This is a genomic window from Mesonia aquimarina, from assembly GCF_003667275.1.
GTDB lineage: Bacteria > Bacteroidota > Bacteroidia > Flavobacteriales > Flavobacteriaceae > Mesonia > Mesonia aquimarina.
On record NZ_RCNV01000012.1, the window covers coordinates 1 to 56281 of the forward strand.

General features: G+C 33.8%; 67 protein-coding genes (1 of these 67 cut by a window edge). 51 read left to right on the forward strand and 16 right to left on the reverse strand.

The window, feature by feature from the left end; all coding sequences use genetic code 11:
• The 3 genes from D9R05_RS13450 to D9R05_RS13460 form a co-directional block, all read right to left on the reverse strand.
• The coding region (locus tag D9R05_RS13450) for a PKD domain-containing protein (RefSeq protein WP_121667752.1) at window positions 1–2230 on the reverse strand (2230 nt) is incomplete at its 3' end.
• A gap of 4 nt (window positions 2231–2234) precedes the next feature.
• A complete protein-coding gene (locus D9R05_RS13455) occupies window positions 2235–2684 on the reverse strand; it encodes a hypothetical protein (protein ID WP_121667753.1) in 450 nt (149 codons plus the stop codon).
• Window positions 2685–2914: 230 nt separating this feature from the next.
• Window positions 2915–5548: a valine--tRNA ligase gene (locus tag D9R05_RS13460; RefSeq protein WP_121667754.1), complete on the reverse strand. Its 2634-nt coding sequence runs from the start codon at window positions 5546–5548 to the stop codon at window positions 2915–2917.
• Between the two features lie 131 nt (window positions 5549–5679).
• On the opposite strand from D9R05_RS13460, the gene D9R05_RS13465 reads away from it, so the two are divergent.
• The 3 genes from D9R05_RS13465 (at window position 5680) to murB (ending at window position 8514) form a co-directional block, all read left to right on the forward strand.
• Complete coding sequence (locus tag D9R05_RS13465; protein WP_121667755.1) at window positions 5680–6072, forward strand: DUF1573 domain-containing protein; 393 nt, start codon at window positions 5680–5682, stop codon at window positions 6070–6072.
• Between the two features lie 232 nt (window positions 6073–6304).
• Window positions 6305–7498, forward strand: coding sequence for a pyridoxal phosphate-dependent aminotransferase (locus D9R05_RS13470; protein WP_121667756.1), 1194 nt, complete (start codon window positions 6305–6307; stop codon window positions 7496–7498).
• Complete coding sequence (gene murB / locus D9R05_RS13475) at window positions 7498–8514, forward strand: UDP-N-acetylmuramate dehydrogenase (RefSeq protein WP_121667757.1); 1017 nt, start codon at window positions 7498–7500, stop codon at window positions 8512–8514. The genes D9R05_RS13470 and murB overlap by 1 nt, the downstream gene beginning before the upstream one ends.
• A 51-nt stretch (window positions 8515–8565) precedes the next feature.
• Here the strand turns inward: murB and D9R05_RS13480 are convergent, their stop codons facing one another.
• Window positions 8566–9222 (reverse strand): fasciclin domain-containing protein, encoded by a 657-nt coding sequence (locus tag D9R05_RS13480; RefSeq protein WP_121667758.1) that lies wholly within the window; start codon window positions 9220–9222, stop codon window positions 8566–8568.
• A gap of 153 nt (window positions 9223–9375) precedes the next feature.
• Here D9R05_RS13480 and D9R05_RS13485 point away from each other — a divergent pair, with 153 nt between their 5' ends.
• From D9R05_RS13485 to D9R05_RS13505, 5 genes are all read left to right on the forward strand, one after another.
• Window positions 9376–9579, forward strand: a complete 204-nt coding sequence (locus D9R05_RS13485; RefSeq protein ID WP_121667759.1) for a membrane or secreted protein — start codon at window positions 9376–9378, stop codon at window positions 9577–9579.
• A gap of 25 nt (window positions 9580–9604) precedes the next feature.
• Window positions 9605–10150 (forward strand): RNA polymerase sigma factor, encoded by a 546-nt coding sequence (locus tag D9R05_RS13490; protein WP_121667760.1) that lies wholly within the window; start codon window positions 9605–9607, stop codon window positions 10148–10150.
• A gap of 105 nt (window positions 10151–10255) precedes the next feature.
• Entirely contained in the window at window positions 10256–11128 is an 873-nt protein-coding gene (gene lipA, locus D9R05_RS13495) for a lipoyl synthase (protein ID WP_121667761.1), read from the forward strand.
• A 9-nt stretch (window positions 11129–11137) separates the two neighbouring features.
• Window positions 11138–12145, forward strand: a complete 1008-nt coding sequence (gene gap, locus D9R05_RS13500) for a type I glyceraldehyde-3-phosphate dehydrogenase (protein ID WP_121667762.1) — start codon at window positions 11138–11140, stop codon at window positions 12143–12145.
• Between the two features lie 40 nt (window positions 12146–12185).
• Window positions 12186–14393, forward strand: a complete 2208-nt coding sequence (locus tag D9R05_RS13505) for a tetratricopeptide repeat-containing hybrid sensor histidine kinase/response regulator (protein WP_121667763.1) — start codon at window positions 12186–12188, stop codon at window positions 14391–14393.
• On the opposite strand, the gene lpxK is transcribed toward D9R05_RS13505, so the two are convergent.
• Window positions 14377–15381, reverse strand: coding sequence for a tetraacyldisaccharide 4'-kinase (lpxK, locus tag D9R05_RS13510; RefSeq protein ID WP_121667764.1), 1005 nt, complete (start codon window positions 15379–15381; stop codon window positions 14377–14379). The two genes, D9R05_RS13505 and lpxK, sit on opposite strands and share 17 nt — an antisense overlap.
• Window positions 15382–15502: 121 nt before the next feature.
• On the opposite strand from lpxK, the gene D9R05_RS13515 reads away from it, so the two are divergent.
• Both D9R05_RS13515 and D9R05_RS13520 read left to right on the forward strand, forming a co-directional pair.
• On the forward strand, window positions 15503–16597 hold the full coding sequence (locus D9R05_RS13515; protein WP_121667765.1) for a Nif3-like dinuclear metal center hexameric protein: 1095 nt from the start codon (window positions 15503–15505) through the stop codon (window positions 16595–16597).
• 2 nt (window positions 16598–16599) lie between these two features.
• Window positions 16600–17379, forward strand: coding sequence for a zinc ribbon domain-containing protein (locus D9R05_RS13520; protein ID WP_121667766.1), 780 nt, complete (start codon window positions 16600–16602; stop codon window positions 17377–17379).
• Between the two features lie 70 nt (window positions 17380–17449).
• Here D9R05_RS13520 and D9R05_RS13525 read toward each other — a convergent pair whose 3' ends face one another.
• Both D9R05_RS13525 and D9R05_RS13530 read right to left on the reverse strand, forming a co-directional pair.
• The gene (locus D9R05_RS13525) at window positions 17450–17791 is read right to left on the reverse strand and encodes a CCC motif membrane protein (protein ID WP_121667767.1); all 342 of its coding nucleotides are present in this window, start codon (window positions 17789–17791) and stop codon (window positions 17450–17452) included.
• 49 nt (window positions 17792–17840) lie between these two features.
• Window positions 17841–18113 (reverse strand): DUF2752 domain-containing protein, encoded by a 273-nt coding sequence (locus D9R05_RS13530; protein WP_121667768.1) that lies wholly within the window; start codon window positions 18111–18113, stop codon window positions 17841–17843.
• Window positions 18114–18205: 92 nt separating this feature from the next.
• Between D9R05_RS13530 and D9R05_RS13535 the strand changes: the two genes are divergently transcribed.
• Both D9R05_RS13535 and D9R05_RS13540 read left to right on the forward strand, forming a co-directional pair.
• A complete protein-coding gene (locus tag D9R05_RS13535; RefSeq protein WP_121667849.1) occupies window positions 18206–18394 on the forward strand; it encodes a hypothetical protein in 189 nt (62 codons plus the stop codon).
• Entirely contained in the window at window positions 18381–18923 is a 543-nt protein-coding gene (locus D9R05_RS13540; RefSeq protein WP_240463080.1) for a Smr/MutS family protein, read from the forward strand. The genes D9R05_RS13535 and D9R05_RS13540 overlap by 14 nt, the downstream gene beginning before the upstream one ends.
• Before the next feature lies 1 nt (window position 18924).
• Here the strand turns inward: D9R05_RS13540 and D9R05_RS13545 are convergent, their stop codons facing one another.
• Window positions 18925–20202 (reverse strand): replication-associated recombination protein A, encoded by a 1278-nt coding sequence (locus D9R05_RS13545; RefSeq protein WP_121667770.1) that lies wholly within the window; start codon window positions 20200–20202, stop codon window positions 18925–18927.
• A gap of 86 nt (window positions 20203–20288) precedes the next feature.
• On the opposite strand from D9R05_RS13545, the gene D9R05_RS13550 reads away from it, so the two are divergent.
• Window positions 20289–21038 (forward strand): rhomboid family intramembrane serine protease, encoded by a 750-nt coding sequence (locus D9R05_RS13550; RefSeq protein ID WP_121667771.1) that lies wholly within the window; start codon window positions 20289–20291, stop codon window positions 21036–21038.
• Here the strand turns inward: D9R05_RS13550 and rlmB are convergent.
• The 7 genes from rlmB to D9R05_RS13585 form a co-directional block, all read right to left on the reverse strand.
• Complete coding sequence (gene rlmB / locus D9R05_RS13555; RefSeq protein WP_394340566.1) at window positions 21035–21772, reverse strand: 23S rRNA (guanosine(2251)-2'-O)-methyltransferase RlmB; 738 nt, start codon at window positions 21770–21772, stop codon at window positions 21035–21037. The genes D9R05_RS13550 and rlmB overlap by 4 nt on opposite strands.
• A 62-nt stretch (window positions 21773–21834) precedes the next feature.
• Window positions 21835–23814 (reverse strand): S8 family serine peptidase, encoded by a 1980-nt coding sequence (locus D9R05_RS13560; RefSeq protein WP_121667773.1) that lies wholly within the window; start codon window positions 23812–23814, stop codon window positions 21835–21837.
• Window positions 23815–23854: 40 nt separating this feature from the next.
• Entirely contained in the window at window positions 23855–24673 is an 819-nt protein-coding gene (locus tag D9R05_RS13565; protein ID WP_121667774.1) for a hypothetical protein, read from the reverse strand.
• A complete protein-coding gene (locus tag D9R05_RS13570; RefSeq protein WP_162984994.1) occupies window positions 24673–25548 on the reverse strand; it encodes a hypothetical protein in 876 nt (291 codons plus the stop codon). The genes D9R05_RS13565 and D9R05_RS13570 overlap by 1 nt, the downstream gene beginning before the upstream one ends.
• 19 nt (window positions 25549–25567) lie before the next feature.
• The gene (locus tag D9R05_RS13575) at window positions 25568–27001 is read right to left on the reverse strand and encodes a RagB/SusD family nutrient uptake outer membrane protein (RefSeq protein ID WP_162984995.1); all 1434 of its coding nucleotides are present in this window, start codon (window positions 26999–27001) and stop codon (window positions 25568–25570) included.
• Window positions 27002–27011: 10 nt separating this feature from the next.
• Entirely contained in the window at window positions 27012–30095 is a 3084-nt protein-coding gene (locus tag D9R05_RS13580) for a SusC/RagA family TonB-linked outer membrane protein (protein ID WP_121667777.1), read from the reverse strand.
• A 121-nt stretch (window positions 30096–30216) separates the two neighbouring features.
• Window positions 30217–31923: a POTRA domain-containing protein gene (locus tag D9R05_RS13585; protein ID WP_162984996.1), complete on the reverse strand. Its 1707-nt coding sequence runs from the start codon at window positions 31921–31923 to the stop codon at window positions 30217–30219.
• Window positions 31924–32107: 184 nt separating this feature from the next.
• On the opposite strand from D9R05_RS13585, the gene rpsL reads away from it, so the two are divergent.
• The 38 genes from rpsL (at window position 32108) to ctlX (ending at window position 56067) form a co-directional block, all read left to right on the forward strand.
• Entirely contained in the window at window positions 32108–32482 is a 375-nt protein-coding gene (gene rpsL / locus D9R05_RS13590; protein WP_121667779.1) for a 30S ribosomal protein S12, read from the forward strand.
• A gap of 23 nt (window positions 32483–32505) precedes the next feature.
• Window positions 32506–32982 (forward strand): 30S ribosomal protein S7, encoded by a 477-nt coding sequence (rpsG, locus tag D9R05_RS13595; protein ID WP_121667780.1) that lies wholly within the window; start codon window positions 32506–32508, stop codon window positions 32980–32982.
• Between the two features lie 5 nt (window positions 32983–32987).
• On the forward strand, window positions 32988–35096 hold the full coding sequence (fusA, locus tag D9R05_RS13600) for an elongation factor G (protein ID WP_121667781.1): 2109 nt from the start codon (window positions 32988–32990) through the stop codon (window positions 35094–35096).
• An 11-nt stretch (window positions 35097–35107) separates the two neighbouring features.
• A complete protein-coding gene (gene rpsJ, locus D9R05_RS13605; RefSeq protein ID WP_111541895.1) occupies window positions 35108–35413 on the forward strand; it encodes a 30S ribosomal protein S10 in 306 nt (101 codons plus the stop codon).
• 129 nt (window positions 35414–35542) lie between these two features.
• Window positions 35543–36157 carry a 50S ribosomal protein L3 gene (rplC, locus tag D9R05_RS13610; protein WP_121667782.1) on the forward strand — a complete coding sequence of 205 codons (615 nt, stop codon included), beginning with the start codon at window positions 35543–35545 and terminating at the stop codon, window positions 36155–36157.
• Window positions 36157–36786, forward strand: a complete 630-nt coding sequence (gene rplD / locus D9R05_RS13615; RefSeq protein ID WP_121667783.1) for a 50S ribosomal protein L4 — start codon at window positions 36157–36159, stop codon at window positions 36784–36786. Before rplC ends, rplD begins: the two co-directional genes overlap by 1 nt.
• A gap of 5 nt (window positions 36787–36791) precedes the next feature.
• Window positions 36792–37082: a 50S ribosomal protein L23 gene (gene rplW / locus D9R05_RS13620; RefSeq protein ID WP_121667784.1), complete on the forward strand. Its 291-nt coding sequence runs from the start codon at window positions 36792–36794 to the stop codon at window positions 37080–37082.
• A gap of 11 nt (window positions 37083–37093) precedes the next feature.
• Window positions 37094–37921 carry a 50S ribosomal protein L2 gene (rplB, locus tag D9R05_RS13625; RefSeq protein WP_121667785.1) on the forward strand — a complete coding sequence of 276 codons (828 nt, stop codon included), beginning with the start codon at window positions 37094–37096 and terminating at the stop codon, window positions 37919–37921.
• Between the two features lie 7 nt (window positions 37922–37928).
• Window positions 37929–38207: a 30S ribosomal protein S19 gene (rpsS, locus tag D9R05_RS13630; RefSeq protein WP_121667786.1), complete on the forward strand. Its 279-nt coding sequence runs from the start codon at window positions 37929–37931 to the stop codon at window positions 38205–38207.
• An 8-nt stretch (window positions 38208–38215) separates the two neighbouring features.
• Window positions 38216–38623 carry a 50S ribosomal protein L22 gene (gene rplV, locus D9R05_RS13635; protein ID WP_121667787.1) on the forward strand — a complete coding sequence of 136 codons (408 nt, stop codon included), beginning with the start codon at window positions 38216–38218 and terminating at the stop codon, window positions 38621–38623.
• A 9-nt stretch (window positions 38624–38632) separates the two neighbouring features.
• Window positions 38633–39352: a 30S ribosomal protein S3 gene (gene rpsC, locus D9R05_RS13640; RefSeq protein WP_121667788.1), complete on the forward strand. Its 720-nt coding sequence runs from the start codon at window positions 38633–38635 to the stop codon at window positions 39350–39352.
• Between the two features lie 18 nt (window positions 39353–39370).
• On the forward strand, window positions 39371–39790 hold the full coding sequence (gene rplP, locus D9R05_RS13645) for a 50S ribosomal protein L16 (RefSeq protein ID WP_121667789.1): 420 nt from the start codon (window positions 39371–39373) through the stop codon (window positions 39788–39790).
• Between the two features lie 11 nt (window positions 39791–39801).
• Window positions 39802–39993, forward strand: coding sequence for a 50S ribosomal protein L29 (gene rpmC, locus D9R05_RS13650; protein ID WP_121667790.1), 192 nt, complete (start codon window positions 39802–39804; stop codon window positions 39991–39993).
• Window positions 39994–40008: 15 nt separating this feature from the next.
• Window positions 40009–40266 carry a 30S ribosomal protein S17 gene (gene rpsQ / locus D9R05_RS13655; protein ID WP_121667791.1) on the forward strand — a complete coding sequence of 86 codons (258 nt, stop codon included), beginning with the start codon at window positions 40009–40011 and terminating at the stop codon, window positions 40264–40266.
• 2 nt (window positions 40267–40268) lie between these two features.
• On the forward strand, window positions 40269–40637 hold the full coding sequence (gene rplN / locus D9R05_RS13660) for a 50S ribosomal protein L14 (RefSeq protein ID WP_121667792.1): 369 nt from the start codon (window positions 40269–40271) through the stop codon (window positions 40635–40637).
• A 10-nt stretch (window positions 40638–40647) separates the two neighbouring features.
• The gene (gene rplX, locus D9R05_RS13665) at window positions 40648–40959 is read left to right on the forward strand and encodes a 50S ribosomal protein L24 (RefSeq protein WP_121667793.1); all 312 of its coding nucleotides are present in this window, start codon (window positions 40648–40650) and stop codon (window positions 40957–40959) included.
• Window positions 40960–40961: 2 nt separating this feature from the next.
• Window positions 40962–41513 carry a 50S ribosomal protein L5 gene (gene rplE, locus D9R05_RS13670; RefSeq protein WP_121667794.1) on the forward strand — a complete coding sequence of 184 codons (552 nt, stop codon included), beginning with the start codon at window positions 40962–40964 and terminating at the stop codon, window positions 41511–41513.
• Window positions 41514–41515: 2 nt separating this feature from the next.
• Window positions 41516–41785 (forward strand): 30S ribosomal protein S14, encoded by a 270-nt coding sequence (rpsN, locus tag D9R05_RS13675; protein ID WP_121667795.1) that lies wholly within the window; start codon window positions 41516–41518, stop codon window positions 41783–41785.
• Window positions 41786–41841: 56 nt separating this feature from the next.
• Window positions 41842–42240 (forward strand): 30S ribosomal protein S8, encoded by a 399-nt coding sequence (gene rpsH, locus D9R05_RS13680; protein ID WP_121667796.1) that lies wholly within the window; start codon window positions 41842–41844, stop codon window positions 42238–42240.
• 19 nt (window positions 42241–42259) lie between these two features.
• Window positions 42260–42802 carry a 50S ribosomal protein L6 gene (rplF, locus tag D9R05_RS13685; protein WP_121667797.1) on the forward strand — a complete coding sequence of 181 codons (543 nt, stop codon included), beginning with the start codon at window positions 42260–42262 and terminating at the stop codon, window positions 42800–42802.
• A gap of 12 nt (window positions 42803–42814) precedes the next feature.
• A complete protein-coding gene (gene rplR / locus D9R05_RS13690; RefSeq protein ID WP_121667798.1) occupies window positions 42815–43168 on the forward strand; it encodes a 50S ribosomal protein L18 in 354 nt (117 codons plus the stop codon).
• A gap of 6 nt (window positions 43169–43174) precedes the next feature.
• Window positions 43175–43699 carry a 30S ribosomal protein S5 gene (gene rpsE / locus D9R05_RS13695; protein ID WP_121667799.1) on the forward strand — a complete coding sequence of 175 codons (525 nt, stop codon included), beginning with the start codon at window positions 43175–43177 and terminating at the stop codon, window positions 43697–43699.
• A gap of 14 nt (window positions 43700–43713) precedes the next feature.
• A complete protein-coding gene (rpmD, locus tag D9R05_RS13700) occupies window positions 43714–43896 on the forward strand; it encodes a 50S ribosomal protein L30 (RefSeq protein ID WP_121667800.1) in 183 nt (60 codons plus the stop codon).
• An 8-nt stretch (window positions 43897–43904) separates the two neighbouring features.
• Window positions 43905–44357 carry a 50S ribosomal protein L15 gene (gene rplO / locus D9R05_RS13705; RefSeq protein WP_121667801.1) on the forward strand — a complete coding sequence of 151 codons (453 nt, stop codon included), beginning with the start codon at window positions 43905–43907 and terminating at the stop codon, window positions 44355–44357.
• A gap of 13 nt (window positions 44358–44370) precedes the next feature.
• Window positions 44371–45708, forward strand: a complete 1338-nt coding sequence (secY, locus tag D9R05_RS13710) for a preprotein translocase subunit SecY (protein ID WP_121667802.1) — start codon at window positions 44371–44373, stop codon at window positions 45706–45708.
• Window positions 45709–45711: 3 nt separating this feature from the next.
• On the forward strand, window positions 45712–45927 hold the full coding sequence (gene infA, locus D9R05_RS13715) for a translation initiation factor IF-1 (protein WP_014031991.1): 216 nt from the start codon (window positions 45712–45714) through the stop codon (window positions 45925–45927).
• Window positions 45928–46043: 116 nt separating this feature from the next.
• Window positions 46044–46160 carry a type B 50S ribosomal protein L36 gene (ykgO, locus tag D9R05_RS13720; RefSeq protein ID WP_013305171.1) on the forward strand — a complete coding sequence of 39 codons (117 nt, stop codon included), beginning with the start codon at window positions 46044–46046 and terminating at the stop codon, window positions 46158–46160.
• Window positions 46161–46162: 2 nt separating this feature from the next.
• Window positions 46163–46537, forward strand: coding sequence for a 30S ribosomal protein S13 (gene rpsM / locus D9R05_RS13725; protein WP_121667803.1), 375 nt, complete (start codon window positions 46163–46165; stop codon window positions 46535–46537).
• A 9-nt stretch (window positions 46538–46546) separates the two neighbouring features.
• Entirely contained in the window at window positions 46547–46930 is a 384-nt protein-coding gene (gene rpsK, locus D9R05_RS13730) for a 30S ribosomal protein S11 (protein WP_121667804.1), read from the forward strand.
• Between the two features lie 88 nt (window positions 46931–47018).
• Window positions 47019–47624, forward strand: a complete 606-nt coding sequence (rpsD, locus tag D9R05_RS13735; protein WP_121667805.1) for a 30S ribosomal protein S4 — start codon at window positions 47019–47021, stop codon at window positions 47622–47624.
• Window positions 47625–47647: 23 nt separating this feature from the next.
• Window positions 47648–48640 carry a DNA-directed RNA polymerase subunit alpha gene (locus tag D9R05_RS13740; protein ID WP_121667806.1) on the forward strand — a complete coding sequence of 331 codons (993 nt, stop codon included), beginning with the start codon at window positions 47648–47650 and terminating at the stop codon, window positions 48638–48640.
• 59 nt (window positions 48641–48699) lie between these two features.
• Window positions 48700–49200, forward strand: a complete 501-nt coding sequence (gene rplQ / locus D9R05_RS13745) for a 50S ribosomal protein L17 (RefSeq protein ID WP_121667807.1) — start codon at window positions 48700–48702, stop codon at window positions 49198–49200.
• A 91-nt stretch (window positions 49201–49291) separates the two neighbouring features.
• Entirely contained in the window at window positions 49292–50404 is a 1113-nt protein-coding gene (carA, locus tag D9R05_RS13750; protein WP_121667808.1) for a glutamine-hydrolyzing carbamoyl-phosphate synthase small subunit, read from the forward strand.
• Window positions 50405–50416: 12 nt separating this feature from the next.
• Window positions 50417–51703: a phosphopyruvate hydratase gene (gene eno / locus D9R05_RS13755; protein ID WP_121667809.1), complete on the forward strand. Its 1287-nt coding sequence runs from the start codon at window positions 50417–50419 to the stop codon at window positions 51701–51703.
• Window positions 51704–51902: 199 nt separating this feature from the next.
• Window positions 51903–53189, forward strand: a complete 1287-nt coding sequence (locus D9R05_RS13760; protein WP_121667810.1) for a citrate synthase — start codon at window positions 51903–51905, stop codon at window positions 53187–53189.
• Window positions 53190–53263: 74 nt separating this feature from the next.
• Entirely contained in the window at window positions 53264–54178 is a 915-nt protein-coding gene (locus D9R05_RS13765; RefSeq protein WP_121667850.1) for a dimethylarginine dimethylaminohydrolase family protein, read from the forward strand.
• A 53-nt stretch (window positions 54179–54231) separates the two neighbouring features.
• The gene (locus tag D9R05_RS13770; RefSeq protein WP_162984997.1) at window positions 54232–55047 is read left to right on the forward strand and encodes a hypothetical protein; all 816 of its coding nucleotides are present in this window, start codon (window positions 54232–54234) and stop codon (window positions 55045–55047) included.
• Window positions 55048–55131: 84 nt separating this feature from the next.
• Entirely contained in the window at window positions 55132–56067 is a 936-nt protein-coding gene (gene ctlX, locus D9R05_RS13775) for a citrulline utilization hydrolase CtlX (protein ID WP_121667812.1), read from the forward strand.
• A gap of 5 nt (window positions 56068–56072) precedes the next feature.
• Here ctlX and D9R05_RS13780 read toward each other — a convergent pair whose 3' ends face one another.
• Window positions 56073–56281, reverse strand: the final stretch of a protein-coding gene (locus D9R05_RS13780) for an SDR family oxidoreductase (RefSeq protein ID WP_121667813.1). Its footprint extends 1219 nt past the window's final position; only the last 209 of its 1428 coding nucleotides appear in the window; its start codon lies beyond the right edge, outside the window; it ends in the stop codon at window positions 56073–56075.

A 56281-nucleotide genomic window follows, 5' to 3' on the forward strand; every position in this document is an offset into this window, starting at 1 on the left:
TGTAACAACTAGTATCTGCATTGTTTTCTATGCGCACATAGATGGTCATACAGCCTTCTGCTAAACCTGGCTGATAAACATCAGGTGCAGAAATAACATTGGTACCTGCTTCTGCATCGGCTATAGTTTCGTAATAACTTACTGTAAAATCATTAGAATCTTGAGCGCCTAATACTAAGGATGTGTTCTGAGTTAAATCTACTTCTTCTAAACCATCTACATAACAGTAGTTAATTAAATCTGGCGTGTTGGCTACTTCAGGAGTTTCATAAAATGTAATTACTACATTATCAGAAGCTTCACAAGAACCATTTATTTCTTGGGTTTCAACAGTGTAAATTCCACTTTCATTAACTGTAATTGAGGGGGCTGTTTCGCCAGAGATAATATCACCGTCTAAAAACCACTGATAATTCAAATCTGATATTTGCAGATCATCTGAATTCAATTCAACATTAAGTGTTATTGAATCTACATTTTCATCACAAACTTCCTGATCTTCTCCTAGGCTTACAGTATATGGCATTTCACGTTCTACTGATACATTCGTTTCTGCTACCACAACATCACCATTACAATTTGTATAGGTTGCACGAGCGGTATAATTAACAGGATCTGTAGGACATACCTCAAAAGAATTTTCTGTAGTTACCTCATTACCATTTTGATCATACCAAGCAAATTCAACATTTGACTCTCCATTAGGAGTAAACCTCCAAGCTTCATTAGTCGCTTCCCAAGTACCGGTATTTCTCCCCGGAGGAGTAAAAGCTACTGTTCCTGCTTGATTTTGAATTCCTATAAGACCTGAACCGCTATTAAAACTGCATGAAGTACGATTTTTTACATAAACTTCGATAACGTTTGTAGTTTCATAAATTACCATTTGGCTTGTTTGTAAACCTAAATCATCGCCGCATTGATAATGTGGCAGTTTATAAATATTAAAAACTAATGTTCTACAAGGGGATGAACCTATTAGTTCATAATTGATTGAATAATCATCAGGCGAATCAGCACTTCCTGGATGCAAATCTTGCAATACTCCAAATATTGCATTTCTATATGGTGGACTTGTATCTGGAGCATCAAACGGAATAGTTTCATTATATGCATAGCCACTTCCTGAACTTGGCTCATATACTCCTCCAGGAACTATTCCTTCTATACTAAAAGTTAATGCGCCATTATCAGTAATTAAAACATCATTATAAGTTTCATCAAAAAAACAAAAATCAAAACCTAAATTTATAACTTCTGACCAATCATCATCTGAATTTATATCTTGAACATTACCTGTAGCTCCCGTGAAAGGGAAAGGTGGAGAATATGGAATGGACTCCACTGCATACGATGTAGTTGCTCCTGTATTTAAATATGAAGCTGTTAAAGTTGTACATTCTTCATTACATGGAATAATAACTTCTCCTCCTTGACCGATTTCTACAGTAAGTCCTGGATCAACAGCAATATTAGGACAACCGGGTCCAGGGTCTTCTTCATTGATGATAATTTCTACTTGAACCACTACTGAATTAGAGCAACCAAATTCATCTGTTACAGTAAGTTCTACATCAAAAACTCCTAATTCTTGATATGAATGAGTAGTAGTTTGCCCTACTCCTGTCTGAGAATCTCCAAAATCCCAAGTATAAGTGGCGTTATTACTGCTGTTAGAAAATAAAGCATCCCCATTAAATGTTAATTCCTCTCCAAAATAAGCAGTGTACATACCGCCGTTTAAGTCTGCAGGGACAATTGAACTTACAGAAGGATTAATATCTTGACACGGCTCCACACAAGTTATAATAGATTCCCAGCCTGCTAATGGAGAAAATTCACCATCAGCTATAAATTCAAATGTTAAACATCCCGTAGGATTATTATCTCCAGCAATAATGACTCCGGGGCTATTACTCCCTGTATAAGTATCTATAAGTGGAGCTCCAGTAGAGTCTCCATCATAGATATACAAGAAATCACCGCCTCCTGAAATAATAAATTCAGTGAATTCAATTCTTACCCTCATATCCCCTTCAGGACATATAGTAATTGTCTCAGAACTTTCATTATTAATAGAGGAATAAGTGCCATCAGGACCTCCAGAATCATAAAAGTTAGCATCGCAAGTATTAACAGAAGAAGCATCTCCTATATTTATCTCATCTTGAGCATACAAACTCGGCAGTTGAAAAACTATTAAAAATAGATATATGTATAAATTCTTCATTATATTATTTGTTTAAATTTTCTGCTTCAAATTTTTCAATAATCATATAAAATTGAGTTCCATCTATATGGATATATTGATTTTCTTTTTTATTGTAAAAATCAATTTTATATTTCAACGGGTTAAATGTCTCAATATTAAACTTGTTGCGTTGCAAATTTTTATTATAGGGTAACACTTCTATAGAGGATAGTTTTTTATAAGTACTTGGTATTTCAAAAGAGGTCTCTACTATTAAAACCCTATTTAGTAGAATATCCCTAATTGTCTTCAATCTAATAGGATGATCATATATTAATTCTTGTGCTTTATCACCATAAGCTTCTTCTACATAGTTGTCGATTTTAGTTGAATCAAGAGTATATTCTCTTGTTTTAATTACTTCAGATTCTTGTGCTTGAACTTGTACAAAACAAAATAAAAAAAGAATTATTATGGTACTTTTAATTTTCATAAATTTTAATTTTAATTAATCTCTTCTACTCATATAACAACAAAGCAAAGATTTTTCCTACCATATCATAGATAAGTTTTTTGATAAAAATATTATTTTATTTTTTAGGTAAAATCTAAACCTTTATTATAAGTGAATTATTACAAAGTATAATATAGAATAGGTTACTTCAATAGTTTTATTAAACTTGTTGTCATTAACATTGAATTAACCAAATAAATAAAGTTTAATTATTTTAAATTTTGTATGCTTTCTTTTATCGCTTCAATTTTTGCTTGGGCGTCAGCTTTCTTTTGCTTTTCAATAGCGACTACTTTTTCTGGTGCGTTATTTACAAAGCGCTCATTAGAAAGTTTTTTATCAACTGATTTTAAGAAACCTTCATTGTATTTTAGTTCTTCAGTTAATTTTTCTATTTCAGCTTCAACATCAATTGCTCCACCTATCGGAATAAAATATTCATTAGATTTTACACGATAAGATAATGCATTAGAAACTTGCTCGTTTACATAACTGATTTCAGAAATATTCCCTAATTTGCTAATTACAGCATCGTAGTCTTTCTTTAAATTTTCATTGTTAATTACGCTTAATTCAATAGCATCTTTAAACGCGATATTTTTGTCTTTTCTGATGGTTCTAATTCCCGAAATAACTTCCTTTACTAATTCAAAATCTTTTATGTACTCTTTGTTGAATTCAGTTTGAGCCGGCCATTCTGAAATTATTAAAGCTTCTTTTTCTGTTCTTTCTGTTATGCTTTGCCAAATTTCTTCAGTTAAAAACGGCATAAACGGATGTAATATTTTTAAATTATCTTCTAATAAATTTATTACTTCGTCTACTGTTCTCTTATCGATGGGTTTTCCGTAAGGGGGTTTTATCATCTCTAATAACCACGAGCAAAAATCGTCCCATATCAATTTATAGGTTGCCATTAAGGCGTCAGAAATTCTATATTTAGAAAAATGATCTTCAATTTCTACCAAGGTTTTTTGGAAAGTGTTTTTGTACCACTCTAATGCAATTTTTGCTGAATCGGGTTGAGCTATTTCTTCATTAACTTCCCAACCTTTAATTAAGCGGAATGCATTCCAGATTTTATTTCCGAATCCTTTTCCTTGTTGACAAAGTGCCTCATCAAACATTAAATCATTTCCTGCCGCATTACTTAATAATAAACCAACGCGTACACCGTCTGCACTGAAATCTTCAATTAATTGAAGCGCATCTGGAGAATTCCCAAGAGATTTTGACATTTTACGTCGTTCTTTATCACGTACAAGCCCGGTTAAATAAACGTTGTTGAAGGGTTTTTTGTCGGTGTATTCATATCCCGCCATAATCATTCTAGCTACCCAGAAAAATAAAATGTCGGGTCCGGTAACTAAATCGTTTGTTGGATAATAATACTTGAATTCTTTATTTTCAGGATTTCTGATTCCGTCGAAAACGCTCATTGGCCATAACCAAGAAGAAAACCAAGTATCTAAAACATCCTCATCCTGCTTTAGATTTTCTTTGGTTAAGGAATTATCGCCGGTTTTTTCAATAGCTAAGGCTAATGCTTCTTCTATATTTTCAGCAACTACAAAATCGTTTTTATCATTTCCATAGTAATATGCTGGAATTCGTTGTCCCCACCAAAGTTGACGTGAAATATTCCAATCGCGAATATTATTCATCCAGTGGCTGTACGTATTTTTAAATTTATCAGGGAAAAGCTGAATATCTTCTGTTTCTAAAACAGCCTCAATTGCCGGTTTTGCCAATTCTTTCATCTTTAAAAACCATTGGTCTGAAAGTTTTGGTTCAATAACAGCTTTGGTTCTTTCTGAAGTCCCAATTTTATTAAGATGATTTTCAGTTTTTACTAAAAAACCTTTTTCCTCCAATTCATTTACAAAAGCTTTTCTAACTTCAAAGCGATCTTTGCCTTCATAATGTAGTCCATTTTCGTTTAAACTAGCATCATCGTTAAAAATGTCGATAACTTTTAAGTTATGCTTATCGCCCAGCACTTTATCATTCTCATCGTGAGCCGGTGTTACTTTTAAGCAGCCGGTACCAAATTCTAGGTCTACATACTCATCTTCAATAATAGGAATTGATCTTCCCACTATGGGAACAATAGCATTTTTTCCTTTTAAGTGACTAAAACGTTCGTCGTTAGGATTTATGCAAATTGCGGTATCTCCAAAAATCGTTTCAGGTCGGGTAGTGGCAATGGTTAAAAACTCATCACTATTTTCTATTTGATAATTAATGTAGTAAAGTTTTCCTTGTTGCTCGATATGGATTACTTCTTCATCAGATAAAGTAGTTTTTGCTTCAGGATCCCAATTTACCATTCGGTAACCGCGGTAAATCAAACCTTTATTATAAAGATCGATAAAGGATTTGATAACCGACTCATACATATCATCATCTAGGGTGAATTTTGTTCGATCCCAATCGCATGAAGCTCCTAATTTTTTAAGCTGATTTAGAATTGCGCCACCATAATTATCGGTCCATTCCCAGGCGTGTTTCAAAAATTCATCACGAGAAATTTTATTTTTATCAATTCCTTCAGCTTTTAACTTTGCTACAACTTTGGCTTCGGTGGCTATTGAAGCGTGATCTGTACCAGGAACCCAGCACGCATTAAGTCCCTTTAATCGGGCTCGTCTTATTAGAACATCTTGAATAGTATTGTTAAGCATATGCCCCATATGTAGTACGCCGGTGACGTTTGGAGGGGGAATTACAATGGTGTACGGCTCCTTTTCGTTTACTTCAGAATGAAAATAATTGTTTTTCATCCAGTAATCGTACCATTTATCTTCAATCTCTTTAGCACTATATTTTGCAGCAATCGCCATTTTGGTCTAATTTTTGGTTTTATGTAGGCAAAAGTACTTATATAAAGATTATTTTAAAAGTGTTCATTTTATTAATATCATTTTTTGATAAATCAATTTTATTATTACTTTAGTATCTAAATTCAAAGATTATGAAAAAATTATTAATGCTTAGTATTCTACTTTTTGTTGGAATTACGACCTATGCGCAAGCAGAAATCAAGTTTGATTCTGATGTAATTGATTACGGGAAAGTGGATTACGGTAGTGATGGCGTAAGAACATTTAGTTTTACAAACATCGGAGATCAACCTTTAATTATAAAAGACGTTAAATCTACTTGTGGTTGTACAGTGCCTAAAAAACCTGATGGAGAAATTGCACCGGGTAAGAAAGGCGAAATTCAAGTAAAGTATGATACTAAGCGTCCCGGCCCTATTAGAAAAACCGTAACTGTTTATTCTAATGCAGTTACTAAAACAGTTCCTTTGAAAATAAAGGGTTTTGTAAACAAGAAAAAAACTGAAGGCGAAGAAAGTATGTAATTTACTTTATTGGCACCGCCAAAGGGTTTAATACTTTGAGGTTTTCCTCGAAATTGAAAATTTGTTTCTAACAAATGCCTCGTGGGCTTGTCTCGAGCTAGTTAACTAAATAATTATTTTAAAAGCTGTCTTTTTAGGGCAGCTTTTTTTTATGAAAATCAACGCTATCTTTTTCTGATTTTTAGGGGTTTTCTTCTAATATTTTTGCAAATTTGCCAACAAAAATAAAGTTATGCCTGCTATTTCTAACAAAGGTCTGGCAATGCCAGCATCGCCCATCAGAAAATTAGTTCCTTACGCTGAAGTTGCAGCTAAAAAGGGAAAAAAAATATTTTATTTAAACATTGGTCAGCCCGATATTAAAACTCCAAAAGTAGCTTTAGATGCTGTGAAAAATAATTCCTTGGAGATTGTTTCTTACAGTCATTCTGCGGGATTTGAATCATATAGAAAGAAGTTAGCTAATTATTATCAACAACGAAATATTCCTGTTGAAGCAGATGATATTATTGTAACAACCGGTGGTTCTGAAGCCTTGTTATTTACAATGGGAAGTATTACAGATCCAGGTGATGAAGTTATTATTCCAGAACCTTTCTATGCAAATTATAATGGTTTTGCTACTTCATCTGGAGTAAAAGTTGTACCGGTTAAAGCTTCAATTGATAATGGTTTTGCACTTCCTCCGGTAGCTGAATTTGAAAAATTAATTTCTTCCAAAACTAAAGCTATTGTTATTTGTAATCCTGGAAATCCAACTGGATACTTATACACAAAAGAAGAAATGGAAGAGCTTTCTGCTTTAGCAAAAAAGCACGATCTTTTTTTAGTAGCCGATGAAGTTTATCGAGAGTTTGCTTACGAAGGGGCTACGCATCATTCCGTAATGAGTCAAAAAGGACTAGAAGAACACGCTATTATGATTGATTCCGTTTCTAAGCGTTATAGCATGTGCGGAGCTAGAATAGGATGTGTGGTTTCTAAAAATAAAGAATTTATAAATACAGCTTTAAAATTTGCTCAAGCAAGATTAAGTCCGCCAACATTTGCTCAAATTGCAAGTGAAGCTGCTTTAGAAACACCGCAGTCTTACTTTGATGATGTAATTAACGAATATGTAGATCGAAGAGATACACTAATTAATGCTTTAGAAAAAATTGAAGGGGTGCGCGTAGCAAAACCAAAAGGGGCATTTTACTGTATTGCAGAATTACCAATAGAAAATTCTGATGATTTTGCACAATGGATGCTAGAAAGTTTTGAACATGAAGGAGAAACTGTAATGATAGCTCCAGCAGCTGGGTTTTATTCTACACCAAATACAGGCTTAAATCAAGTAAGAATTGCGTATGTTCTTAAAAAAGAAAACCTTTTAAAATCGGTTACTATTTTAGAAAAAGGCTTACAAGCTTACTTGAAAAAGTAATGAATATAGAACGAGACTTTTCCCTTAAAAATTACAATACATTTGGTCTTGATGTCAAGGCCAAACAATTTGTTAGTGTAAAGACTGAAAAAGATTTAACACAAAGTCTTCAGCAAGTTTATGCATCAGAAATTTTAGTTTTAGGTGGTGGAAGTAATATGTTGCTTACACAAGATATAGATAAAACTGTATTTCATATTGACTTAAAAGGAAAAAAAGTTCTGAATGAAACAGATGAAAGTGTCTTGCTAAAAGTAGCTGCCGGTGAAAATTGGCATGACTTTGTAATGTGGTGTGTAGAAAGAAATTACGGTGGGATTGAAAATTTAGCCTTAATTCCCGGTAATGTAGGAACTTCTCCTATTCAGAATATAGGCGCTTATGGGGTGGAGTTAAAAGATGTATTTGTGGAGTGCGAAGCTATTCATATACAAAGTTTGGAGCAAAGAATTTTCACAAAAAAAGAGTGCGATTTTGGTTATCGAAACTCCATTTTTAAAAGTAAAGTAAAAGGGCAATACATCATTACAAGTGTTGTGTTTGAATTGAGTAAAAAAAATCACACCTTAAAAACGGATTACGGAGCGATCTTAAAGCAATTGGAAAAGCAAGATGTTAGTACTCCAACTATCAAATCAATTGCAGAAGCGGTTATAGCTATTCGGCAAGAAAAATTACCGAATCCTTCTGAAATAGGGAATAGCGGTAGCTTTTTTAAAAATCCGATTATTTCAACCAAATTTTTTAAAAAGCTTCAACAACAATATCCGGAAATTCCTTTTTATAAGTTAAGTAGCACAGAAATAAAGGTTCCTGCAGGTTGGTTAATAGAGCAAGCCGGATTTAAAGGAATTAAAAGAGGTGATGCGGGTGTCCATAAAAGACAAGCTTTAGTCTTGGTAAATTATGGAACTGCGACTGGAGAAGAAATTTTAGCTTTAGCAAAAGAAATTCAACAAACTATACAAGATAAGTTTAATATTTTACTCGAAATGGAGGTTAATATTATTTCATAAATTAAGCAGCACAAAATATGTACTGCTTAATTTACTTAACTTAAAAAGCTTTTATTTTCTCATCATTACTGCATCAATAGAGTGAATTACTCCATTAGAACCATTCATATCTGCAGCAACTATATGGACTTCTTTCCCGGTACCATCTTTTAGAACAACATCACCATTATCATTCATCATTGCCATAAGTTTTCCCTTGTTGGCAGTTTCTAGCTGGTATTTGTTATTGTTACTATTTTTAATCAGGTCTTTTATTTTAGCAGCATCCAAATTTCCGGGAACAATATGGTAACTTAATACGCCTTCGAGTTTTTCTTTATTTTCAGGCATCATTAAATTTTCTACTGTTCCTTTTGGTAAATTATTAAACGCATTATTAGTTGGAGCGAAAATTGTATAAGGTCCATCAGTTTCTAATTTAACAACCATTCCGGAACTCTGTAATGCAGAAACTAACGTGCTGTGGTTTGGAGAAGCCATAGCAATTTCAGCTAAATTCATATTGCCATCAATAGCTTTGTCAGAATTTTCATTATCCATATCAGAATCATCGTCCATGTCATCCATGTCTGTATCATCCATATCAGAGTCATTCATTTCCGTCATATTATCGGAATCTTTCATATCGTCTTTCTTTTTATCATCCTTACAGGATGTAAATGCAAATACAGATAAAAGAGCGATAACAAATAAATTTTTAATTTTCATAGTGTTAATTTTAGTTGATTTCTTCAGCTAATATAGGTTGATTAATTTGCCGTATAATAACTTATAAGCCTAAACTTTAGTTAAATAGTGTAAAGAAACTATTAATTACCGACAGAGTTTTTTAGTAACTTATAATAATTGTATTTTTGCATTATGAAACTTTTTATTATATCTATCGTATTATTAGGATTAGCTTTCGCCGGAATCGCAATTAAAATTTGGGCTAAAAAAGGCGGTAAATTTGCAGGGACTTGTGCAAGTCAAAATCCTTATTTGAATAAATCTGGAGAACCTTGTAGCTTTTGCGGTAAAATGCCCGATGAAACTAAAGATTGTAGCAATACTGAAAAAGCCTAATCGGAATTATTGAATATTTGATCCTATGAATTCTGTAGCGTTGGACGCTCAAATAGAAGAAGCAAAAAAAGGAAGTCAACTCGCTTTCAAATTTTTGTTAGATAATTTTTGGGGTCAAGTATATACCTTTCAGTTAAAACGCACTAAAGATGAATTTGAAGCCGAAGAGATAACGGTTCAGACTTTTGCAAAAGCTTTTGATAAGATAAAAACATATCAACCGGAATTTCAGTTTAATACTTGGTTAATTGCTATTTCTAAAAATATTCACATTGACTTATTACGAAAAAAGAACTTAGAAACCACTAGAGTAGATAAAGTTGCAGAAAAAAGTATTGTTGATGAAACACCAACCGCAGAAGATAAGCTAATAATTGAACAAAACTTAGCTAAATTATTGACCTTAATAAAAGAGTTGAAACCCCATTATCAAGAAGTAATTCATCTACGTTTTTTTCAAGAATTAAGTTATAAAGCAATTGCAATTAAATTAGATGAACCAATTAATAATGTAAAAGTTAAGTTGCTTCGAGCAAAAAAATTACTGGCAGAAATAATTAAGGAAAGCTAATAGGTGTTCTTTATTGGTAAATCTTCTATTTCTATAGAATTCTGCCGTTTCAAAATCGTACAACCTTATCTATTTTTATATCTTTGAAGATTACAAAACAATGCTATGGCAGTAGAAACATTAACTCCCACAAAACCACAAAAAAAGCCAAAATGGCTTCGTGTTAAACTTCCTACCGGAAAAAAGTATACAAATTTAAGAAAGTTGGTAGATAAATACGATTTGCATACCATTTGTACTTCAGGTAGTTGTCCAAATATGGGCGAATGCTGGAGCGAAGGGACAGCTACATTTATGATTTTAGGAAATGTTTGTACGCGTTCTTGTGGATTTTGCGGTGTAAAAACAGGTCGACCGGATACTTTAGATTGGGATGAACCTGAAAAAGTAGCACGATCTATAAAATTAATGGATATAAAACACGCTGTAGTAACTAGTGTAGATCGTGATGATTTAAAAGATATGGGTTCTATTATTTGGGCAGAAACAGTAAAAGCCATTAGAAGAATGAACCCGACAACTACGCTAGAAACTTTAATTCCTGATTTTCAAGGAGTAGAACGTAATATAGATCGAATTGTTGAAGTGAACCCAGAAGTGGTTTCGCATAATATGGAAACTGTTCGCAGACTTACTAGAGAAGTTCGTATTCAAGCAAAATATGATAGAAGTTTAGCCGTCTTAGATTACCTAAAAAAGCAGGGGATCAATAGAACAAAATCTGGGATTATGTTGGGGCTTGGCGAAAAAGAGGAGGAAGTAATACAGACTTTAAAAGATTTACGCTCGGTAGATGTAGATGTAGTAACCATTGGTCAATATTTACAGCCAAGTAAAATACACCTTCCCGTACAACAATTTATTACACCAGATCAATTTAAAAAATACGAAGAAATAGGTTTAGATTTAGGGTTTAGACATGTAGAGAGTAGTGCCTTGGTAAGATCTTCTTACAAAGCACAAAAACATATTAACTAAAACTACTAAATGAAAAATAAAACAAGGCTGGCTATAAATGGTTTTGGTAGAATTGGCAGAAGTCTTTTTCGCTTATTACTTCAACACGACACTATAGAAGTAGTTTGCATAAATGACCTAGCTGATGCAAAAACACTTGCGCATCTTTTAAAATACGATAGTATTCACGGAGTTTTACCGAATAATGTTGATTTTAGTAATAATTCAATTATTATAGATCAAAAAGAATATCCACTCACCAATCAGCCTGTTATTGAAAAAATTTCCTGGAAAAATTTTGAAGTAGATGTTGTTGTAGAGTGTACAGGCAAATTCAAAACGAAAAATGCACTTGAATATCATATCAATGGAGGAGCAAAAAAAGTAATTTTAGGTGCTCCGCCGGCAGATGATGATATAAAAACAATTGTCTTAGGCATTAATGAAGCAATTTTAGATGGCTCTGAAACAATTATATCTAATGCTTCTTGTACAACAAATAACGCAGCACCAATGTTAGATTTGGTTCATAAAGAATTTGGTGTAGAACAAGCGTATATTACAACGGTACACTCTTACACTTCAGACCAAAGTTTGCATGATAAACCGCATAAAGATTTACGAAGAGCTAGAGCAGCTGCACAATCCATAATACCTACAACTACCGGAGCAGCAAAAGCATTAACCAAAATTTTTCCTGATTTAAGTAATGTGATTGGTGGTTGCGGAATAAGAGTTCCTGTGCCGAATGGTTCACTCACAGATATGACTCTAAATGTGCGTAAAAAAACATCCATTAAAGAAATAAATGCGCTTTTCAAAAATGCGGCTCAGCAGAATTTAAAAGGAATTATAGAGTACACGGAATCACCTATCGTATCAGTAGATATTTTAGGAAATTCGCATTCTTGCGTGTTCGATGCTGAGATGACTTCGGTTATAGATGGGCATTTAGTAAAACTTATCGGTTGGTACGATAATGAGCGTGGTTATAGTCATAGAATAATCAATCTTATTTCTATGATTTATCCTAATTAATTATTTATATTTACGACTTTTCGTTCGGGATTTTTCATTCATGAGAAGTAATTTGTTAATTTTTTTGGTTTTCCTGTTTATGGGTGTTTCTGGGGTTTCTCAGAATGCATACATCGATAATTCTACTGAAGGAGGTGAAGCCTTGAATAAAATTATAAGCAATTCTTTTCAAAAAAAAGGCTTTAAGAATTTCCCATTAAAATTAGAGGGACTTTACCAAGCCTTAAAAATTGCAGAAAAAACCGATAATAAACGTACAATAGGTGTTTTACATTATTATTTATCTATTGCCTATTATTCCGTTAAAAATTATTCCGATGCAAAAAAACACGCTACTGAAGCAATAGAAGCTTTTCAGCAAAAACCATCTAACAAATTTCTACTTTTTTCTCAGTATTTTTTAACGGAAATTGAATTTCAACAAGGGAATTTTAAAGCTGCTGAAGCAATTTATAATCAAATTGAAAGTGATAAAATTACTAGCAAAGAAATAAAGGCTTTAGATTATTTTTATAAAGGAAATTTTTATTTAAATCAGGATAATTTTAGTGAAGCACTGGTTTATTTTAATCAAGCAGAAATCACTTTTAAAGACTTTTCGAGTAATTACCAGTTGGCTTATTTATACCATAGAATGAGTTATGCTTTTTTTAAAATGAAAGATTTTGAAAATGCCTTAACTTATGCCGAAAAAGCTTTGATTTTATCAAAAAAAGAACAACTAGATTTTTTAAATATAGATGCTCTAGAATTGTTTAGTAAAATATATAATGCTGCAGAAGATAATATTTTAGCCTTGGAATATGCCTCGCAAAGCAATAACTATAAAGATTCATTATTGACTTTTGGCAATGAGATGCTTAGTAACGAAATTACCAAACGAAAAAGCAATACTTCAGATAGAACAATTTCTGAATTGTATTTAACAAATACAGAACAAGAAAAATCACTGAAATTTAATCAGTTAGCTATTGTTTTAAGTGTATTGTTAATTACTATTCTCTCATTATTAACGTTATCACTTTATAAAAATAACAATCTACGGGCAAAGGCTAATAATTTATTACAGAATAAGAATAATGAACTTATAAAAGCTAAAGAGCGTGCAGAAGCTGCTACAAAAGCAAGAGAGCAATTTTTATCAACTATTACACATGAATTGCGAACACCAATTTATGCCATTACAGGATTAACCTATTTATTAATTAAGGAAAACCCGACCGATGCACAAAAAGAACATTTAAATTCCTTAAAATATTCAGGAGAGCATTTATTGTCTTTAATAAATAATATTCTGGATCTTAATAAGTTAGAGGCTAATAAAGTTAGAAAAGTTAATGCGGTTTTTCATTTGAAAGCACACATGAAAAACTTTTTAAATACTTTACGTAAGCCTGCAGATGAAAAAGATGTATTACTTCATTTAGAAGTAGATGATGATATTCCATCTAAGCTAAGCGGGGATATGCTAAAAGTTTCTCAAGTTTTAATTAACCTAGTCGGAAATTCTATAAAATTTGCTGAACATGGTGACGTTTGGATTCGGTTAAAGTTGATGAAAACTTCAGAAAAAGAAGTAGTAGTTCGTTTTGAAATTGAAGATAATGGAGTTGGTATTCCAAAACGAAAGCAAAAATCTATTTTTCAGAAATTCGATCAAGGTCCCGATGAAATTAATGTAAAGTACGGAGGTACGGGCTTAGGTTTGCCAATTGTAAAAAACCTGCTTTTATTTTTGGGTAGCGAAATTCATTTAATAAGTGAAGAGGGTGAAGGTTCACTTTTTTACTTTGATATGCCTTTTGAAAAAGTCATTGGTAATGCGAAAAAAGAAAATTTAATTCCAAAAATTTCAAAGGAAGAACAACGAGAGCTTTTTAAAGGAAAACGGGTATTGGTGGTAGAGGATAATAAATTGAATCAAAAAATTACCCGAAAAATTTTAGAACGCTGTGAAATGGAAATCGAGCTCGCTGAAAACGGAGAAATTGCAGTAAATAAAACAAGAGAAACTAACTACGATCTTATTTTAATGGATATTCATATGCCTGTTATGGATGGCATACAAGCTACGGAAATTATCAGAAAAAATGATAGTGAAACGCCAATTATAGCTTTAACAGCAGTAAGTATAAGTGAGACAACAGACGAGTTTTTAAGTCACGGATTCACCGATATTATACCAAAACCATACAAGACAGAGCTCTTTTTTGAGAAAATTTATAAAGTGCTTAATATTCGTCGATAAATTTTAAAAGTTCTTTTTTAAACTCATCTTCGTTATTCAATAAACATGTTTTTATAGGGATGTAAAAGAGTTTTTCTTTAGAAATTCTCCCTTTTAATCGTACAAAGTCTTTTTCAGTAGTTAAAATAAATTCTTCCTTATTGAGTTTTGCAATTTCTTGTTCATTAAAATTATGATGATCAGCAAAAGCAAGATGTTTAAAGCTTAAGTTGTTTTCTTCTAAATAATTAACCAAAGGCGTTGGATTAGCAATTCCGGTAACTAAGGTAAAATTGTTTAGACTTTCTAAACTTTTTACATCAGAAATGCTATAGCAAGATTCATCATATAGAATACTCGAAAAATAAAGTTGTTGATGGTCTTGCAGGTTTAATTTTTTTCTGATTTTTTCTTGCTGTTTTTTATTTAAATCAATTGGGCATTTAGTAATAATAACAAGGTTTGCGCGCTTTATTCCTGTTTTGGGTTCTCTAAGATTTCCGGTAGGCAGCATAAAATCATCTACATATAAATCATGATAAGCACTTAAGACTATTGAAAAACCGGGCTTTACTTTTCTATGCTGAAAGGCATCATCTAGTAAAATAACTTCAGGCTGCGGATTTAATCTTCGAAGTTGTTGAATGCCTGCCTGACGATTTTCATGAACTGCAACGTTAATCGATGGGAATTTTTGTTTAAATTGTAGTGGTTCATCTCCGGTGAGCGCTGCGCTTTCATTTCCCTTTAATAAGTAGAATCCGCTAGTAGTCCGTTTGTAACCCCTACTTAAAGTCGCTAAATTGTATGAATCTTGTAAAAGCCTTATTAAATATTCTATCATTGGCGATTTTCCGGTGCCGCCAACATTTAAATTTCCCACGCAAATTACCGGAAAATCATAAACTTTTGAAGTTAAAATATTCCAATCAAAAAATTTATTCCGAAGCCAAACAATGCTTCCGTATAAAATAGAAAAAGGAAATAGTAATTTTCTTATCAATTGCATAGCAACAAAAGTAATAGTTTCCTTTTAATTGACTTAACTTTTGTTTTCTTCACATAAAAATTATCTTTGAGCTTGTCTTGTAGAGTAATATCAAGATAAAAATAGATTTAAAAAGAAAAAAATGCAGGTAAACGATGTAATTTCAGCTATAGAAAATTGGGCGCCATTGGCTTATGCCGAAGATTTTGATAATGTGGGCTTGCTTGTTGGCGACCGGAAAATGGAACTAAGCGGAGTTTTAATCAGTCTAGATACGTTAGAAGAAGTTGTAGATGAAGCTATTGAGCAAAACTGTAATATGATTGTCAGTTTTCACCCTATAATTTTTGGAGGATTAAAAAAACTGACCGGAAATTCTTACGTAGAGCGAGTGGTAATAAAGGCAATTCAACATAATATTGCAATTTACGCAATGCATACGGCATTAGATAATCATCATAAAGGAGTAAATTATAAAATTTGCGATCAGTTAAATTTAATTAACCGAAGCATTTTAGTGCCTCAAAAAAATACGATTAATAAATTAGTTACCTATATTCCTAAAGCTGACGCCGAAAATGTTCGTGAAGCTTTATTTGAAGTAGGCGCAGGAAGTATTGGTAATTACGATAAATGTAGTTTTACTATAGAAGGTTCCGGAAGTTTTAATCCGAATGATGAAGCTAACCCGACTATCGGAGAAAAAGGCGAAACACATTTTGAAGAAGAAGTACAATTAAATGTCACTTTTCCGAAGCATTTAACGTCAATTGTGCTGCAAAAACTTCAAGAATCACATCCTTACGAAGAAGTAGCCTATGAAATTACGAGTTTAGAGAATAAAAATCAGCAAATAGGGATAGGAATGTTGGGCGAACTTGAAGAAAAAATAGAGCCGAAAAAATTTATTCAGCAGCTTAAAAAAACCTTTAATTGCGGAATTGTTAGACATTCAGATTTATTAGATAAAGCCATCAAGAAAGTAGCTGTTTTAGGAGGGAGCGGAGCATTTGCCATTAATAATGCAAAGCAAAAAAAAGCTGATATTTACATTACAGCAGACTTAAAATATCACGACTTTTATAAAGCAGAAGGGAAACTAATTTTGGCAGATATAGGGCATTATGAAAGCGAACAATACACAAAAGATTTAATACATTCTTATCTTACAAAAAAATTCCCTAATTTTGCAATCGTTTTATCACAAAAAAATACCAATCCAATTCAATATAGTTGATTATGGCAAAGAAAAAAGAGGTTAGCGTAGAAGAGAAGCTAAGGGCATTATTTGATTTACAATTAATAGATGCTCGCATTGATGAAATAAGAAATGTGCGAGGAGAATTGCCTTTAGAGGTAGAAGATCTTGAAGATGAAGTGGCTGGATTGAATACGCGTTTAGAGAAATTAGATGCAGATTTAGAAGCTTTAGATCATAAAATTAAGGAAAAGAAAAACTTAATTGAAGAGTCTCGTGCCTTGATGAAGAAATATGCTGAGCAGCAAAAAAATGTACGTAACAATCGTGAGTTTAATGCACTTTCTAAAGAAGTAGAGTTTCAAGAATTAGAAATAGAACTTGCAGAAAAACACATCAACGAATTTTTAGCACAAATAGAGCAGAAAAAAGCCGTAATTGAGCAAACGCAAGATCGTAAAAAGGAGCGTGAAAATCATTTAGAGCACAAACGAAATGAGCTAAATGAAATTTTAAGCGAAACTGAAAAAGAGGAGCAAAGCTTAATTAAAAAATCTGATGATTACAAAGATCAAATCGAAGATCGCCTGGTAAAAGCTTACCAAAGAATTCGTGATAATGTGAAAAACGGATTGGCTATTGTTCCTATTGAACGTGGAGCTTCAGGAGGTTCTTTCTTTACAATTCCGCCGCAAATCCAAATGGAAATCGCCGGAAGAAAAAAGATTATTACCGATGAACACAGTGGTAGAATTTTAGTGGATCAGGAACTTGCGCAAGAAGAAAGAGAAAAGATGCAAGCTTTATTTGCAAAAATGTAAGCAACAAATTTTAAGTAAAAAAAAGCTCTTCTAAATTTTTAGAAGAGCTTTTCTTTACTGTGTTTTTTAATTAATTGACCTGTTGTTGTTCATATTGACGGCTGTACTCTTCCATCATTTGCTGAAATTCTTCAACGCTTCCAGCATAAATAAGTATACCGATAAATAGTAAAACAACTAAAATTGACAATATTAAACCGATTATTGCTATTACACGTGCCGTTTTTACTTGTGAATAATTTCCATAAATTTCTGGGTTTTCTGCAAATGTTCTTCGGTCTTTATTTGCTAAATAAAGCGCGATACCTGAAAGAAGAACTCCTCCAAACCCAGAAGTAAAGCAACAAGCAATAAAAGAAACAATTCCCAAAATTAAAGAAATTGTAGCATTAGGTAATTTTTGATTTTCCATATAAAAAGGTTAGTTTAAAAATTCAATCAAATATAAAAAATTTAAGTAATTAAATAAACTTAAAAATATAGCTTAAAATAATTACGCTCACACTAATTGCGGCAAAAACAGAAGTTAATTTAGCATAATATTTTACCGGATATAGCAAATTTAAGCCGATTATTAATCCTAAAATAACTAATGGATAAATGGCAGGGTAAATTAAAAAAGCTTCTTTAAATTCTCCTTTAAGTAGAAAAACCAACGCACGCTGACCGCCACATCCGGGACATTCGAATCCAAAAAACTTTTTGTTCAAACACGGCAACATAAACTCTTCCATCGTTTTTCTTTATTAATTGTAATATTACTGATCAAAAATAATATTTTTGTAGCGAATAATTGCTTTTTTATAGCAGCTTAAATTTACAGGTTTTGAATAAACAAGTTCTAAATACCATCGCAATTTTATGTGGAGCAGCAATTTTGTTATATGCGATGATGGTTGATACAGAAAATATTTATCTAAAAATAGCAGGCTTGGTTATTTTAATGTTTGGCCTCTTTACAGCCACTCAGAAATGGGTTGGTGATAATAAAACTGATGACGATGAAACTGAATAAAGGAGATTTTGTAGAGGTGTTGGATGAACCTTTATCAGGAACAATTGTAAGTCTTGAAAATGATGACGTAGAACTAGAAACAGAGGATGGTTTTTTATTACGATTTAAAATAAATGAGGTAGTAAAAGTTTCCTACGATGAGATTAAGGTAGATGAAACACAGATGTTAGAAGCTTTAAAAGAAAAGCAAATTAAAAGAAAAAATACCGCACCAAGAGTAAAATCAAAAGAGCGTACTGCTCCGGCTTTAGAAGTAGACCTACATATTCATAAGTTAACAAACCGTGATAAAAACCTTTCTAATTTCGAAATATTAAATATTCAATTAGATGCTGCCAGAGGTCAATTAGAATTTGCCATAAGAAAAAGAATTCAAAAAGTAGTTTTTATTCACGGAGTAGGTCAAGGTGTACTTCGTGCAGAACTAGAAACTTTGTTAAGCCGGTACGACAATCTAAAATTTTACGATGCAGATTTTCAGAAATACGGTGTTGGAGCAACGGAAGTCTATATTTTTCAGAATGCTTAAATTAGTAATCATATTTACTTTTCCATTTGTTTTTTAAAAACTCTTTAATTGTTTGTTCTCGTTTGTTATTGCCTGGTTCAAAAATTTTTGTGGCTTTTATTTCTTCTGGTAAAAACTCAACTTCAGCAAAGCTATCTTTATAGTTATGAGCATATTTATAGTCTTTCCCATAATCTAACTCTTTCATCAATTTTGTAGGTGCATTTCTTATTGCTAGCGGAACCGAAAGATCTCCAGTTTGCTTAACAAGTTGTTGCGCCTTATTTATTGCCATATAGCTGGCGTTACTTTTAGGCGACGTTGCTAGATAAATAGCACATTGACTTAATATAATTCGAGCCTCCGGAAAACCAATAGTAGTTACAGCTTGAAAAGTGTTGTTAGCCATAATTATAGCAGTAGGGTTTGCATTTCCAATATCTTCACTAGCTGAAATTAATAATCTTCTAGCAATAAATTTTACATCTTCACCGCCTTCAATCATTCTAGCTAACCAATAAATAGCGGCGTTGGGGTCACTTCCTCTAATCGATTTTATAAATGCCGAAATAATATCGTAATGCTGTTCTCCTGTCTTGTCATAGCGAACTGTATTTTGTTGTACTTTTTTTTCAACTAAATCATTTGTAATTGTAATAGAATCGCTATTATCTGAAATTACCAATAGTTCAAATATATTGAGTAATTTGCGAGCATCACCACCGCTGATTCGCAATAACGAATCTGTTTCTTTTAAGACGATTTTTTTAACCGATAAAATTTCATCCTTTGTCATTGCTTTGTCTAACAATGCCAATAAGTCTTGTTTTGAAAATTCATTTAAAACATAAACTTGACAACGCGATAAAAGTGCCGGGATAACTTCAAAACTAGGGTTTTCGGTTGTAGCGCCAATCAACGTAATCCAACCTTTTTCTACAGCACCTAAAAGAGAGTCTTGTTGAGATTTACTGAATCTATGTATTTCATCAATAAATAGAATCGGATTTTTGGTTGTGAATAATCCGTCCTGTTTTTTTGCTCTCTCAATGACTTCTCTCACATCTTTAACCCCGCTATTGATAGCACTTAAAGTAAAAAATGGACGCTTAGATTCTTCTGCAATAATGTTTGCCAGCGTTGTTTTGCCTACACCTGGAGGTCCCCAAAAAATTATTGATGGAATAATACCGCTTTTTATCTGGGTATATAAAGACCCGTCTTTTCCAACTAAATGTTGTTGACTTAAATATTCTTCTAATGAATTTGGACGTAAACGTTCTGCTAATGGTTTATTCATATCGCAAAAATACAGTTTGTAAGTGACAATTTTACATTATAAGAAATTTTGGACAAGAATTTGAAAAGAGACTTATACATTTTATTATGGAAAAACTAGAATTCAAATCGTCAACAATCGCTTATCCGTTATTATTTGTACTAATAATTTGGATTGTCTTTTGGGCAGAAGTAAGGTTTGATTTAAATTTCAATTTTTTGGGTGTAAAGCCTCGTGAGCTTTTTGGACTTAGAGGAATTATCTTTAGTCCATTTATTCATGCCAATATAGAGCATTTATATAGTAATACTATTCCGCTATTACTTCTATCCACAGCATTGTTTTATTTTTATAAAAAAATCTCTTGGAAAGTTTTACTTTACGGAACTTTATTAACCGGAATTTTAACTTGGTTTTTAGGTAGAGGAGGAGCAGTGCATTTTGGTGCCAGCGGTGTGGTTTATTTATTAACTAGTTTTTTATTTTTTAAAGGAATTTGGTCTAAGAATTTTCGCTTAATTGCTTTAGCTTTAGTTATTGTTTTTATTTACGGAAGTTTGGTTTGGGGAATGTTTCCTATAGACCAAACAATGTCTTGGGAAGGTCACCTCTCTGGTTTTATAAGCGGAATTATTTTAGCATTCTATTTTAAAAATTTTCAACTCCCAAAACCTGCTTATCCTTGGCAAAAGCAAGATTATAGCGAGGAGGAGGATGAGTTTATGAAGCATTTTGATGAAGAGGGGAATTTTATCCCTACATCAGAATTAAATAAATTTGATGAAGAATCTTCAGAACAAGCTTTTGAAATAAATTATACTATTAAGCCTTCTAAAAAAGATCAATCAAAAAACTAAAAAAGACGTTGTCTTGTAACTTCAAATAAGACCGCTCCGCAAGCAACAGATACATTTAAAGAGCTAATTTCTCCTAATAAAGGTAGTTTAGCTTTAAAGTTAGCCATTTTTAAAATTGAAGGAGTAATCCCTTTTCCTTCATTTCCCATGATAATTGCTATAGGCTCTTTAAGGTCTAAATCATAAATTAACTGATCGGTTTTTTCTGTTGCAGCTACAGTTTTTACATTATAAGATGCTAAAAAAAACAGCGCGTCTTTAATATGGTCTGCTTTGGAAATAGGGATATTGAATATAGCACCTGTAGACGTTTTAACTGTTTGGTCATTTAAAGCAGCTCCACCTTGTTTAGAGAGAATAATCCCATCAACTCCGGTACATTCAGCTGTTCTAATAATTGCACCAAGATTTCGGACGTCAGAAACTTGGTCTAATATTAAAAATAATGGGTTTTCTTTTTTACTGAAAGCATTCTCAACCACTTCTTCAAGACTTTTTAATTTTATGGGTGAAATTTTTGCAACTACCCCTTGATGATTTTCTTGGGTGAGTTTATTCAACTTTTCAATAGGAACGTAGGATACCTGTATTCCAATTTTTTTGGCAGTTCTAATAAGTTCTTTTGCATTAGGTCCGGATAAATTCTTCTGTACAAATAATTTATCAATTGATTCTTCTTGCTTTATCGCTTCTGAAATACTGTGTATTCCGTAAATAAGATCACTCATTTTTATAAGTATTAAAAAAGGGCAACCAAAAATGATTGCCCTTAATGAATTGTAAAAGTACTAAAAAATTACTTTTTAATAATTCTTTTTTGAATATTTAATCCATTTCCATCAGTTAAGTTGGCAATATAAACTCCAGTCTGTACTCCTGATAAATCAGCAGAAAAAGTTTTGTTGCTCGTGATGTTATCGTATGATTTAACTATACGTCCGTTTAGGTCATAAATTTTAATTTCTGCGTCAGAAAAACCATTAGGGCTTGTAAAGTTAACAGAATTTTGTACCGGGTTTGGCCAAACAGTGATTTTATTTATTGTCGAATCATCTACAGAAAGTCCTCCTTCAATACCAGTTATTATTAACGAGTAGTCTTGAGATCCACTATTCAAATTATCTTTATGTGTAACAGTAATTGTATAAGATCCATTAGCGTTTTCCGTATCTACTCGCTCAATGTTATCAACTGTATTATCTCCTTTTTCAGCATTACCTGTAGGATTAAAAAAGTTTAATCTCCATGGTTCATATGTATCAGAATCATTAGATATTCTAATGTCTAAATCATTAACAAGTACAGGGGTAGAAGAATTCATTTGATTATTGGCTATGTTTCCAGCAGGATCTGTCCATGAAATTGAAGCTTTTAAAGTAGATACTCCAGTAACATTAACGTTAATAGCATACGTTTCTCCTTGCGATAAAGTTAACTCTTTAATGATAGCTGTTTTATCATCATCAGACTCTTCATTATTTTCTACAATTGTTTCTGCAGCTTTTTTCGCATTTAATAGTCCCCAACCAAAAACTTCATCCGGACCAGGCTTCCCTGCATCATCAGCTGTATGTAAAGCAAGACCTTTAAGAGTGGCTGATCTCATATAGGTGTCATTTAATTCATTGTATAATTCTTGTAATAAAATCAAAGTTCCCGCAACATTAGGAGATGACATAGAAGTACCTGTACTTTGTCCATAACCTTGATTATTATCGTCAGAAGCTGAAATTAATCCTGTACCATTTCCAGTAATATCTGGTTTTATTCTTCTATCATCTGTAGGGCCTTGACTACTAGACGGGTTGATTTCAACATTTATTAGTTCGCCTTGATTGTTAATCTGAGCATCTTGAGCATTAGCAATTACTAAGTTATTTTTACTATTTTTCTCATTGGTAAGTTTGTCGCGATTTGTTCCAAGACTACCAGAATAACTGTTACTTCCTTCATTACCAGCAGAGCACACCATTAAGTACATTGGTGCTTGATACGAAAGTTGGTCAAAAGATTGAGCCCTTCCAGTATATTTTCCTGGAACTGACGTATCTAAAATTATATTCCCATTATCATTAAATATAGGAGTTCCGTATGAGTGATTCGAGATTAACAAACCTTCCTCAACTTCTGATACAATTTCAGAAAAGTCACCAGCAAAATCATAGGCAATTACATTAGCTTTAGGAGCCATTCCTTTTGCTTCTGGAGCAGCGCCTCGAGCTATTAATGTACCAGCAACATGAGTAGCATGAAAGTCTTCACTTGAAGTTTCGCCATTTTCAATTCTAGATATATTACTTATAGGCCCTTCAGTAAACTCTACATGGGAATTAAGAGGAAGACCTCCGTCCCATAAACCAATTAACATCCCTTCTCCGTCTAAATCATATTCAAAGCTACCTCCTGAATTCAAAAAGTTTGTTCTTGTGGAAATTGATGCATTTGCATTTTGTATTGACGTATATATTGGCATTCCGTCATCAGTGATATCAAAAGCTTGCTTTATGAGATTTCCATTTTCATAAACTTTAATAGGCCAATCATTCGCAATAGATGCTGATAAAACTTTTTGACTTTGAACTCGTTCAAATTTTATAGCATTATTATAAAGTTCAGTTAAGGCAATTTGATTATAATTTTGAGAAATTTCTTTACGTTCCTCTATTGTTTGAGCATTAAGACCAATAGTTGATAAAAGAGCTAATGATAGTAGTGATTTATACTTCATATTAATTTTTTTGTAAATATAGTTAATAAAAATAAAAAAGCCGTCCATTTAACGGACAGCTTTTTTTAAAACAATAATTATACCAATTTTAGTTTGCAGGGCTTAATATCACATCAAATGTGACACTCGTATCAGATAAGTATGCCTGAGTTAAGGTGTAAGATATTGTTCCGTCACAAGCATTAAAGAAGCCTTCGCCTCCTGTAGCATATGCTTGATTACCTTCTATAGTTACGCTACCATCATTGTTGATGGTAAGCGTCCCGTCATAAGGAAGGTCATCTAAATCTGGATTTAAGCTGGGTAGAAAGCCCATTCCCCATGCAGTATTAATTTCAAATGAATTAACTTCACCTTCAATAGGAGTCAAGGTAGGGGTAAATTGATATGCAGGAGAACCTTGAAAAAAAGTAACACCCGTATAGTTTAAAGAAGGCTCTAATTGACCAACACTAATAAAATGTTCAGTTGGATAGTTGGTGCCATCTTCATCTTGATTAGCTAAGCCTATTTCGATATTGCTATTATTTGTATCTAACAAAGTTATTTTAACTTGATAACAAGGATTGTTAGCAACATCTGCAATATTAATTTCAAGATTACCATCTAATTTGCCAGCTGGGATAGCATTTTCTTGAGTATACGTACCGGTAATTGCATCGGGAGCATCTCCATCTTCAGCTTCAATGATATAGGTTACATCTAAGCCTTCAGAGTTTACCGAGGAAGTCAATGATAATGGTATAGTGACATTTTGATTATCCGGTGTAGCCGATGATGTGGTAGCGAAATTTAAAAATCCGCTGTCAGGGACATCGTTAAATTTACCGTCATTTGGATTATTATGATTACAAGAACTTAATAATCCTGTAGCTGCTATTAATGTGTATAAGAATATTTTTTTCATTATTCTGTAATTTTAGTTAACGTAAATGAACTTTGAAATGGACCACCACAAGATCCTTCAGGGTCTTCAGTGTATATAACTGTAAATTGATCATCGGAATTTAAATCATAGGTGCTATTTATAAACCCTCCAACACTTGCTCCCGCATATAAATAAGGTGGATCTGGATTCTCACCGCAGAAAATACCGGGATCAACCTCCTGAAGCACAAATTCACCACAAATTAAACTTAAGTTAACATCAACACTTGCTCCAACAATTCCTGGTAATACGGTAACTGTAAATGTTCTTGTTGTTCCAGTTTCTCCAGGTTGTATATTTACAACAGAATTAGCAAAATTTTCACTACCATTACCAGGACCAATAGTGGCTTGTGCATCTTGAATCATATATTCACCAACTAAATAATCAGAAGGAATAGGACATACTTGATAAACACTTATTACAGCGGTAGTAAAAGTAGTAGAAGCATCTTCTTCGATGCCTTCTAAACGAATGGTTAATAATTCGGGTGTAGTTTCCACATCATTATCAAACCCTTGAATAGTTAAAGTTCCGGTATATTCTCCTGCAGGAATTGTTACAGTTTCGGGAACATCATAAGTAGATGGATCTGCCGTAGTGTTTGTCTCACCTTCTACTATTACAACATCATATGTTCTATCTGTATTTCTAACAGCACTTGAATTAACAGGAATATTTAAGGTGCCTTCATCGTCAATTTCGATTTCTAAATTGTAAGTTTCTCGACTAAAACTTATCAATGCCTGGTCAGATTCTTGGCCAGCATATATTATTTCTTCTCTGTCTTCACAGGCAGTGAATGCAAAAAGCAAACCTGCAAGTAAAAACATAAATAAATTAATTCTTTTCATCTTTCTTATTTTTTTGATATTAATAACCATTATTTTGGTTGATTGCTCCGTTAGCATTTAATTCGACTTGAGGAATAGGTAAAGTGAATTTAAAGCTAGATCTAGGTAATCCGCAAGGGGCACTAAAGCTTGCACAATCAGTTTCATTTCTTGTAATACCGGCATTGATGTCTTTGCCAATTCTTTTGATATCTAAGTAACGTTGACCTTCAAAGGCAAACTCTAACCTTCTTTCTTCAAGAATGTCCTGAAGAGCTGCATTTAAATTTGAATATGAAGGAGCTGTTGTGTTGGAATCAAAACGAGCATCTCTTAATTCTTTTATAGCTGTTGCAGCCCCAGCTAAATCATTAGATCTAGCTTTTGCTTCAGCTACTATAAGTTGCATCTCAGAAGATCTAATCCATTTAATGTCATTAATCCTAACTCCGGCATCTGATCCTGGATATTTGTCAATTAAAATGATATTTTGATCTGAGTTTTCTCCAACTATAACAGATTCAGAACCAATGATTACATCTTTTCGAACATCTCCATCTTGTAGTTCGTTAAATAAACCATTTGATACTTCTAAATATGGATCACCATCTAAACTAGGTTCATTAAAATAAAACAATCCAACAACTTCCGAATCATCTAAACCTCGACCAACTGTAAAAATAGATTCTCCTGGTACTAGATCTTGATACATTTCTTCATATTCCGTTTGACCAGAAAGTGGATATGTACCTACTAACTCTTCTCCTAAGGATATTGCTGTTGGATAATCTCCTTCAATTAGTGCTATTCTTGCTTGAATAGCTTTAATTGTATTACCATTTATAAAAAAGCTTCCCTCTTCAGGGTTGCCGATTAATTGAGCCGCTTCATTTAAGTCGTTTTTAATAAACTCAAGCGTTTCAGAAACAGTATTCCTTGTTGGTTGAATTGTGATTTCTGGAACGAAGTCCATAATTGGAACAGCTAGACCGTTTGGGTCTGAATAATCTTCTGTGTAATACATGAACAAATCCAAATGAGATAAAGCTCTTAAAGCTAGTAATTCTGCTTTAATTTCATCTTCTTCTTCTTGATCTGAAGAGTTGTCATATTCTAAATCTTCAACACCTTCTAATACGCGATTTACTCTATTGATAGCAGAGTATCTTCCAGTCCAAATACCTGTTGCTTCTGTTGTTCCGGGTATTAAATTAAAATTATAAAGACCTTGACCTTGCCCATTATTAGAGGCTCCTCTTTTAATGTTATCGGTAAAAATCGCATTGAAATTGATGGCTCCTTCTGGATTGTATGCTCCGTAAGCTCCGTTTAAGCCCAATTGCAAATCTTCAACACTTTCCCAGACATTTTCCTCGGAAATTATTCCGTCTTGTTCGATGTCTCGAGCATCATTACAAGAAATAAAACTTGCAACGCACGCTACTGCTAATATTTTTATTTTATTAATTCTCATCATTTTTTTTTTAAAAGTTTAAATTAACTCCAAATGTGTAAATTTTTGGTGTTGGGTAGTTTGATACAGCAGTTGCTGTAAAACCTCCTTCAGCATCCCATCCTCTCCACTTACTAAATGTAATTAAGTTTTCACCCTGTACATAAAGTTTTAGGTTTGTAAATGGTAATTTTTCTAACATTTTAGGGCTAAATGTATAACCAAAAGTCAAATTTCTTAATCTTAGATAAGATGCATCTTCTAAATATCTATCAGAAATATTGATGAAATCTACACCCGAAAATTGTCCATTCATTCTTGGTATTTCAGTAATATCTCCTGGTTGTTTCCAAGCATTTAAAACTGAAGCCGCACTATTTCGATCTGTAATATTTGCATTTCCTTCCAAGTCGGCTAAATCAAGATTGTTTCTGTAAATATCAGCAAACCATACCCACTGATTAGAAAGAGAGAATCCTTTATAGGATACATCAAACCCAAAACCTCCTTGCCAAACTGGATATTGCTGCTTGTCAGTGAAAACACGATCAGCATCAACTAATTGTTCGGTTAAATTCCCATCTGCATCTAAAAATAGTGCTTTTCCATTTGAAGGATTAACACCTTGGTATCTTACAGTGTAGAAAGAACCTATCGGTTGTCCTTCGGCTAGAGCTGTAGATCCTCCGTTAAATACAATTCCATCCTCAGCTCCTGCTAATTCTTGAATTTCATTTTTATTGTAAGATCCGTTCGCTGAAACATTTATTCTCCAGTCTGCTTGATCCAATAATGTATAATTAAAGTAGACTTCAACTCCTTTATTTGTCATTGAACCAATATTAGAGTTAATTGCTGTTGTAGCATTAACTGCTGAAATTGGTCTAGACTGGAATAAGTCAGTGGTTTCTTTTCTGTAAACATCTAAGTTACCTCTTAATTTGTTATTCCAAATACCAAAATCTATACCAATATTGGCTTGTGCTGTTTGTTCCCATTGTAAACTTCTATTAGCAATATTGCTCGCTGCATAACCTCCATTGTTGTTGTATCCGCCAGGTGTAAAGGTATAGGTATTTCTTACAAGATTAAGTCCTCCATAACGTGTGCCTGTAATTCTTTGATTACCCGCAGTACCGTAGGATGCACGTAATTTTAATAGATTAAAAGAAGAGTTTTCCATAAAGGCTTCTTCACTAAGATTCCAACGTCCACTTACAGACCAAAAAGTTCCCCATTGATTTTCATCTACAAAGCGAGATGAAGCATCACGCCTTAAAGAAGCGAATACTCCAAAGCGGCCATCATAATCATAATCGATTGTTCCAAAATAGGAGAATAAACCAGTTTCTAAGCTAGTTTTAGTTTTTTCAGCATCTGCAATAATATAAGGCCTAAGCTCATTACCGCCAATAACCTCTACTGTAGTTCCACTAACAAAAGCAGCATCAGTTCCTACTGTCTTAGGGTCTAATCCACGTTGAGTAAATCCGAAGCCCCATAGATGAGATTTAATATATTCTGTATATAAGTTTGCATCAATTGTATGAACGTCATTAAATGTGTTAGAGTAACCTATATTAAAATTAGTATTAAAATTAGCATCTCTTTGATAACTATTCCTGTCTAAACCACCAAATTCAGCACCAATTTCAGCTTGGAATGGCCCCAGTATGCTTGAAGGGTGTAGGATCTCATTATTTGTGATTGATGTAAAATCTACACCGAAAGTACCTCCGACATGAAAGTTTTTAGCAAATTTGTAATCCGCTTGAATATTTCCAACTATTTTAATTTCTTCATCTTTATTTGTGTTGTAATACGCAGAATTTAACAATACATAAGGAGCTAAATCTGGAGTTAACCCAGAAACACTACCAAAAGGAATGCCGCCATCTCTTGTAACAGAGCCGTCTGGGTCAAATGGACTCAGGAAAGGTAAACCTTGCATTGCCGCAGAATAGGGGTTGAAATAGATGCTTCTTGAACCATCTCCATCGTCAAAATTGGACTCAGAAAAGTTAGCGTTGATATTCGTAGTGTAAGTGAATTTTTCATCATCACTCTTTCCTGATATCTTATTTCTGAAGCTAAATCTCTGTAGGTCAGAGGCTATGTAGGTACCTTCCTGCTTGAAATAGCCTAAAGACGTGAAAGTTGTTGTATTTTTTGAACCAGATGTAATAGATAGGTTTTGACTATTTGTTTCTCCTTTTCTAAAGAAATAATCTGCCCAGTAAGTATTATTTCTTTTAGCTAAAGATTCAATTTCAGCGTCTGTTAGACCTGCTCCTCTACCCTGTCCTAAAGATTTTTGAAAGTTTAATTTTTCTCTGGAATTCATTAATTCAATGTTCAAATTTTGAAGTTCTGAAAAACCATATTGCCCAGAATAACTAAATTTTAATTTTTGATTGAATTTTCCAGCTTTAGTTGTCATTACGATAACCCCGTTAGCACCCCTGTTACCATAGATAGAAGTTGCTGCAGCATCTTTTAATACTGTTACGCTTTCGACATCATTAGGATTTATACTTCTAAAGTTGTCTTCATCAACCGGCACACCATCAATAATAAATAGTGGTTCGATATTACCGTTAATAGATCCAACACCACGTAAAATTATTTGACTATTTGCGCCCGGCTGCCCACTGTTAGATGCAATATTTAAACCAGCAACTTGACCTTGAATACTTTGAACTACAGAACCATTAGGTCGGTTTTCAATATTCTCACTTGTGATAGTTGTAGCTGCTTGAGTACTTTTTCTCTTGGTTGTAGTTCCGTACGAGGTTATTACAACTTCATCCAATTCATTGTCACCCGCCTTCATTGTAATATTATAAGAATTCGAGGTTCCAACTTGAATTTTTTGCTCAGCAAAACCTACATAGCTAAACACTAAAGTTTCACCTTCTGCAACTTCAATACTGTAGTTACCATCAAAATCACTTTGTGTACCGGTGTTTGAGTTTTCGATAATAATGTTTACACCGGGTAAGGGTAGCCCTGTGTCATCGGTAACTGTACCGGTAACTGTTTTTTCTTGTGCAAAGGATATTTGCACGACAAACGCCAGCAATAGCGTTAAAATTCCACTAAACTTTGTTCTCATTTTTATAATTTATTTGAATTAGCCAAAGCCAAAAATCCTAATTAAAAGTTAATTACACAACTATTTTCAACTAAAATTTACTTTTTTTTTTGCGAAATATGTACTTATGATGCGTTAATTTTTAGAAAATGGCAGTAAGACTTAGGTGGATTTTCGTGTTTTTGAATTCAAAATTTTGCGCTCTAGTTTTTCCATTTGCAAAATTAAGCTTTAAAATTCCAGCTTGTGTTTTAAGAGCTAAACCGAAGCCTATTCCGAATAAAGAATTACTGGAATTGTCTATTACTTGATTCTCTAATTTCGCAAAATCTGCTATAGTATGAATGTATAGGTTTGATGAAAGAAGATAGCGGTATTCCGTTTGAAAGGCGCTATAGAAAGAAGCGAAAAGACTATTTTCTTCGAAACCTCGCATAGTTTGTATGCCTCCAAATCTGTATAATTCATTAGTGAGATAGTCGTCAGATTGTAAATATGCTGTAGAATTCCCTAAAAATATTATGTTTCGGTTGTTTAAATGAAAATTGTAAAAAGCATTTAACTCAATTCCTAATTGGTCGCTTTCAGAATTCTCTCTTTGTCTTTTTCCTATGAGAGATTCAAGGTTTGCCTCGGCTTTTATTGGAATTAATTGTTGGTAACCGTTTAATTCTTGAAAATTCACACCAGCTAAAAAGAATGTAGCATTGTAATCCTCTGTTACGGTTCCTGCTACAGGAGGTGTGTCTAGTAAATAATTGGATGAATTTCCTTGGTAGCCTGCTTTTAGGGATATTTGAGAATTTAACTGGTATGTTAATTTTGCACTTTGTGCGTTTGTTGTGAAAGTTGAGTCTTTTCTAAAAAGGTCTAATTCTAATTCTGTGCCGAAAGCTGTGTTGAATAAATAGGGTAGTTTTAAATTAGCGTTGAATCGTTGTTGTTCGTTTCCGTCGCTTTTGTAAGTTATGGCTAATGATTCTCCGAAATTTAAATTGTTTACTAATTGTAGGTTAATATATCCGTTTAATTCTAAATCGCTGGTTTCTTCATTTGTAGAAAATCCTAAGAACCCATCAAATAAATTACTGTCTTTTTTCTCTAAGTAAAAATATAATATTGTTGAATCTTTTGTGAAAAGTACTTCGGGGTTTCTTAATGAATTTGCAAAACGTAAATTATTTAATCGCTCAATTTTTTTATCGATTTCACTCTTGTTGAAAATTTGACCTTTTTTTATTCTTACAAAATTTTTGATATAAGATTTTGGAAATTTTTCATATCCCTTAATTACGATTGAATCAATAGTCCGAATTTGTGTCGTATTAGATTTTATTGTAGCTGAAATTTTTTCTTTGTTCTCTTTTTTGATATTTAAAAGTTGTAAGCTGTTAAAAGGTTTTCCTTGGTCAGATAATTCCCTGTTTAAAAATTTTAGTGTTTGTTCTGTTTTGTAAAAAGGAATAATAAAAAAAGTGTCAGTATATTCTTCGCTTATTTTTTTTAGTAACTCTTCAGGTATTTGATTCGGTTTAAAGAAAATTTTAATAGACTTTATTTTCTTTTTTAAGGTAAATGCAGTAAAAAAAGTTGAATCGTTTCTCTTTTGTGTTTTTTTTCTGCTTGCATTTATATATCCTTTTCTCTGAAAACTTTTAAAAATTGAATCAATTTCTTTTTGAATGCCGTTAAAATTAGTATGCTTTGTTTTATAATTCGAATTATTAATGATGCTATCTTCTGAAGGATTGTTTCCGTCAATTTCTAAATATAGTGTTTGACCTATATTTTTATTATAAAAAAATAGGGTGAACAAAATTGTAAAAAGAAATGATGTGTTTATTTTCAAAATCTATATTTATAGCGTTAGAAAACGTCTTTAATTTTTATTTCTTGCCAAAAGAAACAAATAATTTTCAAGATTGCTGAAAATTAATCAATTATAATTTGAATACTTTAAATAAATTTCTACATTTGCAAACCCTAAAAATAGGGTATTTATTATTTAACGTAATTATAGTGTAAAAGAAATTATGCCAACAATTTCACAATTAGTACGAAAAGGAAGAGCCAAGATGACCAAGAAGAGTAAATCGGCTGCTTTAGATTCGTGTCCTCAAAGACGCGGCGTATGTACACGTGTTTACACCACTACACCTAAAAAACCAAACTCAGCAATGCGTAAAGTAGCAAGGGTAAGGTTGACTAACGGTAAAGAGGTGAATGCTTACATCCCGGGAGAAGGACACAATTTACAAGAGCACTCGATAGTATTGGTAAGAGGCGGAAGGGTAAAAGATTTACCAGGTGTTAGATATCACATTGTTCGTGGAGCCTTAGATACCGCAGGTGTAGAAGGAAGAACGCAACGTAGATCTAAATATGGTGCAAAACGCCCTAAGAAGTAATTAACAACTTTTAAAGAGAAGACATGAGAAAAAGACAGGCAAAAAAGAGACCTCTTTTACCGGATCCAAAGTTTAATGATCAGTTAGTGACGCGTTTTGTTAACATGATGATGTGGGACGGTAAAAAATCAGTTGCTTTTAAAATCTTTTACGATGCTATTGATATCGTAGAGGAGAAAAAAGATGACGATGAAAAAACCGGTTTAGAAGTTTGGAAAGATGCTTTATCTAACGTTATGCCTCACGTAGAAGTGAGAAGTAGACGTGTGGGTGGGGCGACATTTCAGATTCCAATGCAAATCAGACCAGATAGAAAAGTATCTACAGCGATGAAGTGGCTTATCTCTTACGCAAGAAAGCGTAATGAAAAAGCAATGGCTGCTAAATTAGCTGCTGAAGTGTTAGCTGCAGCTAAAGAAGAAGGTGCGGCTGTTAAGAAGCGTGTAGATACGCATAAAATGGCTGAAGCAAATAAAGCATTCTCACACTTTAGATTCTAAATAACATGGCACAAAGAGATTTAAAATTTACAAGAAATATAGGAATTGCAGCGCATATTGATGCTGGTAAAACAACTACTACTGAGCGTATCCTTTATTATACTGGTATCAGTCATAAGATAGGTGAGGTTCATGATGGAGCTGCAACAATGGACTGGATGGAGCAAGAGCAGGAGAGAGGTATTACAATTACTTCTGCTGCAACGCACTGTACTTGGCCGTATAGAGATCAAGAGTATACAGTTAATATTATTGATACTCCTGGTCACGTTGATTTTACAGTAGAAGTAGAGCGTTCATTGCGTGTTTTAGATGGGGTGGTTGCTTTGTTTTCAGCAGTAGATGGTGTTGAGCCTCAATCTGAAACGGTTTGGAGACAAGCTGATAAGTATAGAGTACCTCGTTTAGGATTCGTTAATAAAATGGACCGTCAAGGAGCTGACTTTTTTAACGTTTGTAAGCAGGTTAAAGAAATGCTAGGTGGTAACCCGGTGCCTTTACAAGTGCCAATCGGTGATGAGATTGACTTTAAAGGTGTGGTTGATTTGATTTCTAAAAAAGCAATTATTTGGAATGATGAAGATCACGGGATGACTTATGAGGAGATTGATATTCCTGCTGAATTAGAAGAAGATGTGAATAAGTACCGTGCAGAATTAGTTGAAGCTGTAGCGGAATATGATGAAGAGTTAATGGAGAAATTCTTCGAAGATGAAGACTCTATTACTGAGGATGAGATTATTGCGGCCTTAAGAGCAGCAACAATTGATATGTCTATTATTCCAATGATGTGCGGTTCTGCGTTTAAAAACAAGGGTGTTCAGGCAATGTTAGATGCTGTTATGCGTTATTTGCCTTCTCCTGTAGATGTAGATGCAATTGTAGGAACAAATCCAGATACAGGTGAAGAGGAGTCTCGTAAGCCTAATGTGGATTCTCCGTTTTCAGCTCTAGCATTTAAGATTGCTACAGATCCTTTTGTGGGTCGTTTGGCTTTCTTTAGAACTTATTCTGGTTCACTAGAAGCAGGTTCTTATGTGTTAAATAATCGTTCAGGGAAAAAAGAACGTATTTCAAGAATGTATCAGATGCACTCAAATAAACAAGAGCCAATCGAAAAGATTGAAGCTGGAGATATTGGGGCGGCTGTTGGTTTTAAAGATATTAAAACAGGAGATACGTTAACAGATATGAATAATCCGATTGTTTTAGAATCTATGACTTTTCCGGAGCCAGTAATTGGTATTGCGGTAGAGCCAAAGACTAAGGCAGATGTCGATAAAATGGGGATGGCATTAGCTAAATTAGCTGAAGAGGACCCAACATTCCAGGTGAAGACAGATGAGGCTTCAGGTCAAACTGTAATTTCAGGAATGGGAGAGCTTCATATTGAAATTCTTGTAGACCGTTTAAAGCGAGAATTTAAGGTAGAAGTTAACGAAGGTGAACCGCAGGTAGAGTATAAAGAGGCAGTTACTAAAAATGCTGAGCACAGAGAAGTTTATAAAAAACAATCTGGTGGTCGTGGTAAATTTGCTGATATTGTATTCGAAATGGGGCCTGTAGATGAGGATTTTGAAGGGAAAGGACTTCAGTTTGTAGATGAAATTAAAGGTGGTCGTATTCCTAAAGAATTTATTCCTTCGGTGCAAAAAGGATTTGAAGAGGCAATGAAAAACGGTCCTTTAGCAGGATTCTATATGGATACATTAAAGGTTACGTTAAAAGACGGGTCTTTTCACCCAGTAGATTCAGATCAATTATCATTTGAGTTGGCTGCAAAATTAGGATTTAAAGCGGCTGCTAAAAAAGCAGGTGCGGTAATCTTAGAGCCAATTATGAAAAATGAGGTGGTAACTCCTGAAGAAAACATGGGAGATATTGTAGGTGACCTTAACAGAAGAAGAGGTCAAGTAAATAGTATGTCAGACAGATCTGGTGCAAAAGTTATTAAAGCAGATGTACCATTAGCGGAAATGTTTGGATATGTAACTACCTTAAGAACACTTTCTTCGGGTCGTGCAACTTCTACAATGGAATTTTCTCACTATGCTGAAACTCCTTCTAATATTTCAGAGGAAGTAATTAAGGCAGCTAAAGGAGCTAACGATTAATAACAAGGAACATGAGTCAGAAAATCAGAATAAAACTAAAATCTTACGATTATAATTTGGTAGATAAATCTGCCGAAAAAATTGTAAAAACTGTAAAAACAACTGGAGCGGTAGTAACAGGTCCAATTCCTTTACCAACTCACAAAAAGATTTTTACAGTACTTCGTTCTCCACACGTAAATAAAAAAGCAAGAGAGCAATTTCAATTAAGCTCATATAAAAGATTGCTAGATATTTATAGTTCTTCTTCTAAAACGATTGATGCGTTGATGAAGTTAGAATTACCTAGTGGAGTTGAAGTTGAGATAAAAGTATAAGGCCTGAATAATTATTTCAGGAACATGTCCTGAGCTGCGTGCGAGGGAAAAACGGAATGAAAAATACATAGGACTAGTATTTTTCTAGTCCTATTTTTTTAATAATAGTTTAATTAATAATTAATAAATATGTCTGGGTTAATAGGAAAAAAAATCGGTATGACCAGCATTTTTGACGAGAATGGAAAAAATATTCCATGTACCGTTATACAAGCTGGGCCATGCGTAGTTACCCAAGTCAGAACCAATGAGGTTGACGGGTATGAAGCACTTCAACTTGGTTTCGATGACAGAACAGACAAAAGTACTGTTAAAGCTGCTCAAGGGCACTTTAAAAAAGCTGGTACTGTTGCCAAACGTAAAGTTGTCGAGTTTCAAGGTTTCGAAGGGGATCACAATTTAGGTGATGAAATTACTGTAGAACATTTTACTGAAGGAGAATTTGTTGATGTATCAGGTACTTCTAAAGGTAAAGGTTTTCAGGGTGTTGTTAAAAGACATGGGTTTAGAGGGTCATCTAAAACTCACGGTCAACAAAGTATGCTAAGAGCTCCAGGTTCTGTTGGGGCAGCTTCTTATCCTGCACGTATCTTTAAAGGTATGCGTATGGCTGGCCAAATGGGAGGAGATAAAGTGAAAGTACAAAACCTTAAAGTGTTGAAGGTGGTTTCTGATAAGAATCTACTGGTTGTGAAGGGCTGTGTTCCAGGTCACAAAAACGCTTATGTAACTATACAGAAGTAATGAAAGTAGCAGTATTAGATATTAAAGGAAAAGAAACAGGAAGAAAGGCAGACCTTTCTGATGCTGTTTTTGGAATTGAACCTAATGATCACGCTGTTTATTTAGATGTGAAACAGTATTTGGCTAATCAACGCCAAGGTACTCACAAAGCAAAAGAGCGTGCTGAAATTAAAGGAAGTACAAGAAAGATTAAAAAGCAAAAAGGAACCGGTACTGCAAGAGCAGGTAGTATAAAATCTCCAATTTTCAAAGGTGGAGGTAGAGTTTTTGGTCCTAGACCAAAAGACTACGGTTTTAAATTGAATAAAAACCTTAAGCGTTTAGCTAGAAAATCTGCATTAAGTCAGAAAGCAAAGGATAACGCTATTGTTGTAGTTGAGGATTTTGATTTCGATACGCCTAAAACAAAAAACTTTATTGAAGTTTTAAATAGCTTAGGCTTAAACGGTAAAAAATCTTTAATCGTGTTGGGTGGGTCAAATAAAAATGTATATTTGTCATCACGCAATTTAAAGAGCTCTGAAGTTATAACTAACTCAGAATTAAGTACTTACAAAATACTTAATGCTAAAAATGTTGTGCTTTTAGAGGGTTCTTTAGAAGGAATAGAGTCGAATTTGAGTAAATAAGCATTATGAGTATCTTAAAAAAACCTATTATTACAGAAAAGGCAACAAACGATAGTGAGTTGAATAACCGCTTCGCTTTTGTTGTGGATAATAAGGCGAACAAGATTGAAATTAAAGACGCAGTAGAGTCTGCTTATGGTGTTTCAGTTGAAAAAGTTCGTACTATGAATGTCCGTCCAAATCGCAAGAGTCGTTATACGAAAACTGGGATTGTTACTGGTAAAACAAATGCTTATAAAAAAGCAATTGTACAGGTGGCGGAAGGAGAAACTATAGATTTATATGCTAATCTTTAAGAGAATTAGAAATGTCGGTTAGAAAATTAAAACCAATTACTCCTGGTCAGCGATTTAGAGTTGTTAATGGGTATGACGCCATTACAACTGACAAGCCGGAGAAAAGCTTGCTTGCTCCGAAAAAAAGATCTGGAGGTAGAAACAGTCAAGGAAAAATGACTATGCGCTATTTAGGTGGTGGTCATAAGAAACGTTATCGTGTTATTGATTTTAAACGTGATAAGCAAGGTGTTCCTGGAACGGTAGCTTCGATAGAGTATGATCCTAATAGGACTGCTTTTATTGCGTTGTTGAATTATCAAGACGGAGAGAAGCGTTACGTGATAGCTCAAAATGGGCTTCAGGTAGGGCAAAATCTTGTGTCTGGTACGTCTGGAATTGCTACAGAGATAGGGAATGCGATGCCATTATCTCAGATACCATTAGGTACAGTAGTTTCTTGTGTTGAGCTGCGTCCTGGACAGGGTGCTGTCATGGCGAGAAGTGCTGGAGCTTTTGCTCAGCTAATGGCTAGAGAAGGAAAGTACGCTACAATTAAATTACCTTCGGGTGAAACTAGAATGGTTTTAGCTGAATGTTTAGCAACTATTGGTGCTGTGTCTAACAGTGATCATCAGTTGATGGTTTCAGGTAAAGCGGGTAGAAAACGTTGGTTAGGTAGAAGACCAAGAACAAGACCAGTGGTGATGAATCCTGTAGATCACCCAATGGGTGGTGGAGAAGGTCGTGCTTCTGGAGGTCATCCAAGATCAAGAAAAGGTCTTCCTGCAAAAGGTTTCAGAACTCGTTCTAAAACCAAATCGAGTAATAAGTATATTGTAGAACGTAGAAAGAAATAATTAAGATATGGCACGTTCATTAAAAAAAGGACCTTACGTTCACTATAAGTTAGAGAAAAAAGTTGCTCAAAATGTTGAGTCTGGTAAGAAAACCGTGATCAAAACTTGGTCTCGCGCTTCGATGATTACACCAGATTTTGTAGGGCAAACTATCGGAGTTCATAATGGGAAACAATTTGTTCCTGTTTATGTTACAGAGAATATGGTAGGTCATAAATTAGGAGAATTTTCACCAACTAGATCTTTTAGAGGTCACGCTGGTGCAAAAAATAAAGGTAAAAAATAATTGAAGCTATGGGAGTTCGTAAAAGAGAGAGAGCAGAGCAAATAAAAGAGGCTAAAAAGCAAGTAGCTTTTGCAAAGCTAAATAACTGCCCTACTTCACCAAGAAAAATGCGATTAGTTGCAGATTTGGTAAGAGGTGAAGGTGTAGAGAAAGCGCTTCAAATTTTAAAATTCAGCTCTAAAGAAGCGTCAGGTAGAGTAGAAAAGCTTTTGCTTTCAGCTATTGCAAACTGGCAAATGAAGAATGAAGATGCTAGTTTAGAAGATGCGGAGTTGTTTATTAAAGAGATTCGTGTGGATGGAGGAAGTATGTTGAAAAGACTTCGTCCTGCCCCACAAGGAAGAGCACATAGAATTAGAAAAAGATCTAACCATGTTACACTTGTGTTAGGATCTAATAACAATACACAAAGCTAAGTAAGGAGTATGGGACAAAAAACAAATCCAATCGGAAACAGACTTGGTATCATTAAAGGATGGGAATCTAACTGGTACGGAGGAGATGATTACGGTAATAAACTTGCCGAAGATGATAAGATTAGAAAGTATATCCATGCACGTCTTTCAAAAGCTAGTGTATCTAGAGTGATTATCGAGCGTACACTTAAACTTGTAACCGTTACTATCACCACCGCTCGTCCAGGTATTATAATTGGAAAAGGCGGTCAGGAGGTAGACAAGTTGAAAGAAGAGCTTAAGAAAATCACAGGCAAGGAGGTTCAGGTTAATATTTTTGAAATTAAAAGACCTGAATTAGATGCTCATCTAGTAGCAGCGAGTGTTGCAAGACAAATAGAAAATCGTATTTCTTATCGTCGTGCAATTAAAATGGCTATTGCTGCTGCAATGCGTATGAATGCAGAAGGAATTAAAATCCAGATTTCAGGTCGTTTAAACGGTGCTGAGATGGCGCGTTCAGAAGCTTATAAAGATGGTAGAATTCCATTGTCAACCTTTAGAGCCGACATTGATTATGCTTTAGTTGAAGCGCATACTACTTATGGTAGATTGGGCATTAAAGTATGGATTATGAAAGGCGAGGTATACGGAAAAAGAGAACTTTCTCCGCTTGTAGGTTTATCTAAAAAGCAAGGAGGGAAATCTGGATCTGGACGAGGTGGTAACAAATCACGTCGTAGAAAGTAATTTTTTAAAGAAAAAGAAATGTTACAGCCTAAAAGAACAAAATACCGTAAGCAGCAAAAAGGTCGTATGAAAGGAAATGCACAGAGAGGGCATAGACTTTCAAATGGGACTTTCGGAATCAAATCATTAGATTCTAGTTTTGTTACTGCAAGACAAATAGAGGCAGCTCGTATTGCTGCTACTCGTTATATGAAAAGGGAAGGATCTTTATGGATTAAAATTTTCCCAGACAAGCCTATTACCAAAAAACCATTAGAAGTACGTATGGGTAAAGGTAAAGGTAACGTAGAGTATTGGGCCGCTGTAGTGAAGCCAGGAAGAATCCTTTTTGAATTAGGAGGAGTTTCGATGGCAACTGCTAAAGAGGCGTTACGTCTTGCAGCGCAAAAATTACCCGTGAGAACTAAATTTATTGTAGCTAGGGATTATCAAGAATAATTTTTGAAATTATGAAACAATCAGAAGTAGAAAAATTATCGGTAGCTGAATTGCAAGAAGAAATTGCTAAAGCAAAGCAATCTTACACAGATTTAAAAATGGCTCATGCAATTACGCCGTTAGATAATCCGGCGCAGTTAAGAACTGTTAGAAGGACTAATGCGCGATTAGCAACAGAACTGACAAAAAGAGAATTACAATAATTCTGCTGAAGTAAGATGGAAAAAAGAAACTTAAGAAAAGAACGTATAGGTGTTGTTACTAGTAACAGAATGGAGAAATCTATTGTTGTTTCTGAAGTAAAGAAAATGAAACACCCTATGTATGGAAAATTCGTTTTAAAGACGAAGAAATACGTAGCGCACGACGAGACAAATGACTGCAACGAAGGGGATACTGTAAAGATCATGGAAACACGACCTTTAAGTAAAACTAAAAGTTGGAGATTAGTAGAAATAATTGAAAGAGCGAAGTAATTATGGTACAACAAGAGTCTAGATTAAGAGTGGCAGATAATACCGGAGCTAAAGAAGTATTAGCAATTCGTGTATTAGGAGGTACAAAAAAGAGATACGCTTCTGTTGGAGACAAAATCGTTGTCAGCGTAAAAGAAGCTACACCTAATGGAAACATTAAAAAAGGTGCAGTTTCTACAGCAGTTGTTGTTCGTACCAAAAAAGAAGTACGCAGACCAGACGGATCTTATATCCGTTTTGATGATAATGCGTGTGTTCTTCTAAACCCAACTGGGGAGATGAGAGGAACACGTGTTTTTGGGCCTGTGGCGAGAGAACTTCGTGATAAACAATTTATGAAGATTGTATCATTAGCACCAGAGGTGCTTTAATACAGAAAAGATGGCAAAGCTTAAAATAAAATCAGGAGATACCGTGAAGGTGATTGCTGGAGATCATAAAGGTCAAGAAGGTAAAGTACAAGTGGTATTAATTGAAAAGAATAAAGCAATTGTAGAAGGTGTTAACATGATTTCTAAACATGAGAAACCAAGTGCATCTAACCCACAAGGTGGAATTGCAAAAAAAGAAGCTCCAATCCATATCTCAAACCTTGCTTTAGTAGATAAAGACGGTAACACAACTCGTGTTGGATATAGAATGGAAGGTGATAATAAAGTGAGATTTTCTAAAAAATCTAATGAAGTAATTTAGTTATGAGTTACGTACCAAGACTTAAACAAGAGTATAAAGACAAGGTCATTTCAGCTCTTACAGAGGAGTTCAGTTATGAGAATAAAATGCAAGTTCCAAAGCTAACTAAGATCGTTCTTAGTAGAGGTGTAGGTGCTGCAGTAGCTGACAAAAAACTTATTGACCACGCTGTTGAGGAATTAACCACAATAACGGGTCAAAAAGCGGTATCAACTATTTCTAAAAAAGATGTTGCTACATTTAAATTACGTAAAGGGATGCCAATTGGTGCAAAAGTTACCTTAAGAGGTGAACGTATGTACGAATTTTTAGACCGTTTAATAACTGCTGCACTTCCGCGAGTTCGTGATTTTAATGGGATTAGTGCTACAGGATTTGATGGAAGAGGGAATTATAACCTTGGTGTAACTGAGCAAATAATTTTTCCTGAGATCAATATTGATAGTGTAAACAGAATTAACGGTATGGATATTACATTTGTAACTACCGCAAATACTGATAAGGAAGCAAAATCATTGTTAACTGAACTAGGATTACCTTTTAAAAAGAATTAATTATGGCTAAAGAATCAATGAAAGCCCGTGAGGTGAAAAGACAGAAATTGGTAGATAAGTATGCTGATAAACGTAAAGCTTTAAAAGAAGCTGGAGATTATGAAGCATTGCAGAAATTGCCAAAAAATTCTTCACCGGTACGTTTGCATAATCGTTGTAAACTTACAGGTAGACCGAAAGGGTATATGAGACAATTTGGCGTTTCTCGTGTTATGTTTAGAGAAATGGCTAATAAAGGATTAATTCCTGGAGTAAAAAAAGCCAGTTGGTAAATTTATAAATGGGTTGAAGGTTCATTATTGAAAACCACAACCATAAATTAGAATAGATGAATACAGATCCTATTGCAGATTATTTAACAAGAATTAGAAATGCTGTTGCGGCAAACCATAGAGTGGTTGAAATTCCAGCATCTAATTTAAAGAAACAGATCACAAAGATATTATTCGATCAAGGATATGTTCTTAGTTACAAATTTGAAGATGAGACCGCTCAAGGAACCATCAAAATAGCTCTTAAGTATGATAAGGATACTAAAGAATCGGTAATTAAGGAGATTCAACGAATAAGTAAACCTGGTTTACGTAAATATGCAGGTGCTGAAGAATTGCCAAGAATTCTTAATGGCTTAGGTGTTGCTATTGTTTCTACTTCACACGGAGTAATGACAGACAAACAGGCTAGAAAAGAAAAAGTTGGTGGAGAAGTACTTTGCTACGTTTACTAATACTTAAAAGACGAAAACAATGTCAAGAATAGGTAAAAGTCCCGTAACCATTCCAGAAGGCGTTAATGTAGACGTTAAGAACGGAATAGTAACGGTTAAAGGAAAATTAGGAGAGCTAACGCAAGAGTTCAGCGATATAGATATTAAAATAGAAGACGATAAAATCGTTTTAGAAAGACCTTCAGAAAAAAAGGTTTTCAAATCTAAACACGGTTTGTACAGAGCTTTGATTAACAACATGATTCAGGGTGTATCTAAAGGATATACAAAAGAACTTGAATTAGTTGGTGTAGGGTACAGAGCAACCAATCAAGGGCAGAAGTTAGATTTAGCTATTGGTTATTCTCATAACATTGTAGTAGATTTAGCTCCTGAAGTTAAGGTTGAAACCGTGAGTGAGAAAGGTAAAAACCCAATTGTTAAATTAACATCTCACGATAAGCAATTAGTAGGACAAGTTGCTGCAAAAATTCGAGGCTTCCGTAAACCTGAACCTTACAAAGGAAAAGGGATTAAATTTGTAGGAGAGCAATTACGAAGAAAAGCAGGTAAATCAGCTTAATAAAGTGTAGTTATGGCATTTTCAAAAGTAAAAAGAAGAAATAAAATTAGAAAAAGGATTCGTAAGAATCTGGTTGGTACAGCTGAAACACCAAGATTATCAGTTTTTAGAAGTAATAAAGAAATTTATGCTCAAATAATTGATGATGTTGAGGGGAAGACTTTAGTATCAGCCTCTTCTAGAGATAAAGGTGTAAGCACAGAAGGTTCAAAATCTGATGTAGCTACAGCTGTTGGGAAATTAATTGCTGAAAAAGCAACACAAAATGGAATAAATACCATTACTTTTGACAGAAGTGGTTATTTATACCATGGTAGAGTTAAATCATTAGCAGAAGGTGCTCGCGAAGGAGGACTTAAATTCTAAAAAGATATGTATCAAGATTATAAAAACGTAGAACGTGTAAAGCCAAGCGGCTTAGACTTAAAAGATCGTTTAGTTGGAGTACAACGGGTAACTAAAGTTACTAAAGGTGGTAGAGCTTTTGGATTTTCTGCTATCGTTGTTGTAGGAGATGAAAATGGTGTTGTTGGTCAAGGTTTAGGTAAATCTAAAGAAGTTGCAGAAGCTATTGCTAAGGCAGTAGAAGATGCAAAGAAGAATTTGGTTCGTATTCCCTTACATAAAGGAACTTTGCCTCACGAGCAAAAAGGTAAATATGGAGGAGCTAGAGTATTGTTAATTCCAGCTTCAACAGGTACCGGTGTAATTGCTGGTGGTGCAATCCGTTCAGTATTAGAATCAGTAGGTGTGCATGATGTACTATCTAAAAACCAAGGTTCTTCTAACCCGCATAATGTTGTAAAGGCAACTTTTGATGCGTTACTTAAATTACGTAGTGCAGATACTGTTGCGAAACAACGTGGTATTTCTTTAGATAAGGTTTTTAACGGATAATAATTCAAGGAAACATGGGAAAGATAAAAGTAACTAAAGTAAGAAGTGCGATTAACCGTACTAAAAACCAAAAGCTTACTCTAGAAGCATTAGGATTGAAAAAAATTGGGCAAAGCGTTGAGCATAATGATTCGCCTAACATCCTTGGAATGGTAAATAAAGTGAAACATTTAGTTTCTGTAGAAGAAACAAAATAAGATAAGCAATGGAATTAAATAACTTAAAACCTGCAAAGGGTTCAGTGCGTAGTAATAATAAGCGTGTAGGGCGTGGAGAAGGATCAGGTAAAGGAGGTACTTCAACTCGTGGGCACAAAGGTGCTAAATCTCGTTCAGGTTATTCTAAGAAAATCGGTTTTGAAGGTGGTCAGATGCCACTTCAAAGACGAGTTCCTAAATTCGGTTTTAACAATATTAATCGTAAAGAATACCAAGGTGTTAATTTAGATACGCTTCAACAATTAGTTGATGATGGTAAAATTAAAGATACGGTTGATTTTGAAACTTTAATCGAAAATCGTTTAGCTAGAAAGAATGAACTGGTTAAGATTTTAGGAAGAGGTGAACTTAAAGCAAAATTAAAGGTTTCTGCTCATAAATTTACTGCCTCTGCTAAAGAAGCTATTGAGGCTGCAGGAGGAGAAGCGGTAACCTTATAATTAAGACATTAGCATGAAATTTATTGAAACAATAAAAAACATTTGGAAAATAGAAGAGCTCAAAAATCGTATTTTAGTTACGCTTGGGCTCTTATTAGTGTATAGATTTGGAACACAAATTGTACTTCCCGGAATTGACGCTGCTCAATTAGCAGATTTATCAACTCAAGCAGATGGAGGTTTACTTGGTTTACTGAACGCATTTACTGGGGGGGCATTTGCAAATGCTTCTATTTTTGCATTAGGTATTATGCCTTACATCTCTGCATCTATTGTGGTGCAGTTAATGGGTATTGCTGTTCCTTACCTTCAAAAACTCCAAAAAGAAGGAGAGAGTGGTAGAAAGAAAATTAACCAAATAACACGCTGGTTGACGATTGCTATAACTTTGGTTCAAGGACCAGGTTATATTTATAATCTTTTCTCTACACTACCAGAAAGCGCTTTTTTAATGGGTGATTCTCTTTCGTTTATTGTTTCTTCTGTAATCATTCTGACAACAGGAACTATTTTTGCAATGTGGTTAGGAGAACGTATTACAGATAAAGGTATTGGTAACGGTATTTCTTTGCTTATTATGGTAGGGATTATAGCCACTTTGCCGCAATCATTTTTACAAGAATGGGTTTCAAGAGTTTCTGAATCTAACGGAGGTATGGTTATGATTCTTATTGAATTGGTCATCTGGTTTGCTATCATTTTTGCATCAGTAATGCTTGTGATGGCCGTTCGTCAGATTCCTGTTCAATATGCGAGAAGAAATGCTTCAGGAGGCTATGAAAAAAATATTTTTGGAGGAGCTAGACAGTTTATTCCATTAAAATTAAATGCTTCAGGGGTAATGCCAATTATATTTGCACAAGCAATTATGTTTATTCCTGCAGCATTAGCCGGTCTTTCGGATTCAGAAACAGCACAGGGTATAGCAGGAGCTTTTAATAATATATTTGGTTTTTGGTATAACTTAGTGTTCGCACTATTGATTATCATATTTACGTATTTCTATACTGCCATTACAGTACCAACTAATAAAATGGCGGATGATTTAAAGCGTAGTGGTGGATTTATTCCTGGAATTAAACCCGGGACAGATACAGCAGAATATTTAGATAGAATAATGTCTCAAATCACACTTCCAGGTTCTGTATTTTTAGCATTAATTGCGATATTTCCTGCAATTATTGTTTCTATAGGAGTACAGCAAGGATGGGCTCTATTTTTTGGAGGTACATCTTTACTGATTATGGTTGGGGTTGCTATAGATACGATGCAACAAGTTAATTCGTATTTGTTGAATAGACATTATGATGGACTAATGAAATCAGGTAGAAATCGAAAAGCAGTAGCTTAAATTATGGCAAAACAACCCGCGATAGAACAAGACGGAACTATTATTGAAGCATTATCTAATGCAATGTTTAGAGTAGAACTGGAAAATGGTCATGTAGTAACTGCGCACATTTCAGGTAAAATGCGTATGCACTATATAAAATTATTACCAGGAGATAAAGTGAAATTAGAAATGAGTCCTTACGATTTAACAAAGGCTCGAATTACATATAGATACTAATAATTGATTAAAAGATAGGAGTTTAGAAATTTTTCATTACTTTTGCAATCCGAAAAATTTTTAAATAACTGTAAAACGTTACTATAACGTTACTTTTATTAGAAAAAACAAAAGAGATGAAAGTAAGAGCATCAGTAAAAAAACGAAGCGCCGACTGCAAAATTGTACGCAGAAAAGGTAGGCTTTACGTTATTAACAAAAAGAATCCTAGATTTAAACAAAGACAAGGGTAATTATGGCAAGAATTGCAGGTGTTGACATACCAAAACAAAAGCGAGGAGTTATAGCATTGACCTATATCTTCGGAATTGGCAAAAGTAGGGCTCAAGAAATCCTTAAAAATGCCAAAGTAGATGAAAGTACAAAGGTTTCTGATTGGACAGACGAAGAGATTGGTAGAATTCGTGAAACCATTGGTAATTACACAATAGAAGGAGAGCTTCGTTCTGAGGTTCAGTTAAGTATTAAGCGCTTAATGGATATTGGTTGTTACAGAGGAATTCGTCATAGAACCGGACTTCCTTTAAGAGGTCAGCGAACTAAAAATAACTCTAGAACGCGTAAGGGAAGAAGAAAAACAGTTGCTAACAAGAAAAAAGCAACTAAATAATAAGTAATTATGGCAAAATCGACAACAAAAAAGCGTAAAGTAAACGTTGATTCTTTTGGAGAAGCGCATATTACTGCTTCTTTTAATAATATCATTGTTTGTTTGACAAATAAAAATGGAGACGTTATTTCTTGGTCATCAGCAGGAAAAATGGGTTTCAGAGGTAGTAAGAAAAATACTCCTTACGCTGCTCAATTAGCTGCTGAAGATGCTTCTAAAGTAGCTAGTGAAGCTGGTTTGAAGAAAGTGAAAGTTTATGTGAAAGGACCTGGAAACGGTAGAGAGTCTGCAATAAGATCTATCCATAATGGAGGAATCGAAGTTACAGAAATTATCGATATCACTCCAATTCCACACAATGGGTGTCGTCCTCCTAAAAGACGAAGAGTATAAGTAATTTAAAAACTAAAAGGTATTACGATTATCGAAGGATTAATAACTTAGACCTTAATTCATAATCACCTTTTAAAAAAATAAATAAATGGCAAGATATACTGGTCCAAAAACTAAAATAGCTCGAAAATTTGGTGAGGCTATATTCGGAGATGATAAATCTTTCGAAAAAAGAAATTATCCTCCTGGTCAACACGGGAATAATAGAAGAAGAGGTAAAAAGTCTGAATACGCAATTCAGTTAGCTGAAAAGCAAAAAGCTAAATATACCTATGGTATTTTAGAGCGTCAATTCAGAAATATGTTTAAAAAAGCAACTCGTGCTCAGGGAATTACCGGTGAGGTTTTATTACAATTGTGTGAATCTCGTTTGGATAATGTTGTTTATAGAATGGGGGTTTCTCCATCTAGAAGAGGAGCGAGACAATTAGTTTCTCACAGACACATAACTGTGAATGGAGAGATTGTTAATATTCCATCTTACCACTTGAAAGAAGGAGATGTTGTAGGGGTAAGAGAGAAGTCTAAATCATTAACGGCTATCCAGAGTTCTTTAGAGAATTCAAGTAGTGTATACGAATGGATTACTTGGAATAGTGAAAAGAAAGAAGGAACTTTTGTAACTACTCCTTCTAGAATTCAGATTCCAGAAAACATAAACGAACAATTTATCGTCGAATTATATTCTAAATAATTTTTAACAGACAGACTCACAATATGGCAATACTTAATTTTCAAAAGCCCGATAAAGTTATCATGATCGATTCAACTGAGTTTGAAGGGAAGTTTGAATTCCGCCCTTTAGAACCTGGTTACGGATTGACTGTTGGTAACGCTTTAAGACGAGTACTGTTGTCTTCTTTAGAAGGATTTGCGATTACATCTCTTCGTATAGAAGGTGTAGATCACGAATTTTCTACCATCGCTGGCGTTGTAGAAGATGTAACAGAAATTATTTTGAACCTTAAGCAAGTTCGCTTCAAAAGACAAATAGAAGAAGTAGATAATGAAACAATTACTGCATCTTTGTCTGGTAAAGAACAAATAACAGCGGGTGATTTACAAAAATTCATCTCAGGTTTTCAAGTATTAAATCCAGATTTAGTACTTTGTAACTTAGAGAAAAGTGTAAATCTTAATATGGAACTTACTATCGATAAAGGTAGAGGTTATGTTCCTGCTGAAGAAAATAAAAAATCTAATGCTGCATTAGGTACGATTTTTACAGATTCTATTTACACTCCCATTAAGAATGTAAAATATAGCATCGAGAATTTTCGTGTAGAGCAAAAAACCGATTATGAAAAATTAGTTTTTGAAATCAGTACAGATGGTTCTATTCATCCAAAAGATGCTTTAACGGAAGCTGCAAAAATCTTAATTCACCACTTCATGTTATTCTCTGATGAGCGTATAACATTAGAAGCTGATGAAATTGCACAAACAGAAACATACGACGAAGAATCGTTGCATATGCGTCAATTATTGAAAACTAAATTAGTAGATTTAGATCTTTCGGTAAGAGCATTGAACTGTTTAAAAGCAGCTGAAGTAGATACTTTAGGAGACTTAGTATCTTATAATAAAAACGATTTGATGAAGTTCCGTAATTTCGGAAAGAAATCTTTAACAGAATTAGAAGAACTAGTGAATGTTAAAGGATTAAATTTCGGAATGGATCTTTCAAAATATAAATTAGATAAAGATTAATTCATCATATTTTGCTCCCCGCGAGGGTTTAGTAGCAAGATGATGTTAAATAAAAAGTCATGAGACACGGAAAGAAATTCAATCATTTAAGTAGAAAGACGGCGCATAGAAAAGCAATGTTAGCAAATATGTCGGCTTCTCTAATTGAACATAAACGTATAAACACTACACTTGCTAAAGCAAAAGCTTTAAAACAATTTGTAGAACCGTTAGTAACAAAGTCAAAAACCGATACTACACATAACAGGAGATTAGTATTTTCTAAGCTTCGTGATAAGTACGCTGTGAGTGAACTTTTTAGAGAGGTAGCTCCAAAGGTTGGTGATAGACCGGGAGGTTATACACGTATCATCAAGTTAGGAAACAGACTTGGGGATAACGCTGAAATGGCACTTATAGAATTAGTAGACTTTAATGAAGTTTATAATGTTGATGCTACTAAGAAGAAATCAACTCGTCGTAGTAGAAGAGGAGGAGGAAGCAAAAGTAAGTCTGAAACTACTACAGCTGAAACTTCTACTGAATCTAAAGAAGAAAAATCATCTAAAGACGATGAGTAAAATGAATATTCTTATTGAATAATTTTTTGAAAAGAAGGATAAGCTTTTAGAGTTTATCCTTTTTTTTTAATTTTTCTTATAAATAAAAACAATGAAATATCACGTTCGTAAAAAAGCAATCTTACTCTTAGAAGACGGAACCATTTTTCATGGTAAATTAATTGGAGATCAAGAAGGAACATCATTTGGTGAAGTTGCCTTCAATACTGGTATGACAGGATATCAGGAGATTTTTACAGATCCATCTTATTATGGGCAACTTATGGTTACAACTAATGCTCATATTGGTAATTATGGAACTTTTAGTGAAGAAATTGAATCAGAAAGTATTAAAATTGCCGGTTTAATTTGTAAAAATTTTAGTTATAATTATTCTCGAGTAAAATCAGATTTATCTTTAGAAGAATTTCTCAAAAAATTTAATCTTGTAGCAATTTCAGATGTAGATACAAGAGCTTTGGTTTCTTATATTAGAGAAAATGGAGCTATGAATGCTGTTATTTCTACTCGCGTTGATGAAATTAATACATTAAAAAAGGAGTTAAGTGAAATTCCTGATATGGCTGGTTTAGAATTAGCGTCAAAGGTATCAACTAAAGAACCATATTTTGTAGGTGACGAAAATGCAACCTATAAAATCGCTGCCCTAGATATAGGTATCAAAAAAAATATACTTCGTAATCTTGCCAAAAGAGATTGCTATATAAAAGTTTTTCCCTATAACACAACTTACCAAGAAATGAGTTCTTGGAATCCTGATGGTTACTTCTTGTCAAATGGTCCTGGAGATCCAGAACCCTTGACTGATGCTATTAACTTGGCTAAAGAGATAATAGAGAATGATCATCCGTTATTTGGAATTTGTTTAGGACATCAGATTATTGCGCTAGCCAATGGTGTTTCTACATTTAAAATGCACCACGGACATCGAGGGATTAATCACCCGGTAAAAAACTTAATAACTGGTAAAGGAGAAATCACTTCTCAGAACCACGGATTTGCTGTGAGTAGAGAAAGTCTAGAAAGTAATGGTGAAGTAGAAATTACACACACTCATCTTAATGATAATACTGTTGCTGGTTTAAAAATGAAAAATAAAAATTGTTTTTCAGTACAGTATCATCCAGAGGCTAGTCCTGGTCCTCACGATGCAAGTTATTTATTTGATGATTTTATAGAAAATATAAAAAAAAGTAAGGCCTAAAAATTTACGGATATGAGTTTAATCATAGATATTCACGCAAGACAAATTTTTGATTCAAGGGGGAACCCTACGGTAGAGGTTGACGTTATAACTGAAAATGGATTTTTAGGTAGAGCGGCCGTTCCATCGGGAGCATCTACAGGAGAACACGAAGCGGTTGAACTTAGAGACGGCGGAAGTGATTTTATGGGTAAAGGTGTAAAAAATGCAGTTGATAATGTCAATAATCAAATTGCTGATAGGCTCTTAGGACTTTCTGTGTTTGAGCAAGAAAGTATTGATAAAACGATGTTAGATCTAGACGGAACACCTAATAAATCTAATTTAGGAGCAAATGCAATTTTGGGTGTTTCTCTAGCAGTTGCTCATGCTGCAGCAAATGAATTAAGCTTGCCTTTATATCGCTATATTGGTGGAGTAAGCGCTAAAACGCTTCCTGTACCTATGATGAATATTATTAATGGAGGTTCTCATTCTGATGCGCCTATAGCATTTCAAGAATTTATGATAATGCCTGTAAAATCCTCTAGCTTTTCAGAAGCATTACAAATGGGAACAGAAATATTCCATCATTTAAAACAAGTGTTAAAAAATCGCGGTTTAAGCACTGCAGTTGGTGATGAAGGTGGGTTTGCACCAACACTTAAGGGTACAGAAGACGCATTAGATTCAATTAAAGAAGCTGTAGAAAGTGCCGGGTATAAATTTGGAAGTGAAATTATGATCGCTTTAGATTGTGCTGCAGCAGAATTTTACAAAAATGGAAAATATGACTATTCTATTTTTGAAGCTGAGCAAGGCAAGATTAGAAATAGTCAAGAGCAAGCAGATTATTTAGCAGAATTAGTTGATAATTATCCAATCATTTCTATTGAAGATGGAATGGATGAAAACGATTGGGATGGTTGGCAGTATTTAACTGAAAAAATAGGCCATAAAGTTCAATTAGTCGGCGATGATTTATTTGTAACCAATGTAGAGCGTTTAGAAAAAGGAATTAGTAATAAGGTGGCTAATTCAATTTTAATTAAAGTGAATCAAATTGGTACACTTTCAGAAACTATTGCGGCGGTTAATATGGCGCATAATGCAGGTTACACTTCTGTGATGTCTCACCGTTCAGGGGAAACAGAAGATAATACAATTGCAGATTTAGCGGTTGCTTTAAATACAGGACAGATAAAAACAGGTTCTGCTTCAAGAAGTGATAGAATGGCAAAATATAACCAGTTATTACGTATTGAAGAGCAGTTAGCAGAAACAGCTTTTTATCCACAAGAAAAAGCTTTTAAGATATAATTTTTGATAGCAATAATTTTCAAAAGCGTAACTTTTTGTTACGCTTTTTTTATGTTGAATAATTTTTGATGATTTATTCAATTAAAATTAATATAAATTGACCGTCTTGCTTTAAATTTCAGGGCTTTCTTAACGTGTGTTTAACAGTAAATTTTGTAAATTAGCATCACTTAAAAAAATTAAAATTCAATATATACACATGTCAAGAAACGCTACTATAGAAATTGACGGGAAAAAATATGAATTTCCTGTCGTAGAAGGTACAGAAAAGGAATTAGCAATAGATATAAAAAAGTTAAGAGCTGAAACAGGTGGTTTAATTACCATTGACCCAGGATATAAAAATACGGGTTCTTGCGAAAGTGCAATTACTTTTTTGAACGGTGAGGAAGGAATTTTACGTTACCGTGGATATTCTATTGAAGATTTAGCTGAAGAGGCAAGTTTTTTAGAAGTAGCATATTTATTGATTTTTGGAGAACTTCCAACGCAAGAACAGTTAGATAAGCTTTATGCAGATATTAAAAAAGAATCTCATGTAGATGAAGAGATGAAGAAAATCTTAGATGGTTTTCCTAAATCTGCTCACCCTATGGGAGTTTTATCTTCACTAACAAGCGCATTAATTGCTTTTAATCCAAGCGCTGTAAATGTAGATTCTGAAGAAGATATGTATAATGCCATTATTAAATTATTGGCAAAATTTCCGGTTCTTCTCGCTTGGACTTTAAGAAAGCGCAACGGTCAGCCATTAGATTATGGCGATAGTTCGTTAACTTATGTAGATAACATCTTAAAAATGATGTTTAAAAAGCCTTCAGAAAATTATGAGGTAGATCCTGTAGTTTCTGCTGCTTTAAATAAATTGCTAATTCTTCACGCAGATCACGAACAAAACTGTTCAACATCAACAGTAAGAATAGTTGGTTCTTCTCACGCGGGATTATTTGCTTCAATTTCTGCTGGTATTTCTGCACTTTGGGGACCACTTCACGGTGGAGCAAATCAAGCAGTTATTGAAATGCTAGAAGGAATTAAAGAAGATGGTGGAGATACTAAAAAGTATATGGGAAAAGCTAAAGATAAGGAAGACCCTTTCCGTTTAATGGGCTTTGGTCACCGTGTTTACAAAAACTTTGATCCACGTGCTAAAATCATAAAAAAATCTGCAGACGAAGTACTTAATAACCTTGGTGTTGAAGATCCAGTATTAGATATCGCTAAAGGATTAGAAAAAGAAGCTTTAGAGGATGATTACTTTGTAAAAAGAAAATTATATCCAAACGTAGATTTCTATTCTGGAATTATTTATAGAGCGCTAGGAATTCCTACTGAAATGTTTACGGTAATGTTTGCATTGGGTAGACTTCCGGGTTGGATTGCACAATGGAGAGAAATGCGTTTGCGTAAAGAACCTATTGGTCGTCCACGTCAAGTTTATATTGGAGAAAACCAAAGAGATTTTAAAGATATTACTAATAGATAATTTTATTATTATCGTTTTTAAAAAAGCTTCATAGAGATATGAAGCTTTTTTTATATTTGTTTAAAAATAAACTTATGTTACCACTTCATATAGAAAATGAAACTTCTCGGCTTAAGGCCGTTATTTTAGGGATTGCCAGAGAAATTGGAGACCAACCGGCTTTAGCAGATGCTTACGATCCAAAATCTAAAGAACACATAAAAGCAGGAACTTATCCTGAAGAGCAGGATATGGTTAAAGAAATGAAGGCTGTAGAAGAGGTTTTAAAAAAATATGAAGTCGAAATTCATCGTCCAAAAGTAATAGAAGAATACAATCAAATTTTTGCTAGAGATATTGGCTTTGTAATTGAAGATAAATTTATCAAAGCAAATATTCTTCCAGATCGGGAACGTGAAATTGAAGCAATTCAGCATATTATAGATCAAGTAAAACCTGAAAACGTAATTAAATTTGCAGATGAAATTCACGTAGAAGGTGGCGATGTTATGCCTCATAACGACTATATTTTTGTTGGTACTTACCGCGGAGAGGATTATGCCGATTATATTACAGCGAGAACAAATATAAAGGCAGTAAGAGCTTTACAAGAATTATTTCCGCATAAAAAAGTAAAGTCTTTCAATTTGAGAAAAGATAATAAAGACGCCAAGAATAATGCATTGCATTTAGATTGCTGCTTTCAGCCTGTCGGAAAAAATAAAGCCATTATTCATAAAAATGGTTTTTTAGATGAAAGTGAATATGAATGGTTGGTTAATTATTTCGGTAAAGAAAATGTTTTTGAAATTACAAAAGAAGAAATGTATAATATGAACAGCAATATTTTTTCAATTGCTGAAGATGTGGTTATTTCAGAAAAAACTTTTACTCGTCTAAATAGTTGGTTACGTAAAAATGGCATTACTGTAGAAGAAGTTCCTTATGCAGAAATCGCAAAACAAGAAGGTTTGTTGCGTTGTTCTACCTTGCCTTTAATTAGGGAGTAGCGTAATTAATAATATTTTTTTTCGACTAAAGATCAATAACCAACTTGATCTTTATGAAAAACCTGTTGTTAATTTTAACTCTACTATTAAGCACATTCATGAGTTTTTCTCAAGGAAGAATAGATGGTTTTTATAAAGAAAAAGGAGATGTAAGTTTTGTATTAGGCGGTGGTTTTGAAGATAGCAAAGATTATTTTGCAGGAACGGATAAAAAAGAGCTTAGTCGAGATATTTATTATACTAACTTGTATTTTGCTTACGGAATTTTAAACGATTTTGATGTGAGTGTTTCACTTCCATTTATTGTCAGTAAAAACGAGCGTAGCTTTCAAGATATTTCTATTTTTTTAAAGTATCGCTTGTATAAAAAACAATTTGCAAATAGTAAACTTCAGTTTAGTATTGGTGGAGGTTTTTCTACCAACGTAAGCGATTATAACTTAGGGACTTTGTATGATATTGGTCAACAAGCTAGTATTTTTGAGTCTCGAGCTCTAGTTCATTACAAACATAATAGCGGTTGGTTTTCAACCTTTCAAAGTGGCTTTTCTTATAAACTAGAAGAAGTTCCTAATTCATTTCCCTTAGTTTTTAAAGTAGGAAGAGCTCTACCTAACTGGTATTATGAAGCTTTTTATGATTATCAATATTCTTTTGGTGGCATTGATTATCTAGGAACACCGCCGCCTCAAAATTTTAAAGAATTTGGAGTAAATTATCATAAAGTCGGCGCTACACTTTATAGAACATTTACCAAAAACATAGGTGTTTATATTACCTATTCTTATATTTTGAAAGGAAGAAATGTATTTCAAGGACCAACTTATGGTTTAGGGCTTGTTTATAATCTTAAAACTAACAATAACTAATTCAAATTAATAAAATAAAGGATTAGTTAGCGTCTTAGATTTCTTATTTTTGCATAGAATTTAATCTCTTATTAACTCGTAGTTATGCAACAAATTACCAATACTATATTAATGATTAGACCGGTAGCCTTTAGGATGAATGAAGAAACTGCTGTCAATAATTATTTTCAGAAATCAATAGCGGAAGAAAATGAAGCGATTACCAAAAAAGCACAAGAAGAATTTGATGCTTTTGTTAGCAAATTGCGTAAAGTTGGAGTAGAGGTAATTGTAGTTGATGACATTAAAGAAAATAATACACCGGACTCTATTTTCCCTAATAATTGGGTTTCTTTTCACGAAAATGGAAATGTAGCTTTGTATCCAATGTTTGCTAAAAATAGACGTCCTGAGCGTCGTGAAGATATTTTAGCAACTTTAGAAGAAAAAGGTTTTCAGATAAAAAATATAGTAGATTATACTACTGCGGAAGAAGAAGAAGTTTATTTAGAGGGAACCGGAAGTCTATTGTTAGATCGCGCCAATGAAAAAGCATATTGCGCATTATCTGATCGAGCAGATGAAGCTTTAGTGATAGAGTTTTGTGAAGAGTTTGAATACATGCCAATTATTTTTACGGCTAATCAAACGGTAAATGGAGAACGAAAAGCAATTTATCATACCAATGTGATGATGTGTTTAGCAGAAGATTTTGTAGTAATTTGTCTGGATACAATTGACGATAAAAAAGAGCGTAAAACAATTGTAAAAATCTTAAAGGAAGACGGTAAAGAAATTATAACTATTTCTGAAGACCAAATGCACGAGTTTGCCGGGAATATGTTACAAGTAGAAGGTGCTTTTCAGAAAAAATACTTGGTAATGAGTGAACGTGCACATCAAAGTTTAACGGCAGATCAAGTTGCTAAAATAGAAAAGCACTGTGAGATTTTAAGCAGTAATTTGCATACTATAGAAACCCTTGGTGGCGGAAGTGCCCGTTGTATGATGGCCGAAGTGTTTTTGCCAAAAGAGGATTAAATAAATTAATCTTCTTTTGCAATTTCATTTAGCATTCCTTTAAAAATAAAATAATGAAACGGGAGCATACTATACCAGTATGCTCTTCCGGCTAAACCTCTAGGTCTAAAAGTTGCTGTTTGATGAATGATATTTTCTTCATCTATACAAAACTCTAACCAAGCTTCTCCGGGAACGCGCATTTCGGCAAATAAAAGAAGACGTTTTTTTTCTT

Bases quoted from the DNA above. Each gene is read 5' to 3' on its own strand.
- rplD (WP_121667783.1), top strand. From the start codon at position 36,157: ATGAAAGTAGCAGTATTAGATATTAAAGGAAAAGAAACAGGAAGAAAG.
- D9R05_RS13530 (WP_121667768.1), bottom strand. From the start codon at position 18,113: ATGGAAGAGTTTATGTTGCCGTGTTTGAACAAAAAGTTTTTTGGATTC.
- rpsC (WP_121667788.1), top strand. From the start codon at position 38,633: ATGGGACAAAAAACAAATCCAATCGGAAACAGACTTGGTATCATTAAA.
- D9R05_RS13575 (WP_162984995.1), bottom strand. From the start codon at position 27,001: ATGAGAATTAATAAAATAAAAATATTAGCAGTAGCGTGCGTTGCAAGT.
- rplC (WP_121667782.1), top strand. From the start codon at position 35,543: ATGTCTGGGTTAATAGGAAAAAAAATCGGTATGACCAGCATTTTTGAC.
- lipA (WP_121667761.1), top strand. From the start codon at position 10,256: ATGGCAGTAGAAACATTAACTCCCACAAAACCACAAAAAAAGCCAAAA.
- ctlX (WP_121667812.1), top strand. From the start codon at position 55,132: ATGCAACAAATTACCAATACTATATTAATGATTAGACCGGTAGCCTTT.
- D9R05_RS13540 (WP_240463080.1), top strand. From the start codon at position 18,381: ATGAAACTGAATAAAGGAGATTTTGTAGAGGTGTTGGATGAACCTTTA.
- rpsK (WP_121667804.1), top strand. From the start codon at position 46,547: ATGGCAAAATCGACAACAAAAAAGCGTAAAGTAAACGTTGATTCTTTT.
- secY (WP_121667802.1), top strand. From the start codon at position 44,371: ATGAAATTTATTGAAACAATAAAAAACATTTGGAAAATAGAAGAGCTC.
- rplV (WP_121667787.1), top strand. From the start codon at position 38,216: ATGGGAGTTCGTAAAAGAGAGAGAGCAGAGCAAATAAAAGAGGCTAAA.
- D9R05_RS13470 (WP_121667756.1), top strand. From the start codon at position 6,305: ATGCCTGCTATTTCTAACAAAGGTCTGGCAATGCCAGCATCGCCCATC.
- rplO (WP_121667801.1), top strand. From the start codon at position 43,905: ATGGAATTAAATAACTTAAAACCTGCAAAGGGTTCAGTGCGTAGTAAT.
- rpsD (WP_121667805.1), top strand. From the start codon at position 47,019: ATGGCAAGATATACTGGTCCAAAAACTAAAATAGCTCGAAAATTTGGT.
- rplE (WP_121667794.1), top strand. From the start codon at position 40,962: ATGAGTTACGTACCAAGACTTAAACAAGAGTATAAAGACAAGGTCATT.
- D9R05_RS13740 (WP_121667806.1), top strand. From the start codon at position 47,648: ATGGCAATACTTAATTTTCAAAAGCCCGATAAAGTTATCATGATCGAT.
- D9R05_RS13760 (WP_121667810.1), top strand. From the start codon at position 51,903: ATGTCAAGAAACGCTACTATAGAAATTGACGGGAAAAAATATGAATTT.
- rplQ (WP_121667807.1), top strand. From the start codon at position 48,700: ATGAGACACGGAAAGAAATTCAATCATTTAAGTAGAAAGACGGCGCAT.
- ykgO (WP_013305171.1), top strand. From the start codon at position 46,044: ATGAAAGTAAGAGCATCAGTAAAAAAACGAAGCGCCGACTGCAAAATT.
- rpsJ (WP_111541895.1), top strand. From the start codon at position 35,108: ATGAGTCAGAAAATCAGAATAAAACTAAAATCTTACGATTATAATTTG.
- D9R05_RS13565 (WP_121667774.1), bottom strand. From the start codon at position 24,673: ATGAAAAAAATATTCTTATACACATTAATAGCAGCTACAGGATTATTA.
- rplF (WP_121667797.1), top strand. From the start codon at position 42,260: ATGTCAAGAATAGGTAAAAGTCCCGTAACCATTCCAGAAGGCGTTAAT.
- rpsQ (WP_121667791.1), top strand. From the start codon at position 40,009: ATGGAAAAAAGAAACTTAAGAAAAGAACGTATAGGTGTTGTTACTAGT.
- D9R05_RS13545 (WP_121667770.1), bottom strand. From the start codon at position 20,202: ATGAATAAACCATTAGCAGAACGTTTACGTCCAAATTCATTAGAAGAA.
- rplR (WP_121667798.1), top strand. From the start codon at position 42,815: ATGGCATTTTCAAAAGTAAAAAGAAGAAATAAAATTAGAAAAAGGATT.
- rpsE (WP_121667799.1), top strand. From the start codon at position 43,175: ATGTATCAAGATTATAAAAACGTAGAACGTGTAAAGCCAAGCGGCTTA.
- lpxK (WP_121667764.1), bottom strand. From the start codon at position 15,381: ATGCAATTGATAAGAAAATTACTATTTCCTTTTTCTATTTTATACGGA.
- rpsG (WP_121667780.1), top strand. From the start codon at position 32,506: ATGAGAAAAAGACAGGCAAAAAAGAGACCTCTTTTACCGGATCCAAAG.
- D9R05_RS13515 (WP_121667765.1), top strand. From the start codon at position 15,503: ATGCAGGTAAACGATGTAATTTCAGCTATAGAAAATTGGGCGCCATTG.
- D9R05_RS13480 (WP_121667758.1), bottom strand. From the start codon at position 9,222: ATGAAAATTAAAAATTTATTTGTTATCGCTCTTTTATCTGTATTTGCA.
- D9R05_RS13580 (WP_121667777.1), bottom strand. From the start codon at position 30,095: ATGAGAACAAAGTTTAGTGGAATTTTAACGCTATTGCTGGCGTTTGTC.
- rplN (WP_121667792.1), top strand. From the start codon at position 40,269: ATGGTACAACAAGAGTCTAGATTAAGAGTGGCAGATAATACCGGAGCT.
- rpmD (WP_121667800.1), top strand. From the start codon at position 43,714: ATGGGAAAGATAAAAGTAACTAAAGTAAGAAGTGCGATTAACCGTACT.
- D9R05_RS13485 (WP_121667759.1), top strand. From the start codon at position 9,376: ATGAAACTTTTTATTATATCTATCGTATTATTAGGATTAGCTTTCGCC.
- D9R05_RS13550 (WP_121667771.1), top strand. From the start codon at position 20,289: ATGGAAAAACTAGAATTCAAATCGTCAACAATCGCTTATCCGTTATTA.
- rplB (WP_121667785.1), top strand. From the start codon at position 37,094: ATGTCGGTTAGAAAATTAAAACCAATTACTCCTGGTCAGCGATTTAGA.
- murB (WP_121667757.1), top strand. From the start codon at position 7,498: ATGAATATAGAACGAGACTTTTCCCTTAAAAATTACAATACATTTGGT.
- fusA (WP_121667781.1), top strand. From the start codon at position 32,988: ATGGCACAAAGAGATTTAAAATTTACAAGAAATATAGGAATTGCAGCG.
- D9R05_RS13505 (WP_121667763.1), top strand. From the start codon at position 12,186: ATGAGAAGTAATTTGTTAATTTTTTTGGTTTTCCTGTTTATGGGTGTT.
- D9R05_RS13460 (WP_121667754.1), bottom strand. From the start codon at position 5,548: ATGGCGATTGCTGCAAAATATAGTGCTAAAGAGATTGAAGATAAATGG.
- rplX (WP_121667793.1), top strand. From the start codon at position 40,648: ATGGCAAAGCTTAAAATAAAATCAGGAGATACCGTGAAGGTGATTGCT.
- rpsL (WP_121667779.1), top strand. From the start codon at position 32,108: ATGCCAACAATTTCACAATTAGTACGAAAAGGAAGAGCCAAGATGACC.
- rpsM (WP_121667803.1), top strand. From the start codon at position 46,163: ATGGCAAGAATTGCAGGTGTTGACATACCAAAACAAAAGCGAGGAGTT.
- D9R05_RS13465 (WP_121667755.1), top strand. From the start codon at position 5,680: ATGAAAAAATTATTAATGCTTAGTATTCTACTTTTTGTTGGAATTACG.
- D9R05_RS13520 (WP_121667766.1), top strand. From the start codon at position 16,600: ATGGCAAAGAAAAAAGAGGTTAGCGTAGAAGAGAAGCTAAGGGCATTA.
- rpmC (WP_121667790.1), top strand. From the start codon at position 39,802: ATGAAACAATCAGAAGTAGAAAAATTATCGGTAGCTGAATTGCAAGAA.
- D9R05_RS13490 (WP_121667760.1), top strand. From the start codon at position 9,605: ATGAATTCTGTAGCGTTGGACGCTCAAATAGAAGAAGCAAAAAAAGGA.
- D9R05_RS13525 (WP_121667767.1), bottom strand. From the start codon at position 17,791: ATGGAAAATCAAAAATTACCTAATGCTACAATTTCTTTAATTTTGGGA.
- infA (WP_014031991.1), top strand. From the start codon at position 45,712: ATGGCAAAACAACCCGCGATAGAACAAGACGGAACTATTATTGAAGCA.
- D9R05_RS13765 (WP_121667850.1), top strand. From the start codon at position 53,264: ATGTTACCACTTCATATAGAAAATGAAACTTCTCGGCTTAAGGCCGTT.
- D9R05_RS13560 (WP_121667773.1), bottom strand. From the start codon at position 23,814: ATGGACGGCTTTTTTATTTTTATTAACTATATTTACAAAAAAATTAAT.
- D9R05_RS13570 (WP_162984994.1), bottom strand. From the start codon at position 25,548: ATGAAAAGAATTAATTTATTTATGTTTTTACTTGCAGGTTTGCTTTTT.
- gap (WP_121667762.1), top strand. From the start codon at position 11,138: ATGAAAAATAAAACAAGGCTGGCTATAAATGGTTTTGGTAGAATTGGC.
- eno (WP_121667809.1), top strand. From the start codon at position 50,417: ATGAGTTTAATCATAGATATTCACGCAAGACAAATTTTTGATTCAAGG.
- D9R05_RS13455 (WP_121667753.1), bottom strand. From the start codon at position 2,684: ATGAAAATTAAAAGTACCATAATAATTCTTTTTTTATTTTGTTTTGTA.
- rpsN (WP_121667795.1), top strand. From the start codon at position 41,516: ATGGCTAAAGAATCAATGAAAGCCCGTGAGGTGAAAAGACAGAAATTG.
- rplW (WP_121667784.1), top strand. From the start codon at position 36,792: ATGAGTATCTTAAAAAAACCTATTATTACAGAAAAGGCAACAAACGAT.
- rpsH (WP_121667796.1), top strand. From the start codon at position 41,842: ATGAATACAGATCCTATTGCAGATTATTTAACAAGAATTAGAAATGCT.
- D9R05_RS13770 (WP_162984997.1), top strand. From the start codon at position 54,232: ATGAAAAACCTGTTGTTAATTTTAACTCTACTATTAAGCACATTCATG.
- carA (WP_121667808.1), top strand. From the start codon at position 49,292: ATGAAATATCACGTTCGTAAAAAAGCAATCTTACTCTTAGAAGACGGA.
- rpsS (WP_121667786.1), top strand. From the start codon at position 37,929: ATGGCACGTTCATTAAAAAAAGGACCTTACGTTCACTATAAGTTAGAG.
- rplP (WP_121667789.1), top strand. From the start codon at position 39,371: ATGTTACAGCCTAAAAGAACAAAATACCGTAAGCAGCAAAAAGGTCGT.